Genomic DNA, 56,470 nt, shown 5'->3' with positions numbered 1-56,470 from the left:
CGGCTCGGCCAGGCGCCAGCCGATCGGGACCATCACGATCCCGGCGCGGGCGGCACCGAAAAACAGGGTGAAATAGGTGGTGGCGTTCTTGCCGAACCAGGCAATCCGATCACCCTTCTTGATTCCCATGCCAAGAAGAGCTGAAGCGATGCGGGCCGTGGCATCTTCAAGCTTGCCATAGGTGAGCGAAAGGTCGTCCCCGTCGAGCGCCATCACCCCCGGGCGATCGTTGCCCCAAAAGCGGATGAACTCATCAAAGGTGAACAGATCGATCGTCCGCTGGGCCTTGGCCAGCAGATGGTCGTAGGTAGCCTGATCCATCGCTCTCTCCCGGTTATGCGCCATGTTAACCGGGCACTTAAATTCGGCAAGAGCGAAAGGTGCGGAAGGATTAGCCGCCCGCCATCAAGCTGGCATTGCCGCCCGCGGCCGTGGTGTCGATGCAGGTTACCCGCTCGGTGGCAAAACGCTGCAGGTAGTGCGGCCCGCCCGCCTTGGGCCCCGTGCCGGAAAGCCCTTCGCCGCCAAACGGCTGGCTTTCCACTACCGCGCCAATCTGGTTGCGGTTGACATAGAAATTGCCCACCCGCGCCCTGGCTTCAACCAGCCGCCGGGTCGCGTCGATCCGGCTGTGGAGGCCCAGCGTCAGCCCATAACCGGTATCATTGATAGCCGCGATTACGGCCTCCAGTTCGTCGCCCTTGAAACGGACGACGTGCAGCACCGGGCCAAAGTTCTCGTGGTTGAGATCGGCAATGGATTCGATTTCGATGATGGTCGGGGCAACGAACGTGCCATTTGTGCAAATCTGCGGCAGTTCGCGCTGCCAGACCGTGCGGCCGGCGGCTTCCATTGCGGTGATATGCTGATCAAGCGCGGCCTTGGCATCGGCATCGATCACCGGGCCGACATCGGTCGTCGGATCCTGTGGATCGCCAATTACCAGCGCTTCGAAAGCACCCCGGATCATCTCCAGCATGGCATCGTAAACGTCGTCCTGCAGGTACAGTACCCGCAGCGCCGAACAGCGTTGGCCTGCGCTCTGGAAGGCGCTGGCAACGACGTCGCGGGTGACCTGTTCGGGCAGGGCCGAACTGTCAACGATCATCGCGTTCTGTCCGCCGGTTTCGGCTATCAGGGTGGCAATCGGCCCATCGCGCTGGGCCAGCGCGCGATTAATTGCGCGGGCTGTCTCGGTTGAGCCGGTAAAGGCTACGCCCGCCACTTCGGGGCGGGCCGTCAGCAGCGCGCCCACCGCGCCGTCGCCCGGCACCAGTTGCAGCACGTCATCGGGAATGCCCGCTTCGTGGCACAGCCGCACCGCCAGCGCCGCAATGAGCGGGGTCTGCTCGGCCGGCTTGGCAAGTACAGTATTTCCGGCGGCCAGCGCGGCAGAGGCCATGCCGATGAAGATCGCCAGCGGGAAGTTCCACGGACTGATCGTGACGAACACGCCGCGCCCATGCAGGGTCAGCCGGTTGCTCTCCCCCGTGGGGCCGGGCAATGGGCGGCCCTCGCCAAACAGGGTCCGCGCCTCGGCGGCGTAATAGCGCAGAAAATCGACTGCCTCGCGCAGCTCGAGCACGGCATCGACCAGGGTCTTCCCGGCCTCGCGCTGGCAGAGCGAGAGGAACTCGGGCGTATGCGCCTCAAACGCATCGGCAGCCCTTTCCAGCAGCGCGGCGCGCTCCGCTCCGCCCATCGCGTTCCACGCGGGCTGCGCCTTGGCGGCGCGCTGGGCGGCGAAAGCGACATCGTCGGCCGTGGCAATGCGGATCGTGCCGACGATGTGGGTACGGTCATGCGGCGAGCGAATCTCCTGGCCTTCGACAAGCTCAGGCTGAGCAGGCCTTGGCTCTTTCCCATTCCCCCCGCCTGCTCGCGCTGAGCCTGTCGAAGCGCCAGCACCGTGCTCGACCACTGCCGTCGGCTCTGCCTCCCAGCGCAGCGAAGCCAGCTCATGAAGGTGTGCCAGCAGCGGCGCGCGCAGCAGCGGGTCGGCCAGGTCTACCCCGGCGCTGTTCTCGCGGCGCGGGAACAGCTGGCCCGGCAATGGAATGGCCGGGTTGCGGCGCGGGTTGAGCGCGGCCAGCTCTGCCACCGGATCGCCAACCAGCGCATCGACCGGCACTTCGGCATCGGCCATGCGGTTGACGAAAGAGCTGTTTGCACCGTTTTCCAGCAGGCGGCGGACAAGGTAGGCCAGCAATTCCTTGTGCCCGCCGACCGGCGCATAGATCCGGACCGGAGTCCGCCGGTTGCCCGCCGCTGCTTCATACTTGGCAAGCTCGGCGTAGACATCCTCGCCCATGCCGTGGAGCCGCTGGAATTCGAACTCCGTCTCACCAGCCAGCGCCTTGATCGCGCCAACCGTATAGGCGTTGTGTGTGGCGAAGGCCGGATAAATTGCATCGGGTGCGGCCAGCAGCTTGGCCGCGCAGGCAAGATAGGAAACGTCAGTCGCGACCTTGCGGGTGAAGACCGGGTAATCGACATGGCCGCCAACCTGGCTCAGCTTGATCTCGCTGTCCCAATAGGCGCCCTTGACCAGCCGAACCATGATCCGGCGGCCGTTGCGGCGGGCTAGCTGTACGACCCAGTCGACCAAAGGCACCGCCCGCTTGGAGTAGGCTTGCAGCGCCAGACCAAAGCCCTGCCAGTTGCCAGCAAACAATGCGTCATCGCTGACCAATGCCTCGATGATATCCAGTGACAGTTCCAGCCGTTCGGCCTCTTCGGCATCGATGGTGAAGTGGATGTCGGCAGCGCGTGCTTTCAGCGCCAGCGCCTTGAGCATCGGCACCAGCGCGGCCTTGGCAGCATCGGCATGAAGGAAATCATAGCGCGGGTGGAGCGCCGAGAGCTTCACTGAAATCCCGGGCGAGCGGACGACCCCGGCACCTGCCTCTTGCGCAATCCGGTCCAGTGCCATTTCGTAGCTCTGGCGATAGCGTTCGGCATCGGCAAAGGTCATTGCCGCTTCGCCCAGCATGTCAAAACTGTGGGTCAGGTTCTGCCTGCGTTCGGGCGCGGCGCGTTCCAGCGCCTCGTCGATCGTGCGGCCGAAAACGAACTGGCCGCCCAGGATCTTCATCGCCTGCAAGGTCGCCTGGCGGATCACCGGCTCGCCCAGCCGGCCGACGGCGCGCTTCAGGACCGCGCCGAGGCCTTCCGGCTTGGCGCGCCGCTGGTCGAGCACCTGGCCGGTGAGCATCAGAGAGAAGGTTGCAGCATTGACGAAGGTTGAGCCACTTTCGCCCAGGTGCTCCGACCAGTCGATCCCGCCTAGCTTGTCATGGATCAGGGCATCGGCCGTTGCCGCATCGGGCACGCGCAGCAGTGCCTCGGCCAGACACATCAGGGCAATGCCTTCGTCAGTGCCAAGGCCATAGGTTTGCAGGAATGCGTCAAGCCCGCTGGCCTTGTGGGCCCGTGCACCTTCGACCAGCCTGGCTGCAATCTGCTTTGCCTCGCCGTGCACAGCGCTGGCCGGCGCGGCCTGGCGCAGGCGCTCGGCGATGCAGGTTTCCTCGTCCTGGCGATAGGCTTCGCGCAAGGGCTGGCGATCGATCATTGCTGGCATGAATCGCGCCTAGCACTGGTTGCGATAGAAACCAATTCCTCCTTGTCTTGCAATCGCGGGCGTTCTGAGCAAGGTATTGAAATCGATAGAATGACGGGTGGATAGAGGCTCCGTGCCAATGCGGGGGGCGATCCACGTGTATCTCGTTTTGCAACGGGTGGTGCAATGAGCAGTTCGGACCTCCCTACCATCCGCCAGGTGCTGGCGCGGGTTCACCTTCAGCTGATCGTATTTGCGGTCTTGCTGGCGGCGACGAGTGTCACATTGAGTGGCGGCTTGATGATCCACAACTATGCCCAGCGCAATCTTGATCTGATGGCCAGAACTTTGGCCTATACGATTGCGCCATCCGTAGCCTTCGGGGACCAGCGAGCTGTTGTGGATGGCATCGCCATGGTTGCAGGCGTCGGCGGGGTACAGCAGGTTGAGGTGTTGGATCGCGCGGGGCGAATTTTGGTGCGTTGGCAAAATCCCAGGCCAGCGGGGCCGGCTTGGTTGATGGGCGCGAGCAGTTGGCTGCTGTGGCCGCGATCGACGGTTGTGCCGATGGCCCAAGACGGCAATCCGATCGGTGAAGTGCGGATTACGGGCAATTCAGAGGGGCTCCTGCGCTTTGGGCTGGCGGGACTGATCATCGCCCTATCGTCGCTTGCCCTGGCAATGATTGCGGCCGGCCTTCTCGCGCGGCGATTGCAAAGTCATGTGATTGGTCCCTTGGAACATGTTGCCGAAGTGGCCCAAGCGATTCACACCCAACGATCCTACGACCAACGGGTGCAGGAAGTCGGGGTTGCCGAAATTGATCGCTTTCGGCACCACTTCAACGCCCTCATTGAAGAGTGGAAGGGGTGGCAGTCGCTGCGGCGGCGCGATGACTCTGACTGCGAACCCTAGCGCCGAAAGACTATCGGGCCCACCCGTGTTCGCCTGAATTAGCGCAATGGTACCAAGAAAGGCCGTACCCAGAGCCGCCGGGTGATAGTGGCCTTAATCCCGCTGGACACCGTTCTCGTTCGCAAGTGATTGCCAGCGCCGTCACGCGGCCTATGACGGCGGCGTGATGGGTGAATGGCAATTCTGGATCGACCGGGGCGGGACCTTTACGGATGTGGTTGCGCGCGCGCCTGATGGCCGCGTGCTGACGGCCAAGCTGTTGTCAGAGGATCCGGCGCGGGCTGAAGACGCAGCGATCGTCGCTATTCGCCAGTTGAGCGGCGTGGGCGCGGGACCGCTCCCGCCGGCTGCCGTGCGGATGGGCACAACCGTTGCCACCAATGCCTTGCTCGAACGCAAGGGTGAGCCAACGGTCCTGGCGATCACCCGCGGCTTTGGCGATGCGCTGCGAATTGGCACGCAGGAACGCCCCGAGCTGTTCGTGCGCCGCATTGTCTTGCCCGAACCACCGCATGCCCAGGTGATCGAGGTCGCTGAGCGGGTCATGGCCGATGGCACGGTGCTGGAGCCGCTCGATGAAGCAGCCGCAAGCGCCGCCTTTGCCGGGGCCGTAGCCCAGGGTTATCGCGCGATCGCGATCGTGCTGATGCATGGCTATCGCTATCCGGCGCACGAGGTGCGTTTGGCCGAACTGGCCCGCGAGGCGGGCTTCACCCAGGTTTCGGTCAGTCACGAAGTTGCGCCGCTGATCAAGCTGGTCGGGCGCGGGGATACGACCCTGGTCGATGCCTATCTATCCCCGGTGCTGCGCCGCTATGTTGACCAGTTCACCAGCGCCTTGGGCACGGGCAACCGCGCGCTGTTCATGCAGTCCAGCGGCGGTCTGGCAGACGGTGCGCGCTTTCGGGGCAAGGATGCGATCCTTTCCGGCCCGGCTGGCGGAATCGTTGGTATGGCCCGCACGGCTGAGGCAAGCGGCACGCCCAAGGTGATCGGCTTCGACATGGGCGGCACCTCAACCGATGTCAGCCACTATGCCGGACAGTTCGAGCGCGACAGCGAGGTCCGCGTCGCCAATGTCCGGATCCGCACGCCGATGCTGCGGATCCATACCGTCGCGGCGGGCGGCGGTTCGATCTGCCGGTTTGATGCCGGGCGGCTGGTCGTTGGCCCGGAAAGCGCGGGTGCCGTGCCGGGCCCCGCCTGTTATCGCAATGGCGGTCCGCTGACCGTGACCGACTGCAATGTCATGCTCGGCAAGTTGCGGCCAGAACACTTCCCGCACCTGTTTGGGGCCAATGGCAACCAGCCGATCGATACCGCGGTGGTGGCCGAAAAGTTTGCGGAAATGGCTGGCGCGATCCAGGCCGAAACCGGGCAGGTCTTGTCGCCACAAGCGTTGGCCGAGGGCTTTATCGCCATTGCTGTTGCCAACATGGCGCATGCGATCAAGCAGATCTCGGTTGCCCGCGGGCATGATGTAACCGGCTATGCGTTGTCCTGTTTCGGCGGGGCGGGTGGGCAGCATGCCTGCCTGGTGGCCGACGAGCTGGCGATCGATACCGTGCTGGTCCACCCGCTGGCCGGGGTGCTTTCAGCCTATGGCATGGGCCTCGCCAGCGAAGCGGCGGTGCGTGAGCGGACGCTTGGGCAGCCGCTGGTAGGCGGAATTGAAGCGGCGCAGGCGCTGGCTTCAGAACTTGGCGATCAGGTCCGGGGTGAGCTTGGCGAAGCCGCAGCAGCGGTCCACACCAGCCTGTTCCTGCGGCGCGAAGGTTCCGAAAACACGATTGAGCTGGCATTGGCTGGCCCGCAGCAACTGGCAGAAGCCTTTGCCGCCGCGCACCGCGCGCAGTTCGGCTATGACGGCGATGGAGCCCTGGTGATTGACCGCGTGCGCGTGGAAGCCATTGCCGCCGGCGAAGCGAGTGGCGCGCTCGATTGGCCGCTGCCAGACAGCGCTGGTCCTCCGGTTGAAACGGTCACCTGTTACCTTGCCGGGGCCGAGCACCAGGTTCCGGTTTACGACCGCACCGCGCTGCCCGCGGGGTTTGCCGCGACTGGTCCGCTGGTGGTGATCGATCGGCTGGCGACCACGGTGGTCGAACCGGGCTGGTCGCTCGCGGTCGATGCCGACGGCACCCTGCGCCTGACCCGCACCGCGCCGCGTGCCGCCGCAATCGCGAGCGGGACCGAAGCTGATCCGGTCCGGCTTGAGATCTTCAACGGCCTGTTCATGGCGATTGCCGAGGAAATGGGCTCGGCGCTGGCGCGAACGGCCATGTCGGTCAATATCCGCGAACGGCTCGATTTCTCCTGCGCGCTCTTTGATGCTGCCGGGCGGCTGGTGGCCAATGCGCCGCACATGCCCGTTCACCTTGGTTCGATGGGAGAGAGTGTTCAGGCGATCCTGCGCGAACGCGCCGGGGCCAGCGACGGTCGCGGGATCCGCCGCGGCGATGCCTATGTCCTCAACGCGCCCTATGCCGGCGGCACGCACCTGCCGGACATCACCGTGGTGATGCCGGTCTTCGTGGGTGAGGGCGAAGCGCCCGACTTCTATGTCGCAGCGCGCGGGCATCATGCCGATGTTGGCGGGATCGCCCCTGGCTCAATGCCGCCCAGCAGCCGTAATATTGGCGAGGAGGGCGTGCTGCTGGAAAATGTCCTGCTGGTCGACGAAGGCCGCTTCTGCCGGGATGAGCTGACGGCGATCCTGACCTCTGGCCCCTATCCGGCGCGCAACATCGAAGCAAACCTGGCGGACCTGGCCGCACAGGTCGCCGCCTGTGCGCGCGGCGCGGCAGGCCTGGAACGGGCCTGCGCCGAACATGGCGTGCAAGTGGTTCGGGCCTATATGGGCCACGTCCACGCCAATGCCGAGGAGGCAGTCCGCCGCCTGATCGGCCGGCTGGACGATGGCAGCTTCCGCTATGAACTGGATAATGGCGCTGCGGTCTGCGTTGCCGTCCGGGTTGACCGTGCGGCGCGGCAGGTGACCATCGACTTTGCCGGAACCAGCGATCAGCTGCCGGGCAATTTCAACGCCCCGTTCAGCGTGGTCCGGGCGGCGGTGATGTATGTTCTGCGCACCATGATCGACGATCCGATCCCGATGAACGAGGGCTGCCTGGCCCCGGTTACGATCTTGGTGCCCGAAGGGTCGATGCTGCGTCCGCGCTATCCGGCGGCGGTCGTTGCCGGCAATGTGGAAACCAGCCAGGTTGTTACCGATGCGCTGTTCGGGGCCTTCGGGGCGATGGCCGGTGCGCAGGGAACGATGAACAACCTGACCTTCGGCAACGATCGCTATCAGTATTACGAAACAATCGCAGGGGGTTCGGGCGCGGGGCCGGACTTTGATGGGACCAGCGTGGTCCAGACCCACATGACCAACAGCCGCCTGACTGATCCCGAAATACTGGAAACGCGCTTTCCGGTGCTGCTCGAGGAATTCTCAGTCCGGGCGGGTTCGGGCGGGGCCGGACGGCATCGCGGCGGCGATGGCGCGACGCGGCGGCTGCGCTTCCTGCAGCCGATGGAAGCCGGGATGCTCGCCAACCGACGCCGCGTGCCGCCGTTTGGCCTAGCGGGCGGCGCAGACGGTGCGGCGGGTGCAACCCGGGTTGAACGGATATCGGGGGCAATCGAAGTGCTCGATTCCACTGCCTCGGTGGTGATGGAACCGGGTGATGTGATGGTGGTCGAAACGCCGGGCGGGGGAGGCTACGGATGAGCGGGATGTGGGTGCTTTCGGGCATCGCGGTGATGGTCCTGGGCTTCGTGCTGCGGTTCAATCCGCTGCTCGTGGTGGTGGCCGCAGCGGCGGCTACGGGACTGGCTGCGGGACTGGATCTGCCGGCAATCGTCGCGGCCTTTGGCAAGGCGTTCAACGACACGCGTTATGTCACCGTCATCTGGATCGTCTTGCCGGTGATCGGCCTGCTCGAAGCCCACGGTCTGCAGGAGCGCGCTCGCGCGCTGATCGCCAGCCTGAAAGGCGCAACCACCGGGCGGCTACTGACCGGCTATCTGCTAATCCGTCAGCTATCGGCCGCGCTGGGGCTCACTTCGGTGGCGGGCCATGCCCAGACAGTGCGCCCGCTGGTCGCGCCGATGGCCGAGGCAGCGGCGGAGCGGCAGACGGACTTGTCGGAGGCAGAGCGTGAAGAAGCCAAGGCCATGGCCGCCGCGACGGATAACGTTGGCCTGTTCTTTGGCGAAGATATCTTCATCGCCATTGGCTCGATCCTGCTAATGGTAGGTTTCCTGGAGCAGCAGGGCATCGTCCTCTCTCCATTCCAGCTTTCAGTCTGGGCGATCCCGACAGCAATCGCTGCCTTCCTGATCCACGGCTTCCGGCTGTGGCGCCTGGATCGGCGGCTGGGTGTGCAGGAGACCGGGCAATGATCGGTCTCCCCTTCGTCTATATCCTTGCCGGGCTGGCTTTCCTGGCCTTCGCTGTGCTCTCGCTGCGCGACCGCACGAACCCTAAGCGCTGGGGCAATGGCGCCTTTTGGGGGCTGCTGGCGCTGTCGATGCTGGCGGGCGACCAACTGGGAGATGTTGCCAACGGCCTGCTGGTGCTGGCGCTGGTTGCGATTGCCGGAACCGGCCAGCTTGGCCGCGGTAGCGGCGGAATCACGGCAGAAATTCGCGCCGCCCGCGCGGCACGCTATGGTAACCGCCTGTTCCTGCTGGCGCTGGTGATCCCGGCAACGGCATTGGTGGGGACTTTCGGGTTTGAACAGCTGCCGGGCCTGGTCAATCCCAAACAGGTGACGCTGGTCAGCCTGGCGCTGGGCGCGCTGCTTGCCCTGTTGGTGGGGCTGGTCTGGCTGCGCCCGCATCCGGCGGCGCCCCTGCAGGAAGGGCGACGGCTGATGGATTCGGTGGGCTGGGCAGCGATCCTGCCGCAGATGCTGGCCAGCCTCGGCGCGGTCTTTGCGCTGTCGGGCGTGGGAGATGTGGTTGGCGGCCTGATGTCGGAGATCATCCCGGAAGGCAGCAGGATCGGCGCGATCATTGCCTTCGCGCTGGGTATGGCGCTGTTCACCATGATCATGGGCAACGCCTTTGCTGCCTTCCCGGTGATGGCTGCGGCGATCGGTGTGCCGCTGCTGGTCCGCCAGTATGGCGGCGATCCGGCGGTGGTTTGCGCAATCGGCATGCTCGCCGGTTTCTGTGGCACGCTGATGACGCCGATGGCGGCCAATTTCAACATGGTTCCTGCCGCGCTGCTTGAACTGAAAGACCGCAACGCCGTGGTCTGGGCCCAGGTTGGCACGGCGCTGCCGCTGCTGGCAGTCAACACGCTCTTTATCTGGTGGTTTGCCTTCTGATGACGCACCTGACTGCTGAACACGCCGCGCGCTTCATGGCGCTGACGCTGGGCCACCTGACCCGCGAATTTCCGCACAAGCTGGATCACGTGATGGACGGGCCCGAAGATGCCCGTACCCCGCGTGAACTGCATCCGATCTTCTTCGGCAGTTTCGATTGGCATTCTTGCCTCCACGGCTGGTGGCAGGTGCTGCGGCTGGCCCGGCACTACCCCGACCTGCCCGAGGCAGTGCGGGTCCATACGCTGGCGGACGCGATGCTGACGGCAGAGAACTTTGCCGTTGAAACCGCCTATCTTGCGCGGCCGTCCGCGCGCGGGTTCGAGCGGCCCTATGGCTGGGCCTGGGCGCTGGCGCTCCATGCAGAGATGGTGCGGCACGATCGGCCCTGGGCGCACCATGCCGATGCCTTTGCCGCCACCTTTGCCGAGCGGTTTCGGCAGTTCCTGCCGGTCCAGACCTATCCGATCCGGGTGGGCACGCACTACTCGTCGGCATTTGCGCTGACCCTGGCGCGTGACTGGGCGCCGGACCATGATCCGGCGCTCGTGGCCCTGATCGATGCCCGCGCCCGAGACTGGTTCGGCAAGGATCGCGATTGCCAGGCTTGGGAGCCGGGCGGGGATGAGTTCCTGTCCTCCGCATTGACCGAGGCCTTGCTGATGAGCCGGGTGCTGGGGAGCGATTTCAGTGCCTGGTTCGATAGCTTCCTCCCGGCCGCGGCAGAGGGCCGCCCCGCCACCCTGTTCACCCCCGCCACCGTTTCTGACCGCAGCGACGGCAAGATTGCCCATCTCGATGGCCTTAACCTCAGCCGCGCCTGGTGCTGGCGCGGGATCGCCGCTGCATTGCCCAATGGGCACCTGGCGCGCGAACCGGCACTGCTTACGGCGCAGCACCACCTTGATGCCGCTCTGCCGCACCTGGGGGACGACTATATGGGTGAGCACTGGCTGGCGACTTTTGCCCTGCTGGCGCTCGAACGGACTTAGCGCTGGCATCCCCGAGACGGGCCGCATAGGATCGCGGAAAACAGCACCGGGGGGAGTGCAATGGGGCAGTTCTGGGGATCATTTGCCGGACAGGTGACGATGGCGCTGGCGCTGCTGGCGGTGGTCGGGTTCTTCACCTGGCGCACCACCACCCGCGCCGCGCACCCCGCGCACGATGGCTCGGCAAGGGATGTCTATCTTGCCAGCGGAGGGCTCAAATGGCTCTATGTCGCAGGCGCGATCACGCTGACTAACCTTTCGACCGAGCAACTGGTGGGCATGAACGGCAACCAGATGCTGCTGCTCGCCTGGTGGGAGCTGGCGGGCTTTGTCGGGCTGATGATCCTCGGCTTTGTATTTGTGCCAGTCTATTATCGCACCGGTTGCACCACGGTGACCGAATTGCTTGAGCAGCGTTATGACGGCGGGTCGATCCGCACGCTGATTTCGGCGCTGTTCCTGATCGGCAATGTGCTGATCTACCTGCCGGCGGCGCTTTATTCGGGTTCGCTGTTTCTGAAGTCGATGTTCGGGGTCGATTGGCCGCTCTGGTACTTTGCCGCACCGATGGCCGTGATCGCGGCGATATATACCATCATGGGGGGGCTGCGCGCCGTGGCGGTGATGGACACCTATTCCGGCATCGGCGTGCTGGCGATTGCCCTGCTGGTGGTGGTGCTGGCCTGTAACGCGATCGGCTGGGACTTCTCCGGCATCCCCCACGAACGGCTGACCATGGTGGGCGATGCGGCATCGCCGATCCCGTTCCACACGCTGTTCACCGGCATGCTGTTCATCCAGATCTTCTATTGGTCGACCAACCAGAACATCACCCAGAAAGCGATGACCGCCCCCACCGTGCGCGAAGCGCAGAAGGGCGTGCTCGCTGCAGCAGCGGTGCGGATCATGATCATCCCCGCGATTGTCGTGATCCCCGGCGTGGTGGGGTACAAGCTGTTCGGCGATGTCGATGATGCCGCCTATGGCCAGGTTGTCGCGGCGGTCCTGCCGCAGTGGCTGTCGGGCGCCTTTGCGGCAATGATGGCGGCGGCAGTGATTGCCCACACCGCGGCGATCCTCAACAGCTCGGTCGCGCTCTATGCGGTGGACTTCCACACCAAGTTCGTGCGCCCGGTTACCAACCACTGGAAGCTGGCCAGCACGGTCTCGGTGCTGCTGACGATCTCCTCGATCCTGATGGTCCCGGCCTTTGAGAACGCCAAGTCGATCATCAACCTGTTGCAGCAGTTGAATGGGCTGTCTTCAATGCCGATCCTTTCGGCCTTCATCGTCGCGCTGTTGTTCCGGGGCGTGGCGGCGCGGGCAGCGATTGCCGGCGTGGTCTGGGGGGTGGCGCTCTATGGGGCTTACACCTTTGTCTGGCAGCCGGCCGGGTTGATCGGGCTGCACTACATCGATTTCATGGTGGTTACGCTGGCCACATCGGTACTCTTCGCGCTGGGCTTCAACCGGGTGGTGCTGGGCCGCACCGCTAGCTTCACCGGCTGGCACGGAGCGGCTGACGCAAAGGCCTAGTCCTCGAGCACGGTTACGCCTGCAGGCGGTAACCTGCGTTCGCCCAGCACCAGGCTCCCCTGAATTGAAGGCGGTAATTCAGTATGTTGCGCGGCATAGTTGAATGCAAAAATGCGATTGCCGGCACGGCGCAGGCGCAAACCTTCGGGCAGCGCATGGAGCGCCAGCCCGGCATCGCCCGCCGCTCGGCGTAGGACTTCGGCAGCCAGGCTGGGCTCAGGCCAAGCCGCAAGATAGCGCGTCTGGCCATGCTTCCAGCAGGCCGGAGTCCCGTCCTCCGCGCATATCTCAAGTTGACTTGAGGTTTCTAGATCCTCACGCCAGTGGGCAATTTCCCAGCCCGCACCGGGATGGATCAGGCCGGGGCGAAGGCTTTCGACGCGCACCACCTTGCCGGGGAACAATGTCTGCAGCGGACCCGGCGGCAGGCCCTCAGGAATCGCAAAGTCTGCATCGCGGCTGCCGCTGCGCGGACCGATCACGATCTGCCCGGCAAAGCGCTCCAGCTGTTCAACCAGCGCATCTGGCACAATCGGCAGGCAGGGCAGAACCACCATCGCATAGCCATCGAGTGGAGCGCCTGGCGGGATGATATCGATGCTGAGGCCCAGTCTGCGCAGCGCCGAATAACAGGCAAAGCTTGCCCATAGCGCCGATAGCCCCGCGCCCTGCGGCTGGATCTTGGTCACCCAATCGGCGTCATAGGCGAAGACCAGCGCCACCTGCCGCGGTGCTGCGCCTGCTGCACCCAGCAGGGCGATATCCCGGGCGGACTGGGCGGCCTCTGCCAGGCCGGGGGCGGGCTCGCTATCGGGCCTGAGCAGCCCTGCGTGGTGCTGCTCCTGCGCCTGGGGGAATTGCCGCCAGCGGAAATAGCTGACCAGTTCGGCTCCATGCGCCATCGCCTCCAGCGTCCAAAGCCGGACCATGCCGGGCAGCGGTGCGGGATTGTAACGCGCCCAGTTTACCGGTCCGGGCTGCTGTTCCAGTACGGACCAACGCCCGGTTGCGGTACAGCCGCGATACAGATCGTGGTGAAAGGCGGCGATGTCCGGATGGCCCTGCCGCGCGTAAGCCAGCTTGTCAGCCTCCGCGAAGGGGAAGCTGTCAAGGAAGCCCAGTGGATACGAATCCCATCCGACCACATCCAGATCACGGGCGACGGCATGATGATCGAACTCGGTGAAGAAGCCCATGTAGTTGTGGACCACGTCGCGCCCCGGGGAGAGTTCGCGCAGGATATCCACCTGAATGCGGTTGAAGGCCACGACTTCGTCCGAGGCGAAGCGGCGGAAGGCCAGCCAATGGGCAGGGTTCGCCTCGGTCACGGTAAGATTGGGTAGGTCGATCTCGGCAAAGGAACGATATTCCATCGACCAGAAGACATTACCCCAGGCGCGGTTCAACGCATCCACGGATCCATAGCGTGCGGCCAACCATTCCCGGAAAGCCAGCCTTGCCGCGGCGGAGTAGCTCAGCACCGTGTCATGGCAGCCGTATTCGTTATCGGTCTGCCAGGCGACCACGGCCGGGTGCCGGCCATAGCGCTGCGCTACGGCGCGGGTGATCCGCGCAGCCTCGGTGCGGTATCCGGCGTGACTGAAGCAGTAATGGCGCCGTGATCCGAACCCGCGCGGACGGCCCTGTTCGTCGATCGCGATCATGTCGGGCATGGTGTCGATCAGCCACTTCGGCGGCGTGGCGGTTGGCGTGCCCAGGATTACCTCAAGCCCGGCTGCGTGCAGCGTGTCGATTGCACGATCAAGCCAGCCCCAATCCATTCGGCCAGATTCGGGTTCGATCCGGCTCCAGGCAAATTCACCGATCCGGACCTGCTTGAGGCCGTTGGCGGCCATGCGTCTGGCATCTTCTGCCCAGCAGCTTTCGGGCCAGTGTTCGGGATAGTAGCAGGTGCCGAGCTTCATCGCCTTGGGCTAGCCAAACGCGCGGGGCGCGACAAGCGGGACCGTCCGGCTAGGCGTACGAGCAATCAGTAAAAACCCGCAAGCAGCCAAGTAGCTGCGGATTATCGTCAATAAAATGTTGCGCGGCGGCAAATTCGATTCAATTATGCGCTCCTCAACAAGGGGGAGTTCCCAAATGCGCAAGACCACTGTTGCCCTGGCCGCTTTCATGGCCCTCGGCCTCGCCGCTTGCGGCGCCAAGGAAGAAGCTGCTGCTGACGCAACTGCGACTGAAGCTGCTGCGACCGAAGCTGCTGCTACTGAAGCTGCTGCCACCGACGCTGCGACCGAAGCTGCTGCCACTGAGGCCGCTGCTACTGAAGCTGCTCCGGCCTCGGAAGCTGCCAAGTAAGTCAACGCTGCAAAGCGTTGAAGGATTTAGGCCCGCCGGTTTCGGCGGGCCTTTTTCTTTGCCTTGCCATGGGCTCGGCACGAACTGCCCTGTGTCCGGCTGTGCCGAGTCCTTTGGGAAAGTGCCGAGTCCTTTGGGAAAGTGCCGAGTCCTTTGGGAAAGTGTACGTCGCCCGACGCGGGCCATACGTATCAGCGGCCTTGCGAGGCTACTGTAAGCCGTAAAAACTTTCGATCGGGCGGAACTATTCCGGGGTAAACGGAGTTTCTCCTTTCGCCGGCCCGATTGACCCCCTTCCCGCCATGGGCCGGCACCTGCCTGTGCCCTCCGCTGTTCCCTCCAGCAGTGGGGGGCACATTACAGTGGCAGGTCCTGCCGATTATCATGATGTTGCTATTGCTGGGATCCGGACTGGTCTGGTGCTGTGATGCGGAATAAGCGCATTTCCATCGCAGAACAGACATCACAAGCGGTTCCGGAACCCAGCGCATAGACCACTTCCAGCAGCCCTTTACACCGAGTAGGCTGCTGGAAGTGGTGCCATAAAGTGCTGATAATTGTGCTTAGGCCGCCTGAAGCCCCGGTTGGGTCTCGTGATGAACCAGCAGGGCCTGCCAGATTGTTGCAGTGACCACTTCGGGCTCGAAAGGCTTGGTGATGAGATAGGTTGGCTCCGGGCGCTCGCCGGTTAGCAAGCGTTGCGGAAAAGCCGTGATGAAGATCACCGGTACCGAGAAGTTTTCAAGAATACCTTTCACCGCATCAATGCCGCTTGAGCCGTCAGCCAGGCTGATGTCGGCCAGGATCAGCGAGGGCAGAGCTTCGCGCGCCAAGCTTATCGCTTCATCGCGCGTGCGGGCAACGCCGGCTACCGTGTTGCCAAGCCCCTCGACGATTTTCCGCAGGTGCATGGCGATTATCGCCTCATCCTCGATGATCATCACCGAAGCATGCAACTGCGCTTCCAACTGCTGTCGCGCCAAGGCGATCGTGGCGCGGACCTGATCTTGCGTCGTTTTAAGGATTTCTGCAGTTTGGGCGCAGGAAAAACCTTCGACCATTGTGAGCAGCAGGGCTTCGCGCGCACTGACCGGCAGATTTGCGATAAAGCCGCCAGAACCAGAATTGCCCTGCGTGGGTTTCCAGATTTGATGAAATACCCGGAACAGGCCCAGGCGCATCATGGTCTTCTCGTCCAGCAGGTCCGGGGCGGCAATGATGGCTTCAAGCATTTCACGCACCGCTGTGTCGCCCAAGTCCTGCGATCCGGTAACAGCCCGTGCATAACGGCGCAGGTAAGGCAACTCGTTTGCAATGCACGCACGCAGCGAGACCGGCTGATCTGGCATTGGAACTCCCTTCTCGTCTCGAAAGCCCCAAACTGCATGATGATAGAAAATGTTCCGCAACGGGAACCAAGCAGCGTTCATCCGGTTTCCTTCTGCGACGGCGCGAAGGACGCCGGGCGGTTGCCGGGATCGGGTTTCGGAACCAGTTGAGGCAGACTACAGTGAGCCGGTATTCCTTTTCCACCGCCGAACAAGGCGATAGCGCACATATGCCCGAAGACGAAAACCGTAAGAAGCGGTCGGCCAGCACCGGCAGGCACGCCGAATCATCGGCTGAGGACAACCTTAAGCCCGACCTTGCGTTCGATCCGATCGAGGCGGCCTTGCGTCAACTGCATGAGAGTGTTGCGTCGGAAGCAATCCCCGATGACTTCCTGCTTCTGCTTGATCAGCTTGATGACCGGGCACCGCCTGAATGACAAGCTTTCAGCCTGAGCACCGCGATGGGGCGGAAGCAACGCTGAGCAAGGAACAGTTCAAGCGCGAGGTGATGGCCATCCTGCCGCAGCTGCGTGCCTTTGCCCGCGGGATCTGCGGCAATCGAGATCTGGCCGACGATCTTGCGCAGGAAGCCATGATGCGGGCCTGGGCATCACGTCATACCTTCAAGGTTGGGACCAACTTCAAGGCCTGGATGTTCATCATCCTGCGCAACCGTTGCTATTCGATGGCCAAAAAGAATTCGCGGTTCGTGGCGTGGGACCCTGAAGCGGCTGAACGGATCCTGGTTGCGCCATCGACCCAGCACGTGGGGCTCGACCTGATGGATGTGCAGCGCGCGCTGGAAAAGCTTCCCACCGAACAACGCGAAATGCTGATGCTGGTCGCAGCTGACATGAGTTACGAGGAAGTGGCCCAGATTGCCGGCTGTGCCATCGGCACGGTGAAAAGCCGGATCGCCCGTGGACGTGTCGCCCTGAAGCGTCTGCTGGAAGAGGGGGGTGATGGTGAAGGCCTGTCGGCGGCAAAGCCCGGCCGCAGCCTAGCGGGAGATCGATGAGGACGCTGCGGCAAGCGGGCTCGATTCGGTCCATACTGACCAAAATTCTGATCGGCGCGTTGGTTCCGATGGTGTTCCTTGGAGTCTGGCAAGGCGTACTGACTTACGATGGCTCCCAAAACTTGGTGGCGCAGCGCCTGCGGGCAAACGCATGGGGCATCGCCGAGGGCGAGCGGGATCCCTTCATCATTGCCCGTCGATCGCTGCAAATGCTGAGCCGGCTTGATCCCATCGAGCGCAATCTTTCGGGCTGCGATCAGGTACTGATCGATGCGCGGGAAGGGGCGATTGGCATAAGCAATTTCCTGCGCGCAGACCGCAATGGAGCCATTCGCTGTTCCGCGCTGCCCTATGCGCCAGGCCAGACCATCAGCGGCAATGCCTGGCCAGGGCAGTTCAAATCCCAAGATACATTCTTGCTGGGCGATCCTGCATTTGATGAGGTTTCGAAGCAGCCGACCCTTCAGCTTTACCTGCCGCTCTACGATCGCGCGGGCCGCTTCGATGGCGTGATCGGCGCCGGGATCAGCTTGGAATGGCTATCACGCTCAATTGGGCAGCGGCAGCGCGAGCGTGGCGGGGTGGCGATGCTGGTCAATCGCGATGGCAAGGTATTTTTCTTGAGCGGTCCATCTCGGTTCACGGGTCTGGCCAGAGTTCGCGATGCCCTGCAAGCGCCACAAGCCATCCAATCCGCCGATGGCAAGCAATGGACATATGCGACCGCGCCCATTTTCGATCGTGAACTGTTCGTCGCCTATGCGGAGCCGCGGGCCAACTTTGCCAATGCGGCGGTTTCGCCGATTTGGCTGATCCTGCCTCTCCCCCTGCTGGTGACAGCGCTCAGCCTGATTGGGGTGTGGTTTGCCGCCCACCGTTATCTGCTCGATTGGTTCCCGCGCCTGCACCGCCTGACCCATAGGATCGTGGAGGGGCAACTGATTGACGAGCGCCACCAATTCGCGGGAGCGCCGGCTGAGGTGACCGCTATCGCTGATCAACTGCACGCCATAGCGGGCGCGCTGGAAGGTAACCGCACAGCCTTGCAAGCCTCGCTCGAAATGCAAAAGTCGCTCACGCGTGAGCTTAACCACCGGGTCCGCAATAACATCCAGATCATTGTCAGCTTGCTGACCATGCAGGCCGAACGGGTTCCGCAAGGCTGGATGCGGGAATTGTTGGATCAGGCAAGGGCAAGGGTCTCTGCAATCGGTCTGGTGCAGAGGTTCGCCCATGATCAGCATCAGGACGGCCCAAGCAAAGTGGCGGCATCGGAATTGCTGGCTGATCTATGTGCACAGGTCCGGGCGGCAAACCGCGATGGTCCCGAGCTGGATTTCCAGGTTGAGGCGGATGCCACCTGCAAGCTCCGCTTCGACCATGCGGTGCCGCTGATGCTTTTTGCACTTGAGGTGATATCCGATGCCGCATCGCACGGCGCGCGTCAGATTGCGGTGCGGCTGATGTCTGAGGACAGGGGGTGCCGACTGGAGATCAGCGGCAGCAACGGAGCCGCTCCTCCCAACAGAGACTTCGAGCTTCTCGGTGCACTGGCAGAGCAGGTCTCGGGCCATTTCGGAACCGAGGCGCGCGGCGCGCAGGGCCTCGTCTGGCTTGAGTTTCCCGGGGACTGAATGAAGCGCCCCCGCCGAGCGCAAGAAACCGACGGGGGCTGCAACTGGATTGGATCAGGGGGTTTTGGTTGCCGTCGACGTGGCACTGCGATCACGCACGGCGTCAGCCTTGTTCTCAAGGGTGTCTGCCTTGCGCTCGGCTTTGTCGCGCACGGACTGGGCCCTCTCTTCTGCAAGCTGCTCGGCTGTCGCAGCTTCGCTATTGAGGCGGTTATCCACCTTGTCGGCGCGGTCTTCCATCGTGTCCGCCGTGGCATCGGCGCTGGCTCTGACCTGATCGGCCTGATCTTCCAGCGCATCAGCGCGTTCTTCTGTCTTGGTGTCGTTGCAGGCTGAGAGGCTCAGGCCGGAAACAACCAGCAACAGCAGGGCAAGATTTCGCATGGTCTGTCCTTTGGGGCGGTTAGCGTGGCGTGCCGCGGCGAACCATGTTGATGATCGCCAGAAGCACGACCGCCCCCAGCAGCGAAATCAACAGGGAACTGACGCTGATTTCGCCAGACGTGATCGGTGCGCCGCCAAGAAACGGTGACAGGATGAAACCAGCGAGAAGCGAGCCGACAACGCCGATGATGATGTTCATGAAGACGCCTTGCTGTGCGTCAGTGCGCATGATCATGCTGGCAATCCAGCCAATGATCCCGCCAATGACGATGACGAGGATGATGTTCATAACGATTATCTCCTTACCGGAACGGGCAAACCTCGTTGGCGGTGATGTGGTTCCTCGTGATGGCAAGATTGGCTGCGGCAGGGCGCGATCAGTCTTGCCCGCATGGCATTTGACCGCGCGGGGGTGGCGCCATGGACGGAATCGCCGGCGCCTTGCCAATTGCTGGCGGCCTCAAAATTTCAATCGATTTGGAGGGTCAGATCATGGTTTCTGGTCGGACGAGCCGATCAAAGGTTTGCGCCTCCACGCCCAAGGCCAGTGCAGCCTCGCGCAGCGTCAGATTGTTGTCTTCGGCATGGCGGGCAATAACTGCGGCGCGGTCATAGCCCAGCTCCGGTACCAGTGCGGTCACCAGCATCAATGACCTCTCAAGCAGTTCGGCGATGCGTTGACGCTGGGGTTCAAGGCCGGCCAGCGCGAACCGGGCGAAGGCGTCCATCCCGGTCGCCAGCAGGTCAATCGAGCGGAGCACGGCCGCCCCGATCATCGGCTTGAATACATTCAGCTGGAGCTGCCCCTGCATTGCTCCGGTCACGATCGCCTGGTGATTGCCGATCACCTGAGCGCAGACCATAGTCAGCATCTCGCACTGGGTTGGATTAACCTTGCCCGGCATGATCGAGCTGCCCGGCTCATTGGCCGGCAGGCGCAGTTCGCCCAACCCGCTGCGTGGGCCGCTGGCCAGCAGGCGAATATCGTTCGCCAGCTTTGTCAGCGCAACGGCAAGGGTAACCATGGCTCCTGAAAACCGCGTCAGCGGTTCCTCTCCCGCAAGCGCGGCAAAGGGATTGGGCGCCGGCCGCAGGGACAGGCCGGTATGGCTTGCCAGGGCCTGCGCCATGGCCGCTGCAAAGCCGGCTGGCGCGTTGATGCCGGTGCCGACGGCTGTGCCGCCCTGCGCGATTTCCATCAGACCGGGCTCCAGCGCGAGGGCCAGTTCCTGATGGCACTGCCGCAACTGCGCGGCGAAGGCTGAAAACTCCTGCCCCAGGCTCAGCGGGGTCGCGTCCTGCAGGTGGGTCCGTCCGATCTTGATAATGTTGCGCCATTCGCCGGACAGGGCATCGATCTGGCCAATCAGGCGTTCCAGTGTCGGCAGCAAGCGCCCGCTGGCGGCAAGCGCCGCGGCGATGTGCAGCGCGGTTGGAAAACAGTCATTTGATGATTGGTGCAGGTTGACGTGATCATTGGGGTGGACCGGCGCCTTGCCGCCGCGCTGCCCGGTCAACAGCTCGTTGGCGCGGCTGGCGATCACTTCATTGACGTTCATGTTGCTTTGGGTGCCGCTGCCGGTCTGCCAGATGGCCAGCGGGAACTGGTCACCATGGCCGCCGGCGATGATTTCGTCCGCGGCCTGGCTGATGGCCACGGCGATCGGGCCGGGCAGCTCGGCACGATTAACCTGTGCCGCAGCCTTCTTGATCATGGCCAGGGCGCGGATGACCTCGTGCGGCATCCGCTCCTGCGGGGCGAAGGCAAAGTGCAGCAGGCTTCGTTGTGTCTGCGCCCCCCAGTGCGCGTCGGCGGGGACGGCAACCGCGCCCAGCGCATCGTGTTCGGTCCGCATTGCGACATTTCCGGGTTCGATCGACCTGTCCATCGCTTGTCTCCGTGGCTGGCCCTGGCGCGGTCGGAATTGGGAGCATCAGACTGCGCGCTAATCCCGCGCCGTGCAATCCGCACGGATCAGAGGTGCAAAAGACCCGCGCACCACCGAGCCATCAGGAGGATTCTTGTGGTGCAGCGCGCAACATTCGCACCCAAAGTGGTAACCTGAATGCTGCCGCTCTGTCGTTTACCATTTTGCCCTCGCTCCGCTTGGGGAGGACAACCGTTTACCGGGATCGCCGGCAGCAATTGGGAGACGGCATCAGCCACTCCCCGGCAGGGATCCACCTGCCACCGCCGAGTGCGGCGAGCGTTTTCAATTAGTTGAAAGGGTGTGGCGCCCAAAGTCGGGTCAAATGTCAGTGGGCGCCACAACGTTTTTTCAACACGGCAACAGGATTCGTTCTATAGCAGATTATACTTATCCGAACATTCGATTGGATAAACATAAGAGTTTAAACTTATATCGTCACCACATTCGCAGCTTTTTAGCTTAAAAACTCGTCGGGATGCCGCAAGTTACTCGCGTTTTGGTATCAACTTTTGTGTTATCCGAGGGGTTGCGGCCTTAATTCGCTGCCATGGCTGAATTTAACGTATCGATCATCGATCAGGATTACACGCGTCGTGCGCGGCTGACCCATGCCTTGCTGGCAGTCGGGCGACACGTTGAGCCTTACGAAAGCTTTCGCGAATTTGCGGCTACGCGCCCGGATCGCCAGGTGCTGCTGGTCCACGACGAGCATACCCAGTTGCGCGATGTCCTGAGGTACTGCGAGGAAGAGGGGCTGCGCGTGGCGACGATCGCCTATGCGCACAACATCAACCCCCATTTCGTGGTCGATGCCGTGAAGTCAGGCGTGTTTGACTATTACGCGTGGCCAATCGATCCTGTCGGGCTCAATTCGGCAATCGATTCCTGCATTCGCTCCGCTGAGGCTCGGTGGGAGCGTAACCAGCGCACTGCCGAGGCCAAGAAGCTGGTCAATTTGCTGACAAAGCGCGAAAAGCAGGTGCTCGAATGCCTCGTCTCGGGTCTTTCGAACCGTCTGATCGCCGAACGCTTTAGCATCAGCACCCGGACGATCGAACTGCACCGTTCGCACATCATCCATAAGATGGGTGCTAGCAATTCAGCCGATGCGGTCCGCATTGCGCTGGAAGCCAAGGGTTTCGGCTGAGGCGGCCTCAGAAGGCTTGGGCAACGGCCGAGCCGTCGGCGGCTACTCGGTCGCTTGCAACGAGCTCTGGTGTCAACGTGTCCAGCATTTTTGCCAAACGTTGGAGTTCGCCTTCGATCCTCTCAAGTTTGCGATTGACGTAGGCTGCATCAACCTCGTCAAGTTTAGGCTCAATGCGCAATCTGAAATTGGCGATCGTCAAGCTGATTACGTTTAATGGCTGGCGCAGATTGTGATGCTGTGGTGTGCGATCTTGACCAGCTTCCATACTTGCTCCCCCCTCCTGATTGCGCGAAATCTCGCATTCGTCCGGTTGATCGGTTAAATTAGAATACAAACGACTCGTTAAGCATATCCATTTTTAGACTAAAACAAGTGTTAACCCATATGTTTGGTGCGCCAATCGTTGCCAAATTGGCAGCGGTTGACCATTTCGCCCAAATTGAGCTGCTTTATGAGGCCGCAATCAGGGAAAATACCGTTCCCTCCGGTTTGAAAGGCGACGCGCGTGCGTGGAGAAAACAATCTGCAGCACACCGCGAGAGACAGCACTGCTGCGCAATGCCACGTGCTGATCGTCGATGACGATCCGGTATGTCTTGAAGAATACGCCGAATTACTCGAAAGCCTGGGCTATCCCTGTCAGCAGGCGCCCGATGCGGCGACCGCGCTGCGAATGATCTGCAACGACTATCGAATCGGTATCGTCCTGACAGACCTGCTGATGCCCGAAATGGACGGGCTGACGCTGCTGGATGAATTGTCCAACCGCTTTATGGCGACGCGGCCATTGCTTGCGATTGTCGTAACCGGGCAGACCTCGCTTGATATCGCGATCAGCGCCATGCGTTCGAATGCGATTGATTTCCTCGAGAAGCCGGTTTCGTTGCAGAGCCTTTCGGCCTCCTTGCGGCGCGCCAGTGCGCGCTGGACCCGGCTTGCTGCGGTGTTCCAACTGCAGGCGCTGGCCCAGACCACAGGCGGGGGTGCCAGCGACTTCAGTCAGGGGCGCGCCCCGGCGGCTGGTGCCAAGCCAACGATCGAAGAGCTCCAGAACTTCGCCTCGCAGATGATGAAGGATCGCCAGATCCGGTCGAAGTTTTTCGATGCTCAGATCCTTAACGGACCGGCCTGGGATATTCTAATCGACTTGGCTGCGGCTGGATTGCAGGGGCGTGCGGTGCCGACATCAAGCGCCTGCGCATCAACCCAGGCGCCTTTCTCAACCGCGCTGCGGCACGTCAATCAGCTGGTCGAAGCCAATCTGGTAAAGCGCACCGTGGATCCAGGCGACAAGCGCCGCACGCTCCTTGAGCTAGAGCCTGAAGCGCTCGAGCAAATGACGCGCTATCTTGCGTCGAGCTGGGAAATGCACTCGGTCCGCCGCCGCTAAGGTGCCTTATCTTCGGCAATAGCAAGCGGGGGCGGCGCTGCGCCTGCAAGCTCCTTTGCGTCGCATCACTGTTTAAGCGTTCGGGTGATTGGGTTCATCGCCGAGATGGAAGCCGTCTTGGTTCTGCCATCCGCGCGGCGCCCGCCACGCCAGCAGGCCCAAAACGACCAAAGATAGGCCCGATCCCAGCAGCAAGCAGATCATGCCGCGCAGTATAAGCGATTTGTGACCGGCATCGCAGCCGTATCGCTGCCAGTTAGACCGCAACTGATCAATTTTTCGCGGCACCATCGCAACCGTGGCCGCAGCCCGTCGCGCTGATGGTGGATGAATACGAATACGTGCCTCGCCTTGAACGGCCGGGATGCTAGCATTCGCAAAAGCTTTTTGGGGAGAAGATCAACATGGCGCAAGCCACCAACACAGCGTCCACCGCAGGCCAGGCTGACTATATCGATGCACCGCAGCTCCAGCTGTTTGTGATGGGGTTGTTCTTCATCTTTGGCGGGATCACATCGCTGAACGATGTGATCATTCCCAAGCTCAAGGAGCTGTTCACGCTCAACTACACCCAGGCGATGCTGGTGCAGTTCTGCTTCTTCACGGCCTATGCGGTGATCGGGATTCCGGGTGCACGGCTGGTCAAGAAAATCGGTTACATGCGCGGCGCGGTGGCCGGGCTGGTGACGATGATGGCCGGCTGCCTGCTGTTCATTCCGGCCAGCCAGACCGCGACCTATGGCCTATTCCTGCTGGCGCTGTTCGTGCTGGCAAGCGGGGTGGTGATCGTTCAGGTCGTGGCCAATCCGCTGATCTCGCTGCTTGGCAAGCCCGAGACGGTCCACAGCCGGCTGACCTTTGCCCAAGGTTTTAACTCGGTCGGCACGACCGTGTTTCCCTATTTCGGCTCGATCCTGATCCTCGGCAGTCTGGCGACGGTGACGGCGGACCAGCTTTCGGGGGTGGAGCTGGATGCCTATCGCACGGCCGAGAGCCAGGCGATCGTCCACGGCTACCTGGGTATTGCTGCGGCGCTTGCGGTGGTGGCAGGGGCGGTCTGGCTGTTTCGCAATGCGCTGAAGGGCGAAAGCCACGAAGCCAGCACGGGCCTCGCCGGGCTCGACCTCTTGAAGCGTCCGCGCTTTGGCTTCGGGGCGCTGTGCATCTTCCTTTATGTCGGCGCGGAAGTGTCGATCGGCTCGCTGATCGTCAATTACCTCATGCAGGGCCACGTGATGGGCTTGGCCGAGCAGGCCGCGGGCAAGCTGATCGCCTATTACTGGGGCGGGGCGATGGTCGGGCGCTTCATCGGTTCGGCCGTGTTGCGTGTGGTCAGTCCGGGCAAGGTGCTGGCAGCGGTGGCGATCGGCGCGATCGCGCTCATCGCGATCTCCACCCACACCACCGGAACGCTATCGGGCTATAGCCTGCTGGCGATCGGCCTGACCAACGCGATCATGTTCCCGACGATCTTCACCCTGGCCTGCGAAAAGCTGGGCCCGCGTGCCGCCGATGGATCGGGCATCATCAACGTTGCGATCTTCGGCGGCGCGGTGATCCCGCTGCTGACCGGCGTGATCGCCGATGCCACCGGCAGCCTGGCGCTGGCCTTCATCCTGCCGGCGGCCTGCTATGCCGTGATCGCCGGATTTGGCTGGTATGCGCGGCGGCCAGCCTAACGGGGACGCAAGCTGAAAGCTTGGCAAGGGCGGGGCGGATGGGCATGATCCTGTCATGACCCTGATTGCAGACTCCGCACTTGCCGCCTTTCAGGCCGAAGTTCGCGCCTTTCTGGATGCCGAACTGACGGCCGAACTGCGCGAAGGCGCGGCACGAACCACCAGCGTGTTCGTCGATCCGTCGATCTCGCTGCCATGGCAGGCGATCCTCCATCGGCGTGGGTGGGCGGCACCGGAATGGCCGGCGCAGTTTGGCGGGCCGGCCTGGGATGAAATGCAGCGCTATATCTTCGCGGCCGAATGCGCGCGGGCGGGCACGCCCAGCCTATCGCCGATGGGCCTGAAGATGGTTGCCCCCGTGATCATGCATTACGGCACGCCGCAGCAGCAGGCCCATTACCTGCCGCGGATCCTTTCGGGCGAGGATTACTGGTGCCAGGGCTTTTCCGAACCTGGCTCAGGCTCGGACCTCGCCTCGCTGCAATTGCGCGCGGTGCGCGATGGCGATGACTATGTGCTCAACGGTTCCAAGATCTGGACCACGCACGCCCACTTCGCCAACCGGATGTTCTGCCTGGTCCGCACTTCGACCGAGGGCAAGCCACAGGCCGGGATCAGCTTCCTGCTGCTCGATATGGCCACCCCCGGGATCACCGTTAAGCCGATCCGCACGCTGGCCGGCGATCATGAATTCAACCAGGTGTTTTTTGATGGTGTTCGGGTCCCGGTTGTCAACCGGCTGGGCGAGGAGAACGACGGCTGGACCGTGGCCAAGCACCTGCTGACTTTCGAACGCGGCGGGAAATATGCCCCCCCGTTGATTGAACGGCTGACCCGTCTGCGCCAACGCGAAGGGCTTGATCCGTTGATCACGGCGCAGCTGGCGAAAGAAGTCGTCAATCTGCGCGCATTGCAGGCGCTCGAAATGAAGGCCATGCGCGGAGCCGGCGGCAGCGCGGCGCTCTATGCGTCGGTGCTGAAAGTGCTTGGGACCGAAGCGATGCAACGGGTTGATGCACTGGCTTGTGATATTGAAGGCCAGGAAGGCTGGGCCGTGCCGACCGGGCAGACCCCGGCTGATCTGGCCGTGGCTGTCCCACGCTATTTGAATGATCGGGCGGCCAGCATCTATGCCGGTTCAAACGAAATTCAGCGCGACCTCATTGCAAAGCTTATCCTGGCCTGAAGCTCAGGCGACGGCTGCAAATTCGCTGAGCAGTCCGGCCTCGCTGCCAAGGCCGCTGGCAATCACCAGCAGCCGCTTGAAGTGCGCGCCCAGTCGCAGCTCTTCGGTTAATCCCATCGCTCCGTGCAATTGTGTGGCGCCCTCGCCAACAGTCCTCGCGGCGCCGCGGACCGCGATGCAGGCGGCAACGATGTCGCTTGCCTCTGCCGAGGTGGCCGCAGCCTCGGTCAGCGCTTGGGCCTGCAGCGCAATCAGTTGCATGTCGGCAAGACGATGGCGCAGGGCCTGAAAGCTGGCGATGGGGGCCCCGAACTGGCGACGCTGGACCAAATAGTCTGTCGTATCAGCCAGCATCCGCTGCATCAGTCCGACCGCTTCGGCGCAGCGCCCGATCCGGACCAGCCCATCCACTTCGGTCGGATCCCCATCTAGCGGCGCGCCCACGACGCTCGCGAAGTGCAGATCGGCGACCGTTGAGCCATCGTGTAACCGACCGGGTTCGATTGTCAGTCCCGTGGCATCGCGCGGCACCGCGAATAGGCCCGCGCTTAGTGCCACAACGAAAACATCAGCTGTTGCAGCGCCGGCAACCAGGCGGGCAGTGCCGTCGATCCGATTGCTGTCCCTCAGGCCCGGCAGACAGGCAGCAGTACTTTTGCTGACCAGTGAAGCACGACGTTGCCCGGTGACCAGATCGGGCCCTTCGCCCAGGACTGCGCAGGTGGCCGCGTGGCCGAGCCAGTCGGCCCCAGCAAGCGCTGGACCGAGTTCGGCCATAACAAGTGCCACCTCGATCGCCCCACCGCCAAAGCCGCCTTCGGATTCCGGCACAGTCAGCCCGCCCAGGCCAAGTTGATCGGTAAGATCGGCCCAATCGGGAGTTTCAATATCGGCGGTGAGGCGGGCAATCGCATCGCGCAGCAGCGTCTGCTGTTCGCTCAGCTCAAGGTCCAGTCCGGCCATCTCCAGTCAATCTCCTGTCTTGCGCAATGTTCATAGGCAGCGGTTCGTGCCGACTGCAAGGCGCAAGGAACGTAAGATTGCCCACTGATGTTGTCGGTGCTTGGCTTTTGCCGTCGCGGCAGGGGTGTTATGTGGTCCGGGGCGACAATGAGGGCGATAAATGCACAGCGCAACCGGCAGGCCAGGAGTGTTTGGTGCGCTTGCCGCACTGGCGCTGGCCGGTTCGGCCGCCTATCCGGCCCACGCCCAGATGCCGCGCCCATCGGCCAAACCAGCCGAAGAACCGATCATCTCTGATCGCGAGTTCGAGGATGCAGTGCCGAGTATTCCGGCCGACAACGACCCGGTGCTGGGGCAGAAGCTGGAGCCGATTGACGAGTTTGAGCGAAAGCTTGCTGTCCCGGCGAATGCCTCTGCTTCAACCGGACAGGATGCGGAGCTGGCTGCACCGTTGCCGCCACTTGAAACATTCCAAGCTGAACCGGCAGTTTTCGCGCAGGATGCCGCTGTCCCCGAGGGCGCCGAAGTGTCCTACCGCGTCGAGCTGGCAGGGCTTGAAGAAGTCGTGGCAGCCAGCGGCACGGATCTGCTGAGTGAATTCCAGCGGCTATCATTGCTCCGGCGCAAGGGGACTGCGCTCAATACTACGCAATTGTCGAGCCGCGCCGGAGAGGACGTGCTGGTCCTCAAGAAGTTACTTGCAGCCAGCGGCTGGTTCGATGCCCTGGTCACGACCCGGATCGATCGCGTCGGCGATGACGGATCGATGGTGGTGGCCTTGGCGGTTGCACCGGGGCGGCGCTTTGCCTTTTCAAGCATTGCTATCGATGCTGCGCCCACGCTGCCGCCGGACCTGATCCGCACCAACCTTGAGCTGGCGGTGGGGCAACCGGTGATTGCCGAAAAGGTTTTGGCGGCCGAGGCGAAAGTGGGCCTCTCCCTGCGGCAAAATGGTTATCCTTTCGCCGAAGTTGGCGTGCGAGACGTTCTGCTTGATCAGGAAACTGGCGAAGCCGCCTATACCTTGCCGGTCACGATCGGTCAGCGCGGTACCTATGGTGCGATCCGCAGCGAGGGTAATGAAGCCTTTTCCGCCGCACATGTCCAAACTCTGGCCCGCTTCAAGCCGGGCGAGCTTTATGACAGCCGGATGGTGGATGACCTGCGCCAGGCGCTGATCGCCACCGGTCTTTTCCGCGCTATCGCGGTCGAACCGCAGCCTACGGCCGAGGCCGGGCCGAACGGCACCGAGCGGGTTGACCTAGTGGTTAAGCAAGAGGCCGGTCCGCCGCGGGTGATTGCTGCCACTGCCGGTTACGGCACAGGCGAAGGTTTCCGGGTTGAGGGCAGCTGGACTCACCGCAACCTGTTCCGGCCGGAAGGCGCGCTGATTGTGAGCGGCGTTGCGGGTACGCGCGAGCAGGGTGCAGGGGTGACGTTCCGCCGCGCAAACGCAGGCGAGCGTGACCGGACGTTTGAAATGGCGGGTGAACTACGCCACGCCACCACCGACGCCTATTCGGCTTATACCGGTCGCCTGGCAGCGCGGGTCAGCTACGATTCCACCCCAATCTGGCAAAAGCGCCTAACCTACGCCTATGGTGCGCAATTGATTGGCACCGATGAAAGCGTGTTCGATCCCGTCCAGCGTGCACGCACCCGGCGAACCTATGCCATTGCTGGCCTTACCGGTCAGATTGGCTGGGACGGGACCGACAGCCTGCTCGATCCAACCCGCGGTTTCCGCCTGACCGCGCTGGTCGAACCTGAAGGATCTGTGCGCGGCAGCTTTACGCCCTATACGCGGTTGCGGCTGGATGGCTCAGCCTATTATCAGGTTGGGGCGAACGTGATCCTTGCCGGGCGGGTGCGGGTAGCTTCGATCCAGGGCGCAGAGCTTGACGATATTGCGCCCTCCCGCCGGCTCTATGCTGGGGGTGGCGGGTCAGTGCGCGGGTTCGCTTATCAGCAGCTGGGACCGCGAGACAGCAACAACGATCCCACAGGCGCGCGCAGCCTCAACGAGGCCGCCTTTGAAGTGCGTTACCGGTTTGGCGATTACGGCGTGGCCGGCTTTGTCGATGTCGGTCAGGCCTATGCCAGGGCGCTGCCGGACTTTTCGGATCTGCGGGTCGGAATCGGGCTCGGTGCGCGAATTTATACGAATTTCGGGCCAATGCGGCTTGATGTCGCCACGCCACTTCAGCGCCGGCCGGGCGAAAGCAAGATCAACGTCTATGTCTCGATCGGGCAGGCCTTCTGATGGAAGAGGCAGACCAGACGCCCTCCGAAGCCCAAGGCACTGCGTCCACGCCGTGGGGCAATTCCGTGCATCGGATCGGCTGGGTATTGCTGGGATTGATGGCCCTGTTGGGATTGCTGGTCGCTGGGCTTAACACCGATACGGGCCGCAGCCTTGTTGCGCGCCAGGTTTCGGGCACAACCTTTGCCAATGGCCTGCGGATCGAAATCGGGCGGATCGATGGTTCGCTCTATGGCAAGGCGCGGCTGGTTGATCTTGTCGCCTATGATACCAAGGGCTCGTTCCTGCGGGCTCCGCGCATTGATCTGGACTGGCGGCCGTTTGCCTATCTTGCGGGCCATGTTGACATCCGCTCTGCGGTTGCGCCCAGCGTGATGTTGCAGCGCGCGCCGGCCTTGAAGGTGACAGACCCGGACGCGCCGCTGTTGCCCGATCTTGATATCGATATCGGCCAGTTGCGGATTGACCGGCTGGTCTCAGAGCCTGCTGTCTCGGGCGAGCGGCGCGAACTGCGGCTGACCGGCAAGGCGCGGATCGCTGACCGTCGTGCGCAGGTGTCCACCCGGGCGGAAACCCTCGCCGCCCCTGGCGAGCAAGCGGGTGACCGGATCGACCTGACGCTCGATGCCGTGCCGGAACAGAACTGGCTGGCGCTGAAGCTGGCGGTCGATGCGCCAAAGGGCGGGGTGCTTGCGGCCCTGGCGCGGATCGAGGGACCGCTTTCAGTTCGTTTGGACGGCGCGGGCGATTGGGCAAAGTGGGATGGCGCGCTGACCGGTGACTATGCCGGAAGCCCCTTGGCCCGGTTGCGGCTGGCGGCGCGGGACGGAACCTTCTCGGTCAAGGGCCCGGCTGAACTTGGCCGGTTGTTTGGCGGCATTCCTGGGGTGCTGCTGGATCAGACAACCCAGCTGGACCTGACCGCCAGGCTTGACCGGCGCCGCGCGGCGCTCAGCGGTTCGCTGCGCTCCAACCAGTTGTCGATCGTGCCAAACGGGACACTCGATCTGGGCCAGAGCAGCTTCGATGCGCTGAAGCTTGACGTCCTTCTCCCCCGGCCGGCTGCGCTGGCGCCCAACCTGGCCGGGCAGGCCCTGCGCGCCGAGCTGGAATGGAACGGGCCCTTCAAGACCCCGAAAGTACAATACCGATTGGTGGCAGGCGCGCTGGCGATCAACGCTGTGATGCTCGAGAATCTCGAAGCAAGCGGCCGAGCCGAGGTCCGCGCCGACCAGACCGTGGTGCCGGTCTCGGCCCGCATTGCCCGGATCACCGGTCTTGATGGCGTTGTTGGCGGAACACTCGCGAACGTCCGCATCGATGGTGACCTGGCGCTTGATGGCACGCGCTTGCTTTCAGACAACCTCAAGCTGCGGTCGGACCGGATTGATGCCAAGGCGATCGTCCTCGCCGATATGGGCCGGGGGATTTACACCGGCGCTTTCGAAGGGCGGATCAATACCTACACAATCGACAGCGTCGGCACTTTCGCCGTCACCACCACTGCCGATCTCAAGCGAACCGGACAGGGTTTTGCCCTGACCGGTACAGTTCGGGCCCGCTCCACCAACCTCGTCAATGCGGCGGTTCGCGAATTCCTGGGCGGACCGGCAGCCGGTTCCAGCCAGATCGCCTTTGGCCCGGACGGGGTGCTGCGTTTTTCCGGCTTGCGGGTCGCCGCGCCCCAATTGCAGGTGTTCGACGGGCGCGGCAGCTATGTCCCGGGCGGCGCGCTGACGTTCACGGCGAATGGTCGTTCGGTTCGCTATGGTCCGCTGGCGCTGGAACTTACCGGAACGCTTGCCAAGCCGCGCGCAGTCCTGCTCGCGGGCAATCCCGGCATGGGGATCGGCCTCGCCAATGTTCGGGCCGAGATCGTCGGCAACGATGGCGCATTTCGCTTCAACGCGACGGGGGATACCGATCTTGGCCCGCTCAGCGCGGATGTCAGCCTGATCCGCGGCGGGCAGACCGCCTTCATGATCAACCGGGGCGACCTGGCTGGAATTGGCTTTGCCGGGCGGATCGATCAAACCGCCGCGGGGCCCTATACCGGTACACTGCTGGCCGACGGGCGCGGCCTTACCGGCACGGTGCGGTTGGGGGCAGTGGGCCGCTTCCAGGAAGCCGAAATCTCGGCCCGCGCGCAGGATACAGTCCTGCCCGGCCCGGCGCGCCTCTCGATCGGTCGTGGGATCGTCGACGCGCGCGTGGTACTCTATGATCAGCCTGAAGTGACCGCCGACATCCAGTTGGCGCAAATGCGGTTGCGCAATCTCGATCTGGCTGCGGCGCGGGCGCAAGTGACCTATCGCGGCGGGCGGGGCCAGGCCAAGTTCCTAGCCGAAGGGGTGAGCGGGGCCCCCTTCCGGGTGGCGGGCAACGCCCTGCTTGAACCAGAGCTGTGGCGGGCCTCGTTGCAAGGCCGGGTGCGCGGGATTACCTTCACCACCGCCAGCCCTGCCCGGATCGTTCCCCGGCAGGGTGGCTATGAACTGCTGCCAAGTCGGGTCGATTTCGGTCAGGGTTCGGTCCGGTTGGCCGGGCACTATGGCCCCGGCCTGCGGATCGAAAGCCGGATGGACCGGCTGGACGTGACGCTGCTCAACGCATTCTTCCCGGGCTATGGCATCGGCGGCAAGGCCACTGGCAGCCTTGATTTTGAGCAGGCCCGGCTCGGGGTCTTCCCGCAGGCGCAGGCGCGCCTGACCATCACCGGATTTTCCCGCAGCACGGCGGCGGTGGTCAGCCAGCCGGTTGATATCAATCTGGCCGGCGATCTCGATTCAACCCGTGCCGGGTTGCGCGCGGTGATCCGCGATCGCGGCGCCATCATCGGCCGAGTGAATGCGGTGCTTGCCCCCTTGTCCGGGGGTGATTGGACCGATCGGATTGCTGACGGTACCCTGAGCGGCGGCGTAAGGTATAACGGTCCGGCCGATACGCTGTGGTCGTTTGTGGGTCAGCCGGATCAAAACCTGTCCGGCCCGATCGCGGTCGGCGCCGATTTCTCCGGCCGCCTGCGTGCGCCGCTGCTGAACGGGATCGTGCGCGGGGATAACCTGACCTATGACAACCAGACCTATGGCACACGGCTGACCAATCTGGCCGTTGCCGGTCGGCTAAATGGTGATCGCCTGGAGTTTTCCAGCCTCACTGCCGCCGCCGGTTCGGGCAAGATTTCTGGTCGCGGCTATCTCAGCCTCGCGGCCGAGAGCGGTTATCCGATGGATCTTGCGTTCGATTTGGATGCGGCGCGGCTCGCCCGCAGTGATGCCCTCTCCTCGGCGGCCACCGGGCAGCTGCGATTGCGCAAAAATGCAGGCGAGGCCGCGCTGCTATCTGGCAAGCTGCTTTTGCCCGAGACGCGGTATGAGCTGGTCCGGCAAGGCGCCGCCGAAGTTCCAGAGTTGACTGGGGTGCGCTTCAAGCCAGCCCGCGGCATTCCGCGGGTTACCGGAAATGAGCCGGCCCCTCCCGCCCGCAGCCTGTTCCGCAGCCTGCGCCTGGATGTGCAGCTTACCGCGCCGAATCAGCTGTTTGTCACTGGCATGGGGCTGGACAGCGAATGGAGCGCAGATCTGCGGGTCGGTGGGACCAGCGCGGCCCCGCTGGTCAGTGGCGATATCAACCTGGTACGTGGGAAGCTGGGTTTCGCCGGCCGGCAATTTGAACTGCAAGACGGGCGCCTGCTGTTTACCGGCGGGGCGCTCAATAACCCGCAGATCGTGCTGAGCGCGAGCGAGGATATCGATGATATCGCTGTTGGCATCAATGTCACCGGCCGGGCGCTGAACCCCCAGATCAGCTTTGCCTCAACCCCGGCGCTGCCGGCCGACGAAATCCTCTCGCGCATTCTGTTTGGCAATTCGGTGGGCCAGCTTTCGCCCTTGCAGGCGGTGCAACTGGCGGCTTCGCTCAACAGCCTGCGCTCGACCGGCGGCGGATTTAACCCGCTGGGCCGGCTGAGGGCGGCAACCGGCGTGTCGCGGCTTCGCATTCTCGCGCCGGATGAGGCCGCCGGCCGGGGCACGGCGATTGCCGCCGGCCGCTATATCTCGAACAATATCTACCTGGAGGTGATCACCGATGCGCGCGGCTATACCGCAACGCAGATGGAAGTTGGCCTGAGCCGCACGCTCTCGATCCTCAGCCAGACCGGCGGGGCGGGCACGACCAATATCAATCTGCGTTACAAGAAGCGCTATTGATGCGGTGCGCTCTCATCCTTTCCCTGCTGTTGGCCGGCTGCAGCCGCGAGCCAAGCTTTGATGAGCGTTACGCAGCAACTGAGCGACACTTGCAAACCAAAGCCGCGCAAATTGAGCGCGAGGCTGCGGCGGCATCCTCCACCCTGCCTGCCGCCCAAGCTTCGCCTCGATAGCCTTGGCGCGACAGTCTTTGTTCGCTGGTACAGTCAGTCCTAAATGCGCGGGATGAGCTTGGACCGATGATGACACCCCAATCCCCTGCCGGCATGCGCCGGATCGACGGCGGCACCTTCACCATGGGGTCAGAGGTATACTATCCCGAGGAGCGACCGCTGCGGCGGGTGAAGGTCGATCCGTTCTGGATTGATGAGACCCCCGTGACCAACCGCGAATTCGCGCGCTTCGTTGACGCCACTGGCTATCGCACCGTCGCCGAGGTTCCCCCCGACCCGGCGGACTATCCCGGTCTTCTGCCGGACTATGCCCAGCCAGGTTCGCTGGTTTTCACCAAGACTGCCGGGCCGGTGCCGCTGACTGACTATCACCGGTGGTGGTCATTCACCCTTGGCGCAGATTGGCGCCATCCGCTGGGGCCGGGCAGCGATATCGACAGTCTGGATCTGTGGGATCATCCCGTCGTCCAGATCGCCTATGCCGATGCCGAGGCCTTCGCCAATTGGGCCGGCAAGGCCCTGCCGACCGAAGCCGAGTTTGAATTTGCGGCGCGAGGCGGCCTTGAGGGCAAGGAATTCGCCTGGGGTGATGAACTTGCCCCCGGTGGCCAGATGCTGGCCAATTTCTGGCAGGGCATCTTCCCCTTTGCCAACACGCGCGAGGATGGCTGGGAGCGGACGTCACCCGTCCGCAGCTATCCCGCCAATGGCTATGGCCTGTACGATCTGATCGGCAATGTGTGGGAGTGGACCCAGGACTGGTGGAGCGACCAGCCGCTGGTTCCGGTCAAGGATAAACGCCAGTCCTGCTGCACGATCAGCAACCCGCGCGGTGCCCGCCGGAAGGACAGCCTCGATCCAGCCCAGCCAGAGCTGAACATCGGTCGTAAAGTCCTGAAAGGCGGTTCGCACCTTTGCGCGCTGAACCACTGTCAACGCTTCCGCCCGGCGGCGCGCCACCCGGAAATGGTCGACACCGCCACCAGCCATATCGGTTTCCGCTGCGTGGTGCGCGGCTAGGCGGGGTTAGCAAGCAAGGCCAGCGAATCTGCGCTTCGTCGCACAGGATCGCAAGGTGCTGCGAGAGCGAGGCTGCGATAGACCCGTCAGGCCGTATCTCGCGCCTTCTCCGCGCAAAACGGCACGCTCAATGCAAAGCTCGCAACAGTTGTGCTGGGTGGGGCGGCGTGCATGCTGACCAAGCGTTGGTCTGCGCTGAACGGCTGAATGACCTTGTGCATTTCAATGAGTGACTTGGTCGTTCGAAATCTCTATCTGTCCCGCCGTGAATCCGCTTCGCGCCTTGACCTATTCGCACCGCAAGCTGGCGCTGCTGTTCCTGGCAGTAACGCTGCTGGTCAAGGCGCTGGTGCCGTCCGGTTACATGATCGGGGGCAACTTCAAGACACTCACCGTCCAGATTTGCGCAGACAGCTCTGGCGGCGTGATCACAAAACAGATGGCTGTCCCGATCAAGGATGGTCCGGGCGAGGTATCTGGCCAGGCCGCCAAGGATGGTGGCATCTGCGCCTTCACCGCGCTCAGTTTCGGTTCGCTTGCAGCGACCGACATCGAACTGCTTGCCGCAGCGCTGGCTTTTATCCTGGCGCTCGGATTTACAACGCAGGCTGCGCCGCACCGTGCTGCGATCTCTTGGCTCAGGCCACCGCTTCGCGGGCCACCGTCGCTGATCTGACAGACTGATCGCCTCGCCCCGTTAAGCGAGGTGCCTGACAGATCGTCTCGGCAATCATGCGTGCCGGGACCAGTGATGGAATTGCACTAATGAAAACGTCTCTGATCGCGCTCGGCACTGTGCTGAGCCTGACTGCACCTGCCTATGCCGAAGGTGCTGATCCGGCTGAAGGCTCCGCGGACAGCACCATTCTGGTCGTCGGCCAGCAGGATACCCCAATCACCGTTGTTCCCCGCGGGCTTTCCGTCTCGCTGGGGCAAGAGGAGTTCGACGCCGTCAACGCGCTCAATGTCGAAGACCTCATGAAGTACGCGCCCAACTTCTTTGTCCGCAAGCGGTTCGCAGGCGATGACAATGCCGTGGTTGCATTACGCGGCGCCAACACGATCCAAAGTGCCAGGACGATCGTCATGGTCGATGGCTTTGTTGTCTCCAACTTTCTCGGCAACCGCTGGGACTTCCCCCCCAAGTGGAACGTCGTCGGCCCGGCCGAGGTGCGTCAGTTCGACATCGTCTATGGGCCGTATTCGGCGCGCTATGGCGGCAATTCAATGGGCGGCGTGATCTCGGTGACAACGCAGGAGCCCAAAGAAACCGGGGCCTATGCAACGGCCCAAACCATGATCATGCCGTTCAAGGAATATGGCTTTGACCAAACCTTCAAGGGCTACAGCCTGGAGGCTGGCGTCAACTGGAAACAGAAAGACGGCCCGTGGTCAGTGCGGATTTCTGGCCGCCATTTTGAGAATACCGGCCAGTCGATGACCTACAACTTGCTGTCTGCAACGACGGGCACGGGCACAGCCGTGACGGGGGCTTATATTGACCCCCGACTTGCCACAGCGGTGTTCGGTGCCGCTTCTCCTGTTGATGTCACCCAGGACCAAGCGCGGCTGCGCATTGGCTATGAGACTGCTGGAGGCTGGCAGATCGATGCACTGGGCATGATCTGGCTGACCACGCAGGACCTGACGGACCCCCGCAGCTGGTTGACCAATGCAGCTAACGGCGCCCCGGTCTATCAGGGCAGGGTGAGCTTCGGCGGCCGCGTCTGGAACGCGACTGGCCTTACCATGTCGAAGACCCGCCGGACCGAATATCTGGCCGGCCTTAAGCTGGCCGGTCCCGCAGCTGGCTGGGATGTGTCCTTGAACCTGTCGCGATATTGGATCCCGAAGTGGGAAACGCGTACGTCGCGGGACTATGCCACAGGTGCAGCGCTGGGGCAGGGAACGCAGTCGCTTGTTAACGCGCCCGGTTGGTACACCGCTGATCTCACAGCCGAACGTGCGTTCGGCCGGCACAAGATCGCATTCGGGGCTAATGCCAATGTCTATCAGACCTCAACCGATAGCTTTGGGACCGCAAATTGGGATGCTGCGACCACGCCGACTTATTCAACCTCAACCTATGGCAAAACCAGCCTCTGGGGTGTGTGGCTTGAAGACGCGATCGATCTGGGCAGCATCTGGGTTCTGACCGGCGGCGTCCGTTATGATGGTTGGCGCGCTTATGATGGCGGCATCGCAAAGGTCTTTTCGGGTGCACGCAAGGATGATCGTTATCCGACGCGGTCAGATGGTAGTTTTAGCCCCAAGCTAAGCCTGCAAGGCACGCTAACCGACGCTTTGGCAGTCCAGATTAGCCTTGGCACCGCCAAGCGGTTTCCCACCGTTGGTGAGCTCTTCCAGGGCCGATTTGATGACATATCACAGGCGATTGATCCGCAAAGCTTTGATCCCAACCTGAAGGCGGAACGCTCCGAGGATGCAAACCTTATCCTGCGGTACCGTAGGGGGAAGGTGCAGACCACAGTCAGCCTGTTCTACCAGAACACCAAGGACGCCATCTTCAGCTTTAGCGGTCTCAATCAGTTCGGCACGGTCATCACCAGCTACAAAAATGTCGATCAGGTGCGCCAATACGGCGCCGAGTTGATGGTCGAGGCCAAAGACATTCTGGTTGATGGTCTGGATGTCGACGCAAACCTGGCGTGGATCGATGCGAAGACGGTCAAGAATGCAGCCAATCCCGCGGCCGAAGGGGTACAGTTCCCCCGTATTCCGGAATGGCGGTCCAATGGCAGCATTCGATATCGGGTTACTGGGCCGGTCAAGGCTTCGCTCGGCTGGCGCTATGCATCCCGGCCGAATTCCGACCTTTTCGGGCTGGTGCGCGGCGATGCCTATGGGTTCCAGACCGAGTACTTCACGGTTGACACCCGCCTGACCTGGCGGCTCAGCCAGCAGCTCGAACTGGGTGCAGGCATCGATAACCTGTTCAATGATCAAGCCTATGTTTCGCATCCGTTGCCACAGCGGACGTTCGTGCTTGATCTGAAAGCGAAGTGGTAAGGTTCATGAACGAGCTGACAAGCAAGGTTTCGCTCTATCGGACGATCTGGCGTTGGCACTTTTATGCCGGCCTGTTCGTCGTGCCCATGGTGTTAATCCTGGCCCTGACCGGCGCGGCCTATCTATTCAAACCGCAGGTGGAGCGCTGGGAAGAGCGGGCGTGGCGCAATCTGCCAGCGCAAGGCGCGGTGTCGCCTGACGATCAGGTTCAAGCGGCGCTGCTCGCTTACTCCGGCGCGCGCTTTCATTCCTATCGCCTGCCGGAGCGCGAGACAGATGCCGTGCTGATCCATCTGGCACTCGCTGGTGCGGCTCCCGGGCAGACCGAAATGCGTGACGTCTTCGTTTCGCCGCAAGGCAAGGTCGTTGGGGCGCTCGATCCCGAGTTGCGGATCATGCAGATCGCGCATGATATTCATGGACAACTCCTCATCGGCAAACGCGGCAGCTGGATTGTCGAACTGGCGGCCAGCTGGGCAATTGTCATGATCCTGACCGGGTTGTACCTGTGGTGGCCGCGCGGACGGGGTCTGGCAGGCGTGATCTGGCCTCGTTTGGCCGGTGGTCGCAAAGTCTTGTGGCGCGATCTTCATGCTGTGACCGGATTTTGGGTCTCTGGCCTCGCCATGGTGCTGTTGCTGACGGGGTTGCCTTGGGCAGATGTGTGGGGCAGCGCCTTCAAGGCGGTGCGCACCGAGATGGGGTGGGTCAAAGGCGAGCAGGACTGGACTATCGGCGGTCAGCCAGCCGGCAGCTCTGAACACGCTGATCATGATCACGCAGAGATGGCGGCAAGCCGCCCAGCGATGCCAGCAATGTCCCATGTTATGCCGGATGGCTCGATTATGACCATGGCGATGTCTCCCGTTTCGCTGAGCCAGATCGTTGCGGAGGCGAAGAGCCGACACCTGCCGTTTCCGGTGATCATTACGCCGCCGGGCATGCCGCAACGCTTCGGCAAGGGCGTGGCCTCGGAATGGTCGGTGCGGTCTGACACCCAGAACCGTCCTCTGCGTGAAACGCTCACTTTCGACCCTATGACCGGCAAGCAAACCTCGCGCGAGACGTTTGCCGACAAGCACGTCATTGACAGGGTGGTCGGCTATGGCGTTGCTTGGCATGAAGGCCAGCTGTTTGGCCTTGCCAACCAGCTGGTCGGGGTCGCGACGGCGCTGATGCTCGTCGCCTTGTCGATCTCAGGCTTTGTGATGTGGAGGCGCCGCAAGCCCGAGGCACTACTTGGTGCGCCGCCGCTTCCAGCAGTCCCCGCCCGGATCGGGGGTGTCGCGGCGATCACAATGGTGCTGGCCGTGTTATTGCCGATGTTGGCAATCTCACTAGCCTTGGTTCTTGTGCTCGAGCTTACAATGCTGCGACGGCTTCAGCCTGTCGCTGGATGGCTGGGGCTGCAGGCCCCGGAGGCGCGAAAACAAGCTCAAAACAGGCAATAGCGGCCAAATTTGGCCCTGGCCGCCGCTGACTTGGCGATCGCCCGCTGCATGTTGCGTGGGCGATCGTCATCTGCCCCGGATAGCATGCCCCCGCATTGGGACCCCCAAACCTTAACAAGCCCACGCCGCCGCCGTCATGACAGGCTCAGGCGCCAAGGATAACAGGGCTTTTTGGGAATGATTGGTGCGGTCGAGAAGACTCGAACTTCCACGGGCTTTCGCCCACAACGACCTCAACGTTGCGCGTCTACCAATTCCGCCACGACCGCTAAATCAACGGGGCGAAGCTTGTCGCCCCGGGGGGGTAGGAGCGCGCCATTAGCAAAGGGTCTTGGGGGGTGCAAGCGCGGAAAGCCTTTAATGGTCTGTCGCAACCTGTATCGCCCTAGGACGGCCGGAAATGCGCGGTTGTGCGCATGGTAAATCCACCATTTACCTTTCGGATGCTGCCTTTCGCCATCCTGTTGCTGGCCGCGGCGACCAGCCCGGCGCCCGCGCCGGACCCTCCGCGTCACGCTGCCCAGGCGACAGCCATGGCAACGGTTGAGATCGTGGCCGCCGCCCGCGCAACGGCTGAGCCTGGCCCGCAGGAGCCGCAGCGGCAGGTGCGGCGTAATTCCAACGGGCAAGTCACGGTTGAATTCGAATAGAGGTTAGTTGGGCTTCCAGCCGAATTCGACCCGCACGCCAACCTTGGGCACAGGCACCAGGGCCTCGTTGATATCGGCGCTTTCGCCTGGGGCCAGGACCCGTTTGGGCGAGCGAACCTCGGCTCGGTGGACAATCCGACCGCTCGAATCACGCAGCACAATGAGAATTCCCGGCACGCTGCGCGCGCTTTGCGACGTATTGGTCACTGTGCCATTGGCGCTGAAATACCAGGTGCCATTGGGCAATTGGTAGCGTTCCTGCTCACGCGCAGGAAACTCCAGCTTCAGGCCGGGCTGGTCTTCGGCAAAGACCGGCTTCGCAAAGGGCATCCAGTTCGGAAGGCCGTACCAGGCCGTCGCTCCGATAGCGGCAATCGAAACCGTGGCGAACAGCACCGCGGCGAGGGTCCACATCTTGGCCGGGTTGCGCCGCGGCGCCAGCAGCGGCTGGTGATCGAAACGTGAAGTTTCTTCATCATCGGCATAACGGCTGCGATAGGCCTGCTCGGAATAGACTGGCGGGGGCGGGACCGGTTCATCTGGAGCGGCAGCCTCTGCGGCTTCCGGTTCCGGCGTGGCGAGCGATGGCTCTGGTATTGAAGTTGCTGCGGGAGCCGGATCGGGCTCGGGCTCGGGCTCGGACCGGACTATCGGCAGCGGCGCGGGCGCCGGCACCACAGGCGGCGGCGCTATGCGAGGACCTTCCTGAAACCAGTTATGCTTGCACTTCGCGCAACGAACGGTCCGGCCATCGACCCCAATTGCGCTGTCAGGCACGACATAGCGGGTGGCGCAGGCGGGGCATGTGATGATCATGGTTGGCCCGTTAAGCATGGTGTGCCGCGACGGAGCAAGCGCAAGCGCAACGAAGGCAGGGTGCATTGCCCTTTTTTCCACATGGATTGGTCGCTATAGCCATCCCAATGCACCCTCTTGCCGGATAGACCTTGTCAGCAATGAAACCCGGAATTCAAAGATGACAGGTGCTGGCAATGGCGCCGGCACCGGCGAAATCGTGCATTTCGACAATGTCGGCCTGCGCTATGGCGCCGATCGCGAAGTGCTGAGCGATGTGTCGTTCACCCTGTTTCCGGGCAGCTTCTATTTCCTGACTGGCGCCAGTGGGGCGGGAAAGACCTCGCTGCTCAAGCTGCTCTACCTTGCCCAGCGTCCCTCGCGCGGGATGATCCGGATGTTTGGGACCGATGCGATCACCCTGCCGCGCGATCGCCTGCCCGGCTTCCGTCGCCGCCTGGGGGTGGTGTTCCAGAACTTCCGGCTGGTCGAGCACCTCTCGGCCTTTGACAATGTTGCCTTGCCGCTGCGCGTTGCCGGTGTTGCGGATCGCGAACTGGTGAAGCCGGTTAGTGACATGCTCGAATGGGTTGGCCTGACCGAGCGGATGCACGCACGTCCTGCCCAACTTTCCGGCGGGGAGCAGCAGCGCGTCGCGATTGCCAGGGCTGTCATCGGACGCCCCGAACTGCTGGTGGCAGACGAGCCGACCGGCAACGTCGATCCGGAAATGGCGGTCAAGCTGCTGCGTCTGTTTGAGGCCCTAAACCGGCTGGGCACGACCGTGGTTGTTGCCACCCACGATATTCACCTGCTCAAGAAGGTTCCGGATTCGCTGATCATGCGGCTCGACAAGGGGCGGCTTTCTGATCCCACCGGCGCCCTGCGCTATCCACCGCGGCCGCGGCAGGCTCAGGACTGATCGGCATGGCGTTGAAGCTCCCCCCTGTTTCAAGCGGCACGCTCGTGCGCGGGCTGCGCTCGCTTTCCGGGCTGGGTGAGGCCGAACTTGTCCCGCAGGCGCGATTGGCCGGGCCGATGCCATGGGTCATCGCAATTATGGTGGCGCTGACGGTGATTGCCGCGGCTGCCGGGCTCGCGGCCAGCAATGTGGCGCGCAACGCGTCCGATGCGCTGTCGGGCGGGGTGACCGTTCAGATTGTCGAAGCCGATCCGCTCATCCGCCAGCGTCAGGCCGAGGCCGCGGCGCGGCGCTTCAACACCATTCCCGGCATCGATTCGGCGATTGTGGTTAGCCCCGAGGAAGTTGAACGGCTGATCGAGCCTTGGCTCGGCGGCATGGCGATTGACGGCCAAGAGATACCAGTTCCGGCGATCGTCGATGTGCGGGTGCGCGGCGAAGTGACGGGTGAGCGGCTGGGCGCACTGCGCCGGGCAGCGCGAGAGGTTGCACCTGCCGCGCGGGTTGATGCCCAGTCGACATGGTTGAAGCCGGTCTTCGGTGCGATCGATTCACTGCGCCTGCTGGCTATGGCCCTGGTTGGGCTGTTGGCAGCGGCGCTTGCTGCGGTCGTGCTTTTGGCCGTGCGTAATGCACTGGGTACCAACCGCGAGACGATTGAAATCGTCCACCTGCTGGGCGGGACTGACCAACAGATCGCCCGGTTGTTCCAGCGCTCTGTTGGCTTTGACGCCGCCGGGGGCGGCGCGATTGGGCTGACGCTGGGCCTGATCGCAGTCTTGCTGCTCGGCCGCCAGTTTGCCGGACTTGATGCAGGGCTGGTCAATGGCGGTGCGCTGGAATGGTCCGATTGGCTGCTGCTGGCGTTGGTGCCGGTGGCGGGCATCGGGCTGGCGATGCTGACCGCCCGCTGGACAGTGCTGCGCGCACTGCGGCGGATGCTCTGATATGCGTAGCGCGCTCAGTCGAGTTTGCGGACTTATTCTGCTGGCCTGGGGCCTGGGGTTCGTGCTGTTCGCCGTGACACTGCCGCAACCCGCAGGTGAAGAGCGCACCGATGCGGTGGTGGTGCTGACTGGCGGGGCGGGGCGGATCGAACGCGGGCTGGAAGTGCTCAAGCGCGGATGGTCCCGCCAGCTGTTGGTTTCCGGTGTGGACCACAGCGTGAAGCCACACGAGTTTGCGCTCGAATACCGGGTTCGCCCATCGCGCATGGCCTGCTGTGTAACCCTGGGCTATCAGGCAATTGACACCCGCTCGAACGCTGAGGAAACGGCTGAGTGGCTGCGGCACGAACGCGTCAAAAGCGTGCGCTTGGTGACTAGCGATTGGCATATGCGCCGGGCGCGGATGGAGCTTGACCGGATGGCGCCCGAAGGGGTTGCCATCGTTGCCGATGCTGTCCGGACCCGCCCCAGTTTTTCCGCCCTGCTGCGCGAATACAACAAGCTGCTGGCGCGAAGCATCGCGGGCGCGCTAGGGGCGCGGTGACCGGCCATGATTATTCTGCGCAACATTCTTTTCTATGCGGCCTTCTACCTCGGCAGCCCGATTTACGTGCTCCTGGCGGCGACGCAGTACGCGCTGGGTCGGTACGATGCCTTTCGCACCACGGTTGAGGCCTGGTCGCGGTTTCACCGGGCCTGCGCGCGGAACCTGTTGGGGATCAAGCTGGTAGTAGAGGGGCAAATGCCCAAAGGCTCCGTCCTGATCGCAATGAAGCACCAGTCGTTCTATGAAGCGATTGACATGCCTGGCTTCTTTGATCGCCCGGCGGTCTTTGCGAAAGCGGAACTGACCCGCATCCCGGTCTGGGGCAAGGTCGGCCAGCACTATGGCCTGATCGGTGTCCATCGCGACCAGGGCGCTTCGGCGCTGCGCAAAATGCTCACCTCGGCCAAGGCTTACAGCGCCGATGGCCGCCCACTCGTGATCTTCCCAGAAGGTACCCGCGTGCCCTTTGGCGAGCGGCGCGAACTCCAGGCCGGTTTTGCTGGCCTTTACAAGATGCTGGGCCTGCCGGTGGTGCCAGTGGCCACCAACAGCGGCCCGCTTTATCATCGGCGCTGGAAATTGCCCGGTACGGTAACGTTCCGGATTGGCGAGATGATCCCGCCGGGGCTCCCGCGTGAGGAAATCGAAGCCCGCGTCCAGGATGCGATCAACGCCCTGAACGGCCCTGCCGCGTGAGCCAGAGCGAGCCCCGCTCGCCGCTTGAGGTTCTCGGACCCGGGCTGGTGACCGGGGCGGCTGATGATGATCCCAGCGGCGTCGGCACCTACAGCCAGGTCGGTGCGCAATTCGGCTATGGCATGGGCTGGACGCTGGTCTTCGGCTTCCCGCTGCTTGCCGCGATCCAGGCGATCTGTGCTCGGATTGGGGCGACGACCGGGCGCGGGATCGCCCAGAACCTGCGCCGCCACTATTCGCCCACCTTGCTGCGGGTCGTGGTGATCATGCTGCTGGTGGCCAACGTCATCAATCTGGGGGCAGACCTTGGTGCGATGGGGGCCGTCGTCTCGCTGCTGATCCCCGGGCCCGTCCTGGCCTATACCGTCGGCTTCGGCGTGGTTAGCGTGCTGCTGGAAGTTTTCCTGAGCTATGACAGCTACGCCCGTGTGCTCAAGTGGGCCACGCTTTCCCTGTTTGCCTACGTCGGCGTGGTGCTGGTTGCCGACGTACCGCTGGTGGATATGGCCAAGGGTTTACTGGTGCCGCAGTTCACCTTTGATCGCGATCACGCCATGGCATTGGTGGCGATTTTTGGGACGACGATCAGCCCTTACCTGTTCTTCTGGCAGGCCGGGCAGGAGGTGGAAGAACAGCACCGCCGCCACATCAAGCCGCTCCACATCAGTCCGCGCAAGGCGGCCGGGGTTGAGCTGCGACGAATTCGGCTCGATACGCTGGTTGGCATGGGCTTTTCCCACATTGTTGCGCTGTGCATCGTGATTGCGACTGCGGCCACGTTGCACGTGAACGGCGTGCGTGAGATCGAGAGCGCGGCCCAGGCGGCCGAGGCTTTGCGCCCGATTGCCGGAAACCTGGCCTTTGCCCTGTTCGCCGCCGGGATCATCGGCACCGGCCTGCTGGCTGTGCCGGTTCTGGCCGGCAGCGCGGCCTATGCGGTTAGTGAAACCTTCGGCTGGACCGAAGGCCTGAATCGCAAGCCCAAGGAAGCCAAGGCCTTTTACGGGGTGATCGTGTTGGCGACCGCTGGCGGGATCGCGCTCAATTTCATCGGGATCGATCCGATGAAGGCGCTTTATTGGGCGGCGGTGGTCAATGGCCTGCTTGCCCCGCCTCTGATGGTGGTGACGATGCTGATCGCCTCCAACCCCAAGGTCATGGGGAATTTGGTGCTGTCGCCGCACCTCAAGGCAATTGGCTGGCTTGCGACCACGGTGATGTGGGTGATCGCCGGAGTGTTCCTGCTGGCCTAACCCGCGTGATCGCTGCGGCCAAAGTCCGGCCGGGCGTCGTCCTGCCCTTCGGCGATGATCGAGCGGCGGATCGCGCGGGTGCGGGTGAACAGATCGAACAGCTTATCGCCATCGCCCCAGCGGATCGCGCGCTGCAGTGCGGTCAGATCCTCGCTGAAACGCTGCAGCATTTCGAGCACCGCGTCCTTGTTGGTCAGGAACACGTCACGCCACATGGTGGGGTCTGACGCGGCGATGCGGGTGAAATCACGGAAACCGCCCGCGGAATACTTGATCACTTCGCTCTGGGTCACGCCTTCAAGGTCTGATGCCGTGCCGACGATCGTATAGGCAATAAGATGCGGCAGGTGGCTGGTGACGGCCAGAACCAGGTCGTGGTGCTGGGCATCCATCAGCTCAACCTTGGCGCCCAGTCCCTCCCAGAAGGCGGAAAGCGCGGCAACCTTGGCTTCCTCGGCACCCTCGGGCGGGGTGATGATGCACCAGCGGTTGTGGAACAGGCTGGCAAAGCCGGCGTCAGGCCCCGACCGCTCGGTACCCGCCACCGGGTGGGCAGGGATGATTGTATGCCCGGGCAGGGCTTCGGCCAGCGCTGTGGCCACGCTTTGCTTCGACGAACCGACGTCGCTGATGACCGCACCAGCTGGGATCGCGCCTGCCAGTTCCGCCGCCACTTCGCCAATCGCACCCACGGGTACGCAGAAGATCACCAGGTCGGCATTGGCCACCGCATCAGCACCGGTTTCGCACACCGCGCTGACCAGCCCGCGTTCGGCGGCGCGGGCGCGGGTGGCGGGATCACGATCCCAGCCGGTGGTGGCCATTGCAGGCAGCTGTTCCTGCACAGCCAGACCGATCGACCCGCCCAGCAGGCCCAGCCCGATGATCGCGACGCGCTCAAAACTCATCGCACCGCCTCCGCCATCTCGCGCAGTGCAGCAGCGATTGCGTCCATCTGCCCGGAGGTGCCGATGGTGATGCGCAAGGCGTGGCCCAGCCCCTGATTGGGCAGCCAGCGCACGATATAACCGCGTTCGGCTAGCCCGTTATAGGCTGCCTCGGCGCTCAGTGCGCCCTCGAACAGCACCAGCAGGAAGTTAGCCTCGCTCGGCACGGCGCGCAGGCCGTGATTGCCCAGCGCTTCGATCGCAGCGGCAAAACGGGCCCGCTCGGCACGGTTGTGGTCGCGCGATGCGGTCACGAAATCCTGATCCGCAACAGCCGCCAGCGCCATGGCCTGGCCGCTGTTGGTCACGTTGAACGGCCCGCGGATGCGGTTCAGCGTATCAATCAGCCCCGGCGCGCCGGTCGCCCAGCCGATCCGCTCACCTGCCAGGCCATAGATCTTGGAAAAGGTGCGGGTGACCAGCACGTTCTGGTGCGCCGCCGCCAGCGTCAGGCCCTGGTCGTCCTGCTCCGCCGTCAGGTATTCGGCATAGGCCTGATCCAGCACGAACAGCACGTCAGCCGGCAGGCCGGCGTGGAGCCGGGCCACTTCGCTGGCGGGCAGATAGGTGCCGGTCGGGTTGTTGGGGTTGGCGAGGAACACGACCCGGGTCCGCTCGGTCACGGCCGCCAGCAGGGCATCGACATCGCTGCCGTAATCCTTGTCCGGCGCTTCGATCGGCACGGCCCCACAGCGGCGCGCGGCAATATCGTAAACCGCGAAGCTGAAGCGCGAGAACAGCACTTCGTCACCCTGGCCGGCGTAGCCCTGTGCAGCGAGGTTGAGCAGCTCGTCAGATCCGGTGCCCAAGACGATCCGCGCCGGATCAATCCCGTGCAGCGCGCCCAGGGCCTCGCGCAGATCGGTGCTGCCCGGATCGGGATAGAGGCTTGGCACTTGCGCCTTGGACTGGGCTGCCATTGCTGCTGGACTGGTTCCCAGCGGGTTTTCATTGGCCGAAAGCTTAACCAGCGGCCGTCCGTCCGCACCCGCGGCCTTGCCGGGGACATAGGCATGGATCGCTGCGATCCAGGGCTTGGGAGCAGGGGCGATAGTCATAGTGCACGCGCCCTTAGCAGGCTTACGGGCAATTGACAGCATGCTCGCGCTCCCCCAATCCCGGATCATGTCCGATGCCGAAGCCCTTATGGCCCAAAGCCACGTGCTGGAGCACGCCCGGCCGCTCACCCTTGATGGCGGGCAGGCGCTGGGCGGCGTGCGCGTTGCCTATGAGACTTACGGTGCGCTTAACGCCGCAAAATCGAACGCGGTGATGATCTTCCATGCCCTGACCGGCGATCAGTGCGTGGCCAGCCCGCATCCGGTTACCGGCAAGCCGGGTTGGTGGGTGCGGATGGTCGGGCCGGGCAAGCCGATCGATACCGACCGGTTCTTCGTGATCTGCGCCAATGTGCTGGGCGGCTGCTATGGCTCGACCGGGCCGGCCAGCCTTGGCCCCGATGGCCAGCCCTATGCCATGCGCTTTCCAGTGATCACCATCCGCGACATGGTGCGGGCGCAGGTGGGCATCCTTGATGCGCTGGGGATCGAGCAGCTGCACAGCGTGGTCGGCGGATCGATGGGCGGGATGCAGGCGCTGTCCTTCGCCGCCAACTGGCCGGAACGGACCCGTGCCGCACTGGTCATAGCCAGCACGGCCCGCCATACGGCGCAGAATATTGCTTTCCACGAAGTTGGCCGGCAAGCGATCATGGCCGATCCCAAGTGGAAGAACGGCGATTATTATGGTGGCGGGAAGGGGCCGGACAATGGCCTCGCCGTGGCCCGTATGGCAGCGCACATCACCTACCTCTCCGAAGAGGGGATGCACGAAAAGTTCGGGCGCAAGCTGCAGGACCGTACGGAAAAGACCTTTGGCTTCGATGCCGATTTCCAGGTCGAAAGCTACCTGCGCCATCAGGGGTTGAGCTTTACCGACCGGTTTGATGCCAACAGCTATCTCTACATCACGCGGGCGATGGATTACTTCGACCTTGCCGAAGAGCATGGCGGCCGGCTGGCCGATGCGTTCCGGGCGAGCAAGGCGAGGTTTTGCCTGGTTAGCTTCGATACCGACTGGCTTTATCCCACGGCCGAAAGCCGCACGATCGCCCATGCCCTGAACGCCGCTGGCGCGCCGGTCAGCTTTGTCGAACTGTCCGCCCCGTTCGGGCATGACAGCTTCCTGCTCGATGTCCCGGCGCTTGATCGGGTGATTGCCGGGTTCCTGAAACAATGAGCAAGCTGCGTCCTGACCTTGCGGTGATCGCCGCCAATGTCGCGCCGGGCGCCCGCGTCCTTGATATCGGCTGCGGCGATGGTGCGCTGATGGCGGCGCTGCGTGATGGCAGCCGCGTCGACGCGCGGGGCATGGAGCTGGATCCGCTCGACGTGGCCGAATGCGTCGCCAAAGGCCTGTCGGTCATGCAGGGCGATGCCGATACGGACCTGGTCGACTATCCCGACGCCGCCTTTGACTATGCAATCTTGTCGCAGACCTTGCAGACCACCAAGCGGCCGGATCAGGTGCTGGATGAATTGCTGCGGGTCGGGCGCAAGGCCTTTGTCAGCTTTCCCAACTTCGGCCACTGGCGGGTACGGGCCAGCCTGATGTGGCATGGGCGGATGCCGGTGACGCGGCTGCTGCCGGTGGCCTGGTATGAAACGCCCAACATCCACCACGTGACGGTTAGCGACTTCCGCGATCTGGTCGCGGCCAAGCACCTGACAGTGGAGGGGGCGTGGTTTCTTTCGGGCGACAAGCGGATCAGCGCTGCTGCCGCCAGCTGGCGTGCCGAGCACGCGGTATTCCTGCTCTCGCGCGGCGCGGCCTAGCAGTTGGCTCCGGGCGGCCACAGGCGCGCCCGGATGCCGTTAACTCAAACAATTACATCCGGTGCAGCGCGCACAGCTTGTTGCCATCCGGATCGCGCAGGTAGGCCAAATACAGCTTCATCCCTGCGCCTTCGCGCACGCCCGGCGGGTCTTCGATCGCCTTGCCGCCAGCGCTAAGGCCTGCGGCGTGCCAGGCATCGCATTCGGCCGGGCTGGTCATCGCAAAACCGATGGTCATGCCGTTGCCCGGGGTCGCGTCCGCACCATCGATCGGCTTGGTGACCAAGAACATGCCGCCATTGTGCATGTAGATCAGGCGGCCCTTGGGATCGACGATCCCGGGCTTGCCGCCCACCGCGCCAAACAGCGCATCGTAAAACGTCTTGGCGCGATCAATGTCATTCGCGCCCACCATCATGTGGCTGTACATGGCCCTTGTTCCTCTCCTTGGGTTGCAGGAAGAAACCTGTTTAAGCGCGCGGTTAAGAAGGTCAATCGTTTCGCACGAGGGCGGCGAACTGCGCGGCATCGGCAAAGGCCTTGGCCCGGCGGGCGCGGCGTTCCTCGGCCTCGGCATCGCGGCCCCATTGCTCGGCCTGCCATTCCTCTTCCAGTTCGGCCGCGATCCACAGCGCGCCGGCATCGCCGCCCGGTTCCAGCGCCGCCAGGCCAATTACCAGCGAGCAGGCGAGCGAGGTCAGGGTGTTGAGCGCGGCAAGAGTAAAGGGATCAAGCCGCTCCAGCCGGTCGCCCAGCCGCTCCAGCGTCTCTGGCGGTTGGGACTGGTGGATGATCCCGCTGATCCGGGTAAAGCGCACCCCGTCGCGTGTTTCGGCAGCGGCCAGCAGCGGCTCCCACCGTTCCAGCTGGCGCCTGTGCAGCGCTTCGCCCGGATCGGCGCGATAGCAGAGCGTATCGGTTTCGGCATACCGCAACAGGCCCCCGCGCAGCGCGGCCGGATCGGGCGCGACAACATCGATCGCATAGTCGGCCATGTCGCGCAGCACGAAGCCGGCGGGTACGATGGTTTCTTCCTGCGCGGCCCATTCAGCGGCAAGGGCTGCGGCCAGCGCTTGGCTGGGCACGATCTGCGGCAGGCCGCCCGCAGTCTTCACGCCGCGCCCATCCAGCTGGACCTGCCAGCCACCGTCCACCGGGGCGGCCTGTGCTTCCTTGTAGAAACGCTTCATTCGGCGGGGGTCTTCCACTTTCGCGATAACAGCAGCGGCGCGAGCAGCGCCTCGAACAGGCCCAGCGCGGCAAGGACGAAGCCGACCTCGCGCGGCCAGTCGATCCGTCCGTTCATCACCAGCAGGCCCAGCAGGACCATGGCAACACCGCCAAGCCGGACAAGCTGGATGGCGATGAAGCGATTGCGGGCGCGGGTATCGTCTGCGTTCATTACAGCAGCTCCAGCAGGTGCAGCGGATTGCGGGCCACCGCCTCGGCACCGGCATCGGACAGCTCGGCCGGGGTGTGATAACCCCAGTCCACGCCCAGTCCGCGCACCCCGGCGTTGACGGCCATAGCCATGTCAAAGGCTGTGTCGCCGATCATCACGGCGCTGCCTGGCAGCGCCCCGGCCTCGAACAGTGCAGCTTCCAGCATGGCCGGATGGGGCTTTGACGGATGGCGATCAGCAGTTTGCAGTGTCACGAAATGGCGGCTCAAGCCGTGCGTGGCCAGGCAATGCTCCAGTCCCCGGTCCGACTTGCCGGTCGCCACGCCCAGCAGCCAGCCATCGTCAAGCAGACGCTCAAGCAGCTCGCGCACACCGTCATACAGCGGCTCGACCAGTTCCCCCGCCTCGCGCGCGGCGCGGAAGGCGCCGCGATAGGCCAGGTCGATGGCCTGGCGCAGCTCTTCGTCGGCATCGGGCAGCAGCGCGCGTACAGCTTGCGGCAGGCTCAGGCCAACACTGCGGCGGACCAGATGGCGATCGGGATAAGGCAGGCCATGGGCGAGAAAGGCCGCGTCCATGGCGGTGCAGACCGCCGCCTGGCCATCGACCAGCGTGCCGTCGCAATCGAATACGGCAAGGCGTTGGCTCACCGGGCAAGGCTCCGCATCAGCGCTTACCGGTTGGCTTGGGGCCGGCCTTCTTCAAGCCCGGCGATCCTTTGCCCTTGGTCGGGCCGCGCTTCGTAGGCGGCTTGCGGGTTGCCACGCGTCCATCGGCACGGCCGCGCCGTTCGCCGCGGCGTTCCTTGCGGACCTGCTTAGCGTGGGCCTTGGCGGCCTGCTTTTCGTCGGCTTTGCCGGGCTTGTAGGGCTCGGGCAGGGCATCGCCGTCGTCCTCGTCGAAGCCTAGGCTGGCCATTGTGTTGGCGAAATGCTCGGGAAGGTCAGCGCGCACGTCGATCACGTCGCCATCGGGATGGTCGATGATCAGGCGGCGGGCATGGAGGTGCATCTTACGGCTGATCGAGCCGGACAGGAAGGCATCCGGCCCGCCATACTTGCCGTCACCCACGATCGGGTGGCCGATCGCAGCCATGTGGACGCGCAACTGGTGGGTGCGCCCGGTCAGCGGTTGCAGCTCAACCCAGCAGGCACGATTGCCCGCGCGGTCGAGCACGCGGTAGCGGGTACGGGCGCTCTGGCCTTCGCCGCTCTTGTCGACCATCATCTTCTCGCCGCCAGTGCCCGGCTGCTTGGCCAGCGGCAGTTCGATCAGGCCATCGGCAATATCCGGCACCCCGGTGATGATCGCCCAATAGATCTTGCGCGCCGTGCGCCCGGAAAAGCGCTTGGAAAAATAGGCCGCGCTGCCCGGGGTGCGCGCGATCAAGAGGACGCCTGAGGTATCCTTGTCGAGCCGGTGGACCAGCCGTGGGCGCGGCCCATCATGGGCAAAGGCATCCAGCAGCCCGTCGACATGCTCCTTCATGCCCGACCCGCCTTGAGTCGCAAGGCCGGGGGGCTTGTTGAGCACGATGGCGGCGCGGTCCTGGGTGATGACCATCGCCTCGGCCTTGGCGATCTCTTCCTCGCTCAATTCGCGGCGGGGCTTGGCGCCGCCCTTGGCCGGGGCATCGCCGCCCGGCGGGACGCGGACAACCTGGCCGGCGGACAAGCGGTCGGCCGGATCGGCGCGCTTGCCATCCACGCGGATCTGCCCGGTGCGGGCCCAGCGGCTGATCATGGCAAAGCCGATCTGCGGCAAGTGGCGCTTGAACCAGCGGTCCAGCCGCACTCCGTCATCATCGTGCTGGACGGTGAACTGGCGAACGTTCCGCTCGTCCTGAGCCTGTCGAAGGATACTCATGCAATTCCTCGCGCCAGGGCCAGCCCGGCAAACAGTCCCCCCACGCCGCCAAGCAGCGAGAGGGCAATATAGATCGCGGCCTGGGTCATGGCGCCGCGTTCGATCATCAGCGCAATTTCCAGGCTGAATGCGGAAAAGGTCGTGAAGCCGCCCAGCACGCCAACGCCCAGCAGCAGCCGCCACTGTTCGCCACCGTCGCTATGCCGGGCAAGCCAGCCAGCCAGCAGCCCCATGGCAATGCTGCCCAGCACGTTGATGGTCAGTGTTGCCACCGGAAAGGGCGTGGCACCAATCATCCGCCCGACGGCAAAGCGCAGCCACGCACCCACCCCGCCGCCAGCGGCGACAGAGAGCGATGCGACCACGAATGATGGCTGGGCAGTCATTGCGGTGCCTTAGCCCCGACTAAATCGATAGGCTACTACCAATCCCTACCCCCGGGGGCGGGATTACGTTGAGGCGCGCTTCCCCGGCGCGGCCAAACACACCAGCGCCGCCGCCACGGTCCCCAGACACAGATGCCAGGGGAAGGCCACTGCCTTCAGTGCGAGCGGCAGGCCCAGCGCGTCGATCACATAGGGCTGGAAGGCCAGCACGGTCAGGAAGCCTGCGGCAAAGGCGGCCAGCACGCTGCTGGAAGAACCGCGCCGCGAAAACAGTGCTACGCCGTAAACCCCGAGCAGCCCCGAATAGGCAAAGGCCATCACCCCCAGCACGAAGTCGAGCAACGCGGTGTCGGCATAGCGCTGCCAATAATAGGACAGCACCGCCATGGCGAACAGCGCCAGGCCCAGTGCCACGGTCGCGATCCGCCCCATCCGCACGAAATGGGCTTCGCTCCGCTCCCCAGCAAAGGGCCGATACAGGTCGTTGACCAGCACGGCCGACATCGAGATCAACCCCGAATTGATCGCCGCTGCCGCGATCACCCCCACGGTAACCAACCCGCGCAAACCGGGCGGCAGTTCGGTCAGGATGTAATGCATGAACACGGTGACCTTCTCGCCGTTGAAGGTGCCGGCAGCGTTGCCCTGGTAATGCAGCCACAACAGCGCGCCTAGGCCCAAGAACAGCAGGATGACCGGCAGCGAGGCCCAGGCCGAGACCACCAGCGCGCGGGTGCCTTGCCGGGCATCGCGGCAGGCCAGCACGCGCTGGGTGGTATCCTGATCCAGCCCAGCATTGGCAAAGTTCAGCAGCACCACCCCGGTCAGCACGGCCCACAGGCCGAATGGCGCAGAGAGGCTGGGTGAGGGATCGATCAGCGCCAGCTTGTCCTTGCCATCCGGCGCGTGGCGCAAAGCGGTGATCGCCTCTGCCATGGTCATCGGCAGGTGATCCCACAGGAACCAGGCCACCAACAGCGCCGCGCCGACATAAAGCACCACCTGCACCAGGTCGCTCCAGATCACCGAATTGAGCCCGCCCATGAAGGTAAAGACCAGCCCGAAGACCAGTAGGATCATCATGGCGATCAGCATGTGCCCGGGGGCCACGTCCAGGAACAGGATCATCGAAACGGCAATCGCCGCCAGATAGAGCCGCGCTCCACTCGCCAGGATCCGCCCGACCAGATACATCCCCGCCGCCGCCCGCCGCGCTGTCGCGTCAAACCGCGCTTCCAGCAGCTCGTAAACCGTGGTCACCCCGGCGGCATAGAATTTGGGCATCAGCCAATGCCCCACCAGCCAGGCCGCTACCAGGGTCGAAAAGACCCCGCCGACATAGGTGAAGTTGCCGCGATAGGCGAAGTCCGGCACGCCCAGGAACGTCGCTGCCGATTGGACCGTGGACAGCACCGAGATCGCGACCAGCCAGGTCGGCGCATGGTGCCCGGCCAGGAAATAGTCCTCAGACTGCATTCCCCGCCGCGTGGTCAGCCACCCGGCCGCGGCCAGCAGCGCGACGTAAAGTCCGAGCACGGCCCAGTCGGCCAAGGTGAAAGTGGTGTTCATGCGTCCCCCTGGGGCGGGGGTTTAGCCTGACTAAACCTGCTGCGTCACCCCATCCCTGCGGAGGTGACGCGGCACGGTGTTTAAGTGTCTTCCCGCGCCGACCAAGCCAGGAAGAACCCGGGCAGGACCAGTGCGGTGGTGAAGATCAGGAAGATATAGTTTTTGAGCACGCCAACCGAGAGTTCAAACCCGATCGCCTTGGCCAGAAATTCGGGAATTACCCCGCCCAGGATCCCCATGCCGACGATATATTTGAAAGCCGAAAAATACGCCCTATTGCGATCCGCCAGTTCGCGTTCGTCCAGCATGGCATCAGGCGCATTGGCCATCACGCCATAGGTGCCCAGGAAGAACAGGATGCTGGTGATCATCCCGGTCAGCGCGGCCAGGCCCACAATCACTTCAGCCGAACCATCGGCCGAAGGCAGGCCCAGTTTGGCAAAGAACCAGCCGTGCATGGCGATCAGGGCATAGCCGCCCATGATCCGGGCCGCGCGTGGGCTTTGGTTGATGCGGATAAATCGGCCGGTTTCAGTCTTGGTCATCGCGGGTCTCCTGAGCCGCCTTGCGATCAAGCTGCGCGGCAAGCGAAGGGAAGGGCTCAAGCGCAAACAGCGTTTCCACACTGACGCCAAAGGCCTGCGCCAGTTTCAGCGCCAGTTCCACGGTGGGTCGGTAATCGCCCCGTTCCAGATAGCCGATGGTTTGCGGATTGACCGAAACCAGTTCGGCCAGCTCCTTGCGAGACCAGCCCCGTTCCTGACGAAACAGATTGATGCGGTTGAACAGCATGCGTGCCTTCTAAGCGATTCGTTGTGTATGTACAACAAAAATGTGTGAAGATTGATCCATCGCGTGCAAATACAATGGCCATGCCCTGCATCACGTGCCGGGTCACGGCTGCAGGGCCGTCGCCATCATCCGCGGCAAGGGCGGGCGGCCCGGCGATTTTCCTACATCCCCGCTGCCTGGTAAAAGTGCAGCTGGCTCTTTCCCTTCGTCTATCCTCCCAGTTTATCGGCGGCGGTCCGACACAGCTGCGCCGGGGTGTTCTTTTTATTTTGGCATCTCGACATTCGCGGCGAACCCGGGGCGGAAACCCAGCAATTCCGGCAGTTCCGGCCTGTTGGGAAAAGTGGACTCACTGTCCACTCTGTCCACTTTCCCGCCATGCTGCCCGTGCCGCGCTGGTTGGCGCGCCGCCTGCAAGGGCGCGCAAAAGCTTGCCTTGCGGGCGACTCCTTGCTAACGGCGCCCCACTTCGGGCCGGTCCTGTTGGGATTCGGCGCAGTTTTTCGTTGCTTTCCGTTAGGTGCAACCCCGCTAACAGATTCGCGTGGGGCTCTGTCCTTTCGTTTGTGAGGTGTGTCGGTTTATGCAAATTCTCGTCCGCGACAACAATGTCGAACAGGCTCTGCGCGCGCTTAAGAAGAAGCTGCAGCGTGAGGGCGTGTACCGCGAGATGAAGCTGCGCCGTCACTTTGAAAAGCCTTCGGAAAAGCGTGCCCGTGAAAAGGCCGCCGCTGTCCGCCGCGCCCGCAAGATGGAGCGCAAGCGGATGGAGCGTGACGGCGTCAAGTAAGCTTGCGCACGTTTAGCCGATAAGCCATGAGGGCGCGGAGCAATCCGCGCCCTTTGCTTATGGCGCATAGCAGGAAAGAGCATTCATGACCGAGATCACCCGCGTTCCGCTGCAACCGATCGCCAAGGGCGCGCTGGGCAAGCTGTGGCTGGGCGTGGCCGCGGCGGCGCTGGCGGCTGGCGGCCTGGCCTGGGCCACCCTGCCCAAGGGCGTGGACGTTGAAACGATCAAGGCCGGCACCGGTCCTTCGCCGACGACGGCCGACGTGGTCCAGATCAACTACAAGGGCAGCCTCGAAAACGGCAAGGTGTTCGATCAGGCCGAACGCGCGGTCTTCCCGGTCGAAGGCGTGATCCCCGGCTTCACCCAGGCGCTCGAAAAGATGCAGAAGGGCGGCAAGTACAAGGTCGAGATCCCGGCCGAGCTGGCCTATGGCGCGCAGGAACAGCGCAACCCGCAGACCGGCAAGGTTGAAATCCCGGCCAATTCGGACCTGGTCTTCGAAATCGAACTGCTCGATTTCAAGAGCCGCGCCGAGGTTGAGGCCCAGATGCGGATGATGCAGCAGCTGCAGGCGCAGATGCAGGCCCAGCAGGG

Annotated in this window: 51 protein-coding genes and 1 tRNA gene (2 of these 52 running past the window's edge); 30 read left to right on the top strand and 22 right to left on the bottom strand. The window is 63.4% G+C overall.

Annotation, left to right across the window (positions count from 1 at the left end; translation table 11 throughout):
• Both RQP55_RS07445 and putA read right to left on the bottom strand, forming a co-directional pair.
• A protein-coding gene (locus RQP55_RS07445; protein ID WP_315609556.1) for a fatty acid--CoA ligase crosses the window boundary here: on the bottom strand, window positions 1-321 show its beginning. It extends 1,269 nt beyond the left edge of the window; only the first 321 of its 1,590 coding nucleotides appear in the window; it begins with the start codon at window positions 319-321; its stop codon lies beyond the left edge, outside the window.
• Window positions 322-391: 70 nt separating this feature from the next.
• Window positions 392-3,583: a bifunctional proline dehydrogenase/L-glutamate gamma-semialdehyde dehydrogenase PutA gene (gene putA, locus RQP55_RS07440; RefSeq protein ID WP_315609555.1), complete on the bottom strand. Its 3,192-nt coding sequence runs from the start codon at window positions 3,581-3,583 to the stop codon at window positions 392-394.
• 165 nt (window positions 3,584-3,748) lie between these two features.
• Here putA and RQP55_RS07435 point away from each other — a divergent pair, with 165 nt between their 5' ends.
• The 6 genes from RQP55_RS07435 to RQP55_RS07410 all read left to right on the top strand — a co-directional run bounded on the left by RQP55_RS07435 (window position 3,749) and on the right by RQP55_RS07410 (window position 12,347).
• Window positions 3,749-4,477: a CHASE sensor domain-containing protein gene (locus tag RQP55_RS07435; RefSeq protein ID WP_315609554.1), complete on the top strand. Its 729-nt coding sequence runs from the start codon at window positions 3,749-3,751 to the stop codon at window positions 4,475-4,477.
• A 166-nt stretch (window positions 4,478-4,643) separates the two neighbouring features.
• Window positions 4,644-8,213 (top strand): hydantoinase B/oxoprolinase family protein, encoded by a 3,570-nt coding sequence (locus RQP55_RS07430; protein ID WP_315609553.1) that lies wholly within the window; start codon window positions 4,644-4,646, stop codon window positions 8,211-8,213.
• Window positions 8,214-8,218: 5 nt separating this feature from the next.
• Window positions 8,219-8,887, top strand: a complete 669-nt coding sequence (locus RQP55_RS07425) for a DUF969 domain-containing protein (RefSeq protein ID WP_315609590.1) — start codon at window positions 8,219-8,221, stop codon at window positions 8,885-8,887.
• Window positions 8,884-9,819 (top strand): DUF979 domain-containing protein, encoded by a 936-nt coding sequence (locus RQP55_RS07420; protein ID WP_315609552.1) that lies wholly within the window; start codon window positions 8,884-8,886, stop codon window positions 9,817-9,819. Before RQP55_RS07425 ends, RQP55_RS07420 begins: the two co-directional genes overlap by 4 nt.
• Window positions 9,819-10,811, top strand: a complete 993-nt coding sequence (locus RQP55_RS07415) for a DUF2891 domain-containing protein (protein ID WP_315609551.1) — start codon at window positions 9,819-9,821, stop codon at window positions 10,809-10,811. Before RQP55_RS07420 ends, RQP55_RS07415 begins: the two co-directional genes overlap by 1 nt.
• A gap of 60 nt (window positions 10,812-10,871) precedes the next feature.
• Entirely contained in the window at window positions 10,872-12,347 is a 1,476-nt protein-coding gene (locus tag RQP55_RS07410; protein WP_315609550.1) for a sodium:solute symporter family transporter, read from the top strand.
• On the opposite strand, the gene RQP55_RS07405 is transcribed toward RQP55_RS07410, so the two are convergent.
• Window positions 12,344-14,272, bottom strand: coding sequence for a beta-galactosidase (locus RQP55_RS07405; RefSeq protein ID WP_315609549.1), 1,929 nt, complete (start codon window positions 14,270-14,272; stop codon window positions 12,344-12,346). The two genes, RQP55_RS07410 and RQP55_RS07405, sit on opposite strands and share 4 nt — an antisense overlap.
• Before the next feature lie 175 nt (window positions 14,273-14,447).
• Between RQP55_RS07405 and RQP55_RS07400 the strand changes: the two genes are divergently transcribed.
• The gene (locus RQP55_RS07400) at window positions 14,448-14,663 is read left to right on the top strand and encodes a hypothetical protein (protein ID WP_315609548.1); all 216 of its coding nucleotides are present in this window, start codon (window positions 14,448-14,450) and stop codon (window positions 14,661-14,663) included.
• A 563-nt stretch (window positions 14,664-15,226) separates the two neighbouring features.
• On the opposite strand, the gene RQP55_RS07395 is transcribed toward RQP55_RS07400, so the two are convergent.
• On the bottom strand, window positions 15,227-16,012 hold the full coding sequence (locus tag RQP55_RS07395; RefSeq protein ID WP_410000275.1) for a response regulator: 786 nt from the start codon (window positions 16,010-16,012) through the stop codon (window positions 15,227-15,229).
• A 161-nt stretch (window positions 16,013-16,173) separates the two neighbouring features.
• Between RQP55_RS07395 and RQP55_RS07390 the strand changes: the two genes are divergently transcribed.
• From RQP55_RS07390 to RQP55_RS07380, 3 genes are read left to right on the top strand one after another with little or no spacing between them, the layout of a single operon-like run.
• The gene (locus RQP55_RS07390; protein WP_315609546.1) at window positions 16,174-16,431 is read left to right on the top strand and encodes a NepR family anti-sigma factor; all 258 of its coding nucleotides are present in this window, start codon (window positions 16,174-16,176) and stop codon (window positions 16,429-16,431) included.
• Window positions 16,428-17,012: a sigma-70 family RNA polymerase sigma factor gene (locus tag RQP55_RS07385; RefSeq protein WP_315609545.1), complete on the top strand. Its 585-nt coding sequence runs from the start codon at window positions 16,428-16,430 to the stop codon at window positions 17,010-17,012. The genes RQP55_RS07390 and RQP55_RS07385 overlap by 4 nt, the downstream gene beginning before the upstream one ends.
• Window positions 17,009-18,646 carry a sensor histidine kinase gene (locus tag RQP55_RS07380; RefSeq protein ID WP_315609544.1) on the top strand — a complete coding sequence of 546 codons (1,638 nt, stop codon included), beginning with the start codon at window positions 17,009-17,011 and terminating at the stop codon, window positions 18,644-18,646. Before RQP55_RS07385 ends, RQP55_RS07380 begins: the two co-directional genes overlap by 4 nt.
• Window positions 18,647-18,700: 54 nt before the next feature.
• Here RQP55_RS07380 and RQP55_RS07375 read toward each other — a convergent pair whose 3' ends face one another.
• The 3 genes from RQP55_RS07375 to RQP55_RS07365 all read right to left on the bottom strand — a co-directional run bounded on the left by RQP55_RS07375 (window position 18,701) and on the right by RQP55_RS07365 (window position 20,919).
• On the bottom strand, window positions 18,701-19,030 hold the full coding sequence (locus RQP55_RS07375) for a hypothetical protein (RefSeq protein ID WP_315609543.1): 330 nt from the start codon (window positions 19,028-19,030) through the stop codon (window positions 18,701-18,703).
• A gap of 19 nt (window positions 19,031-19,049) precedes the next feature.
• Entirely contained in the window at window positions 19,050-19,319 is a 270-nt protein-coding gene (locus tag RQP55_RS07370; RefSeq protein ID WP_315609542.1) for a GlsB/YeaQ/YmgE family stress response membrane protein, read from the bottom strand.
• A gap of 196 nt (window positions 19,320-19,515) precedes the next feature.
• Window positions 19,516-20,919, bottom strand: coding sequence for a class II fumarate hydratase (locus RQP55_RS07365; protein WP_315609541.1), 1,404 nt, complete (start codon window positions 20,917-20,919; stop codon window positions 19,516-19,518).
• Window positions 20,920-21,508: 589 nt separating this feature from the next.
• Here RQP55_RS07365 and RQP55_RS07360 point away from each other — a divergent pair.
• Window positions 21,509-22,108: a response regulator transcription factor gene (locus RQP55_RS07360; protein WP_315609540.1), complete on the top strand. Its 600-nt coding sequence runs from the start codon at window positions 21,509-21,511 to the stop codon at window positions 22,106-22,108.
• Window positions 22,109-22,115: 7 nt separating this feature from the next.
• On the opposite strand, the gene RQP55_RS07355 is transcribed toward RQP55_RS07360, so the two are convergent.
• Window positions 22,116-22,376 carry a hypothetical protein gene (locus RQP55_RS07355; RefSeq protein WP_315609539.1) on the bottom strand — a complete coding sequence of 87 codons (261 nt, stop codon included), beginning with the start codon at window positions 22,374-22,376 and terminating at the stop codon, window positions 22,116-22,118.
• Between the two features lie 240 nt (window positions 22,377-22,616).
• Between RQP55_RS07355 and RQP55_RS07350 the strand changes: the two genes are divergently transcribed.
• The 3 genes from RQP55_RS07350 to RQP55_RS07340 all read left to right on the top strand — a co-directional run bounded on the left by RQP55_RS07350 (window position 22,617) and on the right by RQP55_RS07340 (window position 26,366).
• Window positions 22,617-23,501, top strand: a complete 885-nt coding sequence (locus RQP55_RS07350) for a response regulator (RefSeq protein WP_315609538.1) — start codon at window positions 22,617-22,619, stop codon at window positions 23,499-23,501.
• A gap of 404 nt (window positions 23,502-23,905) precedes the next feature.
• The gene (locus RQP55_RS07345) at window positions 23,906-25,180 is read left to right on the top strand and encodes a sugar MFS transporter (protein WP_315609537.1); all 1,275 of its coding nucleotides are present in this window, start codon (window positions 23,906-23,908) and stop codon (window positions 25,178-25,180) included.
• 55 nt (window positions 25,181-25,235) lie between these two features.
• Window positions 25,236-26,366 carry an acyl-CoA dehydrogenase family protein gene (locus RQP55_RS07340; RefSeq protein ID WP_315609536.1) on the top strand — a complete coding sequence of 377 codons (1,131 nt, stop codon included), beginning with the start codon at window positions 25,236-25,238 and terminating at the stop codon, window positions 26,364-26,366.
• Window positions 26,367-26,369: 3 nt separating this feature from the next.
• Here RQP55_RS07340 and RQP55_RS07335 read toward each other — a convergent pair whose 3' ends face one another.
• The gene (locus RQP55_RS07335) at window positions 26,370-27,329 is read right to left on the bottom strand and encodes an acyl-CoA dehydrogenase family protein (RefSeq protein WP_315609535.1); all 960 of its coding nucleotides are present in this window, start codon (window positions 27,327-27,329) and stop codon (window positions 26,370-26,372) included.
• A 160-nt stretch (window positions 27,330-27,489) separates the two neighbouring features.
• On the opposite strand from RQP55_RS07335, the gene RQP55_RS07330 reads away from it, so the two are divergent.
• From RQP55_RS07330 to RQP55_RS07305, 6 genes are all read left to right on the top strand, one after another.
• Window positions 27,490-29,592: an autotransporter assembly complex protein TamA gene (locus tag RQP55_RS07330; protein WP_315609534.1), complete on the top strand. Its 2,103-nt coding sequence runs from the start codon at window positions 27,490-27,492 to the stop codon at window positions 29,590-29,592.
• The gene (locus RQP55_RS07325; protein WP_315609533.1) at window positions 29,592-33,803 is read left to right on the top strand and encodes a translocation/assembly module TamB domain-containing protein; all 4,212 of its coding nucleotides are present in this window, start codon (window positions 29,592-29,594) and stop codon (window positions 33,801-33,803) included. Before RQP55_RS07330 ends, RQP55_RS07325 begins: the two co-directional genes overlap by 1 nt.
• Window positions 33,804-34,069: 266 nt before the next feature.
• Entirely contained in the window at window positions 34,070-34,996 is a 927-nt protein-coding gene (locus RQP55_RS07320; protein WP_315609532.1) for a formylglycine-generating enzyme family protein, read from the top strand.
• A gap of 265 nt (window positions 34,997-35,261) precedes the next feature.
• Entirely contained in the window at window positions 35,262-35,672 is a 411-nt protein-coding gene (locus RQP55_RS07315) for a DUF2946 family protein (RefSeq protein ID WP_315609531.1), read from the top strand.
• Between the two features lie 89 nt (window positions 35,673-35,761).
• Window positions 35,762-38,026: a TonB-dependent receptor gene (locus RQP55_RS07310; RefSeq protein WP_315609530.1), complete on the top strand. Its 2,265-nt coding sequence runs from the start codon at window positions 35,762-35,764 to the stop codon at window positions 38,024-38,026.
• Window positions 38,027-38,031: 5 nt separating this feature from the next.
• Window positions 38,032-39,477, top strand: coding sequence for a PepSY domain-containing protein (locus RQP55_RS07305; protein ID WP_315609529.1), 1,446 nt, complete (start codon window positions 38,032-38,034; stop codon window positions 39,475-39,477).
• A gap of 182 nt (window positions 39,478-39,659) precedes the next feature.
• Here the strand turns inward: RQP55_RS07305 and RQP55_RS07300 are convergent.
• A tRNA-Leu gene (locus RQP55_RS07300) sits at window positions 39,660-39,746 on the bottom strand.
• A gap of 174 nt (window positions 39,747-39,920) precedes the next feature.
• Between RQP55_RS07300 and RQP55_RS07295 the strand changes: the two genes are divergently transcribed.
• Entirely contained in the window at window positions 39,921-40,127 is a 207-nt protein-coding gene (locus RQP55_RS07295) for a hypothetical protein (protein WP_315609528.1), read from the top strand.
• 3 nt (window positions 40,128-40,130) lie between these two features.
• Here RQP55_RS07295 and RQP55_RS07290 read toward each other — a convergent pair whose 3' ends face one another.
• Window positions 40,131-40,943, bottom strand: a complete 813-nt coding sequence (locus RQP55_RS07290) for an MJ0042-type zinc finger domain-containing protein (protein WP_315609527.1) — start codon at window positions 40,941-40,943, stop codon at window positions 40,131-40,133.
• A gap of 160 nt (window positions 40,944-41,103) precedes the next feature.
• Here RQP55_RS07290 and ftsE point away from each other — a divergent pair, with 160 nt between their 5' ends.
• Genes ftsE through RQP55_RS07265 form a run of 5 tightly spaced genes read left to right on the top strand, consistent with a single transcriptional unit; the run spans window position 41,104 to window position 45,287 of the window.
• A complete protein-coding gene (gene ftsE, locus RQP55_RS07285) occupies window positions 41,104-41,844 on the top strand; it encodes a cell division ATP-binding protein FtsE (RefSeq protein WP_315609526.1) in 741 nt (246 codons plus the stop codon).
• Window positions 41,845-41,849: 5 nt separating this feature from the next.
• Window positions 41,850-42,791 (top strand): cell division protein, encoded by a 942-nt coding sequence (locus tag RQP55_RS07280; RefSeq protein ID WP_315609525.1) that lies wholly within the window; start codon window positions 41,850-41,852, stop codon window positions 42,789-42,791.
• A gap of 1 nt (window position 42,792) precedes the next feature.
• Window positions 42,793-43,335, top strand: a complete 543-nt coding sequence (locus RQP55_RS07275) for a YdcF family protein (RefSeq protein ID WP_315609524.1) — start codon at window positions 42,793-42,795, stop codon at window positions 43,333-43,335.
• 6 nt (window positions 43,336-43,341) lie between these two features.
• Window positions 43,342-44,034, top strand: a complete 693-nt coding sequence (locus RQP55_RS07270) for a lysophospholipid acyltransferase family protein (protein ID WP_315609523.1) — start codon at window positions 43,342-43,344, stop codon at window positions 44,032-44,034.
• Window positions 44,031-45,287: a divalent metal cation transporter gene (locus RQP55_RS07265; RefSeq protein ID WP_315609522.1), complete on the top strand. Its 1,257-nt coding sequence runs from the start codon at window positions 44,031-44,033 to the stop codon at window positions 45,285-45,287. Before RQP55_RS07270 ends, RQP55_RS07265 begins: the two co-directional genes overlap by 4 nt.
• Here the strand turns inward: RQP55_RS07265 and RQP55_RS07260 are convergent.
• Complete coding sequence (locus RQP55_RS07260; protein WP_315609521.1) at window positions 45,284-46,195, bottom strand: prephenate/arogenate dehydrogenase family protein; 912 nt, start codon at window positions 46,193-46,195, stop codon at window positions 45,284-45,286. The two genes, RQP55_RS07265 and RQP55_RS07260, sit on opposite strands and share 4 nt — an antisense overlap.
• The gene (gene hisC / locus RQP55_RS07255; RefSeq protein ID WP_315609520.1) at window positions 46,192-47,292 is read right to left on the bottom strand and encodes a histidinol-phosphate transaminase; all 1,101 of its coding nucleotides are present in this window, start codon (window positions 47,290-47,292) and stop codon (window positions 46,192-46,194) included. Before hisC ends, RQP55_RS07260 begins: the two co-directional genes overlap by 4 nt.
• Before the next feature lie 67 nt (window positions 47,293-47,359).
• Between hisC and RQP55_RS07250 the strand changes: the two genes are divergently transcribed.
• Window positions 47,360-48,472 (top strand): homoserine O-acetyltransferase, encoded by a 1,113-nt coding sequence (locus RQP55_RS07250; protein WP_315609519.1) that lies wholly within the window; start codon window positions 47,360-47,362, stop codon window positions 48,470-48,472.
• Window positions 48,469-49,068, top strand: coding sequence for a methionine biosynthesis protein MetW (gene metW, locus RQP55_RS07245; protein ID WP_315609518.1), 600 nt, complete (start codon window positions 48,469-48,471; stop codon window positions 49,066-49,068). The genes RQP55_RS07250 and metW overlap by 4 nt, the downstream gene beginning before the upstream one ends.
• 52 nt (window positions 49,069-49,120) lie before the next feature.
• Here the strand turns inward: metW and RQP55_RS07240 are convergent, their stop codons facing one another.
• From RQP55_RS07240 to RQP55_RS07200, 9 genes are all read right to left on the bottom strand, one after another.
• Window positions 49,121-49,498, bottom strand: a complete 378-nt coding sequence (locus tag RQP55_RS07240; protein WP_315609517.1) for a VOC family protein — start codon at window positions 49,496-49,498, stop codon at window positions 49,121-49,123.
• Between the two features lie 61 nt (window positions 49,499-49,559).
• On the bottom strand, window positions 49,560-50,258 hold the full coding sequence (locus tag RQP55_RS07235) for an ATP12 family chaperone protein (protein WP_315609516.1): 699 nt from the start codon (window positions 50,256-50,258) through the stop codon (window positions 49,560-49,562).
• Window positions 50,255-50,470 carry a hypothetical protein gene (locus tag RQP55_RS07230; RefSeq protein WP_315609515.1) on the bottom strand — a complete coding sequence of 72 codons (216 nt, stop codon included), beginning with the start codon at window positions 50,468-50,470 and terminating at the stop codon, window positions 50,255-50,257. Before RQP55_RS07230 ends, RQP55_RS07235 begins: the two co-directional genes overlap by 4 nt.
• On the bottom strand, window positions 50,470-51,120 hold the full coding sequence (locus RQP55_RS07225) for an HAD-IA family hydrolase (RefSeq protein WP_315609514.1): 651 nt from the start codon (window positions 51,118-51,120) through the stop codon (window positions 50,470-50,472). Before RQP55_RS07225 ends, RQP55_RS07230 begins: the two co-directional genes overlap by 1 nt.
• Before the next feature lie 16 nt (window positions 51,121-51,136).
• Window positions 51,137-52,336, bottom strand: coding sequence for an RluA family pseudouridine synthase (locus RQP55_RS07220; RefSeq protein ID WP_315609513.1), 1,200 nt, complete (start codon window positions 52,334-52,336; stop codon window positions 51,137-51,139).
• The gene (crcB, locus tag RQP55_RS07215) at window positions 52,333-52,722 is read right to left on the bottom strand and encodes a fluoride efflux transporter CrcB (RefSeq protein WP_315609512.1); all 390 of its coding nucleotides are present in this window, start codon (window positions 52,720-52,722) and stop codon (window positions 52,333-52,335) included. Before crcB ends, RQP55_RS07220 begins: the two co-directional genes overlap by 4 nt.
• Before the next feature lie 63 nt (window positions 52,723-52,785).
• The gene (locus tag RQP55_RS07210; protein ID WP_315609511.1) at window positions 52,786-54,291 is read right to left on the bottom strand and encodes a sodium:solute symporter family transporter; all 1,506 of its coding nucleotides are present in this window, start codon (window positions 54,289-54,291) and stop codon (window positions 52,786-52,788) included.
• An 80-nt stretch (window positions 54,292-54,371) separates the two neighbouring features.
• Window positions 54,372-54,836, bottom strand: coding sequence for a hypothetical protein (locus RQP55_RS07205; protein ID WP_315609510.1), 465 nt, complete (start codon window positions 54,834-54,836; stop codon window positions 54,372-54,374).
• Window positions 54,823-55,083: a helix-turn-helix transcriptional regulator gene (locus RQP55_RS07200; protein ID WP_315609509.1), complete on the bottom strand. Its 261-nt coding sequence runs from the start codon at window positions 55,081-55,083 to the stop codon at window positions 54,823-54,825. The genes RQP55_RS07205 and RQP55_RS07200 overlap by 14 nt, the downstream gene beginning before the upstream one ends.
• 583 nt (window positions 55,084-55,666) lie before the next feature.
• Here RQP55_RS07200 and rpsU point away from each other — a divergent pair.
• Both rpsU and RQP55_RS07190 read left to right on the top strand, forming a co-directional pair.
• A complete protein-coding gene (gene rpsU / locus RQP55_RS07195; RefSeq protein ID WP_147088947.1) occupies window positions 55,667-55,873 on the top strand; it encodes a 30S ribosomal protein S21 in 207 nt (68 codons plus the stop codon).
• Between the two features lie 85 nt (window positions 55,874-55,958).
• Window positions 55,959-56,470 carry the 5' portion of an FKBP-type peptidyl-prolyl cis-trans isomerase gene (locus RQP55_RS07190; protein ID WP_315609508.1) on the top strand. The gene runs 46 nt beyond the window's last position, so the window shows 512 of its 558 coding nt (coding positions 1-512); its start codon is at window positions 55,959-55,961; its stop codon lies beyond the right edge, outside the window.

Origin of the sequence: Novosphingobium sp. APW14 (genome assembly GCF_032337075.1) — a bacterium.
Lineage (GTDB): Bacteria > Pseudomonadota > Alphaproteobacteria > Sphingomonadales > Sphingomonadaceae > Novosphingobium.
The sequence above is the reverse complement of the archived record's forward strand: the minus strand, read 5'-3'. Positions and strand labels throughout refer to the sequence as shown.

Bases quoted from the DNA above. Each gene is read 5' to 3' on its own strand.
- RQP55_RS07385 (WP_315609545.1), top strand. From the start codon at position 16,428: ATGACAAGCTTTCAGCCTGAGCACCGCGATGGGGCGGAAGCAACGCTG.
- RQP55_RS07425 (WP_315609590.1), top strand. From the start codon at position 8,219: ATGTGGGTGCTTTCGGGCATCGCGGTGATGGTCCTGGGCTTCGTGCTG.
- RQP55_RS07295 (WP_315609528.1), top strand. From the start codon at position 39,921: ATGCTGCCTTTCGCCATCCTGTTGCTGGCCGCGGCGACCAGCCCGGCG.
- RQP55_RS07380 (WP_315609544.1), top strand. From the start codon at position 17,009: ATGAGGACGCTGCGGCAAGCGGGCTCGATTCGGTCCATACTGACCAAA.
- rpsU (WP_147088947.1), top strand. From the start codon at position 55,667: ATGCAAATTCTCGTCCGCGACAACAATGTCGAACAGGCTCTGCGCGCG.
- RQP55_RS07410 (WP_315609550.1), top strand. From the start codon at position 10,872: ATGGGGCAGTTCTGGGGATCATTTGCCGGACAGGTGACGATGGCGCTG.
- RQP55_RS07375 (WP_315609543.1), bottom strand. From the start codon at position 19,030: ATGCGAAATCTTGCCCTGCTGTTGCTGGTTGTTTCCGGCCTGAGCCTC.
- RQP55_RS07200 (WP_315609509.1), bottom strand. From the start codon at position 55,083: ATGCTGTTCAACCGCATCAATCTGTTTCGTCAGGAACGGGGCTGGTCT.
- RQP55_RS07230 (WP_315609515.1), bottom strand. From the start codon at position 50,470: ATGAACGCAGACGATACCCGCGCCCGCAATCGCTTCATCGCCATCCAG.
- hisC (WP_315609520.1), bottom strand. From the start codon at position 47,292: ATGACTATCGCCCCTGCTCCCAAGCCCTGGATCGCAGCGATCCATGCC.
- RQP55_RS07420 (WP_315609552.1), top strand. From the start codon at position 8,884: ATGATCGGTCTCCCCTTCGTCTATATCCTTGCCGGGCTGGCTTTCCTG.
- RQP55_RS07325 (WP_315609533.1), top strand. From the start codon at position 29,592: ATGGAAGAGGCAGACCAGACGCCCTCCGAAGCCCAAGGCACTGCGTCC.
- RQP55_RS07345 (WP_315609537.1), top strand. From the start codon at position 23,906: ATGGCGCAAGCCACCAACACAGCGTCCACCGCAGGCCAGGCTGACTAT.
- RQP55_RS07280 (WP_315609525.1), top strand. From the start codon at position 41,850: ATGGCGTTGAAGCTCCCCCCTGTTTCAAGCGGCACGCTCGTGCGCGGG.
- RQP55_RS07270 (WP_315609523.1), top strand. From the start codon at position 43,342: ATGATTATTCTGCGCAACATTCTTTTCTATGCGGCCTTCTACCTCGGC.
- crcB (WP_315609512.1), bottom strand. From the start codon at position 52,722: ATGACTGCCCAGCCATCATTCGTGGTCGCATCGCTCTCTGTCGCCGCT.
- RQP55_RS07435 (WP_315609554.1), top strand. From the start codon at position 3,749: ATGAGCAGTTCGGACCTCCCTACCATCCGCCAGGTGCTGGCGCGGGTT.
- RQP55_RS07330 (WP_315609534.1), top strand. From the start codon at position 27,490: ATGCACAGCGCAACCGGCAGGCCAGGAGTGTTTGGTGCGCTTGCCGCA.
- RQP55_RS07340 (WP_315609536.1), top strand. From the start codon at position 25,236: ATGACCCTGATTGCAGACTCCGCACTTGCCGCCTTTCAGGCCGAAGTT.
- RQP55_RS07400 (WP_315609548.1), top strand. From the start codon at position 14,448: ATGCGCAAGACCACTGTTGCCCTGGCCGCTTTCATGGCCCTCGGCCTC.
- RQP55_RS07365 (WP_315609541.1), bottom strand. From the start codon at position 20,919: ATGGACAGGTCGATCGAACCCGGAAATGTCGCAATGCGGACCGAACAC.
- RQP55_RS07235 (WP_315609516.1), bottom strand. From the start codon at position 50,258: ATGAAGCGTTTCTACAAGGAAGCACAGGCCGCCCCGGTGGACGGTGGC.
- RQP55_RS07305 (WP_315609529.1), top strand. From the start codon at position 38,032: ATGAACGAGCTGACAAGCAAGGTTTCGCTCTATCGGACGATCTGGCGT.
- RQP55_RS07250 (WP_315609519.1), top strand. From the start codon at position 47,360: ATGTCCGATGCCGAAGCCCTTATGGCCCAAAGCCACGTGCTGGAGCAC.
- RQP55_RS07370 (WP_315609542.1), bottom strand. From the start codon at position 19,319: ATGAACATCATCCTCGTCATCGTCATTGGCGGGATCATTGGCTGGATT.
- RQP55_RS07275 (WP_315609524.1), top strand. From the start codon at position 42,793: ATGCGTAGCGCGCTCAGTCGAGTTTGCGGACTTATTCTGCTGGCCTGG.
- RQP55_RS07290 (WP_315609527.1), bottom strand. From the start codon at position 40,943: ATGATCATCACATGCCCCGCCTGCGCCACCCGCTATGTCGTGCCTGAC.
- RQP55_RS07240 (WP_315609517.1), bottom strand. From the start codon at position 49,498: ATGTACAGCCACATGATGGTGGGCGCGAATGACATTGATCGCGCCAAG.
- metW (WP_315609518.1), top strand. From the start codon at position 48,469: ATGAGCAAGCTGCGTCCTGACCTTGCGGTGATCGCCGCCAATGTCGCG.
- RQP55_RS07360 (WP_315609540.1), top strand. From the start codon at position 21,509: ATGGCTGAATTTAACGTATCGATCATCGATCAGGATTACACGCGTCGT.
- RQP55_RS07395 (WP_410000275.1), bottom strand. From the start codon at position 16,012: ATGCCAGATCAGCCGGTCTCGCTGCGTGCGTGCATTGCAAACGAGTTG.
- RQP55_RS07260 (WP_315609521.1), bottom strand. From the start codon at position 46,195: ATGAGTTTTGAGCGCGTCGCGATCATCGGGCTGGGCCTGCTGGGCGGG.
- RQP55_RS07310 (WP_315609530.1), top strand. From the start codon at position 35,762: ATGAAAACGTCTCTGATCGCGCTCGGCACTGTGCTGAGCCTGACTGCA.
- RQP55_RS07220 (WP_315609513.1), bottom strand. From the start codon at position 52,336: ATGAGTATCCTTCGACAGGCTCAGGACGAGCGGAACGTTCGCCAGTTC.
- RQP55_RS07335 (WP_315609535.1), bottom strand. From the start codon at position 27,329: ATGGCCGGACTGGACCTTGAGCTGAGCGAACAGCAGACGCTGCTGCGC.
- RQP55_RS07320 (WP_315609532.1), top strand. From the start codon at position 34,070: ATGCGCCGGATCGACGGCGGCACCTTCACCATGGGGTCAGAGGTATAC.
- RQP55_RS07205 (WP_315609510.1), bottom strand. From the start codon at position 54,836: ATGACCAAGACTGAAACCGGCCGATTTATCCGCATCAACCAAAGCCCA.
- putA (WP_315609555.1), bottom strand. From the start codon at position 3,583: ATGCCAGCAATGATCGATCGCCAGCCCTTGCGCGAAGCCTATCGCCAG.
- RQP55_RS07355 (WP_315609539.1), bottom strand. From the start codon at position 22,376: ATGGAAGCTGGTCAAGATCGCACACCACAGCATCACAATCTGCGCCAG.
- ftsE (WP_315609526.1), top strand. From the start codon at position 41,104: ATGACAGGTGCTGGCAATGGCGCCGGCACCGGCGAAATCGTGCATTTC.
- RQP55_RS07430 (WP_315609553.1), top strand. From the start codon at position 4,644: ATGGGTGAATGGCAATTCTGGATCGACCGGGGCGGGACCTTTACGGAT.
- RQP55_RS07405 (WP_315609549.1), bottom strand. From the start codon at position 14,272: ATGAAGCTCGGCACCTGCTACTATCCCGAACACTGGCCCGAAAGCTGC.
- RQP55_RS07415 (WP_315609551.1), top strand. From the start codon at position 9,819: ATGACGCACCTGACTGCTGAACACGCCGCGCGCTTCATGGCGCTGACG.
- RQP55_RS07210 (WP_315609511.1), bottom strand. From the start codon at position 54,291: ATGAACACCACTTTCACCTTGGCCGACTGGGCCGTGCTCGGACTTTAC.